The 56,775-nt window shown below is 45.5% G+C and carries 59 protein-coding genes and 1 riboswitch (1 of these 60 cut by a window edge); of the genes, 20 read left to right on the plus strand and 39 right to left on the minus strand.

What is annotated here, in order from left to right; all coding sequences use genetic code 11:
* Positions 1-51: 51 nt before the first annotated feature.
* Positions 52-152: riboswitch (cyclic di-GMP riboswitch) on the minus strand.
* Positions 153-424: 272 nt separating this feature from the next.
* Positions 425-925 (minus strand): fasciclin domain-containing protein, encoded by a 501-nt coding sequence (locus R7Q11_RS03800; protein ID WP_005384595.1) that lies wholly within the window; start codon positions 923-925, stop codon positions 425-427.
* Positions 926-1,005: 80 nt separating this feature from the next.
* A complete protein-coding gene (locus R7Q11_RS03805) occupies positions 1,006-2,487 on the minus strand; it encodes a cryptochrome/deoxyribodipyrimidine photo-lyase family protein (protein WP_225466199.1) in 1,482 nt (493 codons plus the stop codon).
* Between the two features lie 109 nt (positions 2,488-2,596).
* Between R7Q11_RS03805 and R7Q11_RS03810 the strand changes: the two genes are divergently transcribed.
* Positions 2,597-2,902 carry a DUF6482 family protein gene (locus R7Q11_RS03810; RefSeq protein ID WP_225466200.1) on the plus strand — a complete coding sequence of 102 codons (306 nt, stop codon included), beginning with the start codon at positions 2,597-2,599 and terminating at the stop codon, positions 2,900-2,902.
* Between the two features lie 68 nt (positions 2,903-2,970).
* Here the strand turns inward: R7Q11_RS03810 and R7Q11_RS03815 are convergent, their stop codons facing one another.
* Complete coding sequence (locus R7Q11_RS03815; protein WP_005374899.1) at positions 2,971-3,951, minus strand: rhodanese-related sulfurtransferase; 981 nt, start codon at positions 3,949-3,951, stop codon at positions 2,971-2,973.
* A gap of 464 nt (positions 3,952-4,415) precedes the next feature.
* Positions 4,416-5,711 carry an alpha/beta fold hydrolase gene (locus R7Q11_RS03820; protein WP_172563937.1) on the minus strand — a complete coding sequence of 432 codons (1,296 nt, stop codon included), beginning with the start codon at positions 5,709-5,711 and terminating at the stop codon, positions 4,416-4,418.
* 210 nt (positions 5,712-5,921) lie between these two features.
* On the opposite strand from R7Q11_RS03820, the gene R7Q11_RS03825 reads away from it, so the two are divergent.
* Positions 5,922-7,079, plus strand: a complete 1,158-nt coding sequence (locus R7Q11_RS03825) for a D-alanyl-D-alanine carboxypeptidase family protein (protein WP_225466201.1) — start codon at positions 5,922-5,924, stop codon at positions 7,077-7,079.
* An 84-nt stretch (positions 7,080-7,163) separates the two neighbouring features.
* On the opposite strand, the gene R7Q11_RS03830 is transcribed toward R7Q11_RS03825, so the two are convergent.
* Positions 7,164-9,821, minus strand: a complete 2,658-nt coding sequence (locus tag R7Q11_RS03830) for an alpha-amylase family glycosyl hydrolase (RefSeq protein ID WP_064354957.1) — start codon at positions 9,819-9,821, stop codon at positions 7,164-7,166.
* Positions 9,822-9,950: 129 nt separating this feature from the next.
* Positions 9,951-11,414, minus strand: a complete 1,464-nt coding sequence (locus R7Q11_RS03835) for a helix-turn-helix domain-containing protein (protein ID WP_198039124.1) — start codon at positions 11,412-11,414, stop codon at positions 9,951-9,953.
* Between the two features lie 167 nt (positions 11,415-11,581).
* On the opposite strand from R7Q11_RS03835, the gene nfsB reads away from it, so the two are divergent.
* Both nfsB and R7Q11_RS03845 read left to right on the plus strand, forming a co-directional pair.
* A complete protein-coding gene (gene nfsB, locus R7Q11_RS03840; protein ID WP_064354956.1) occupies positions 11,582-12,235 on the plus strand; it encodes an oxygen-insensitive NAD(P)H nitroreductase in 654 nt (217 codons plus the stop codon).
* Between the two features lie 69 nt (positions 12,236-12,304).
* Complete coding sequence (locus R7Q11_RS03845) at positions 12,305-12,595, plus strand: putative quinol monooxygenase (RefSeq protein ID WP_005374925.1); 291 nt, start codon at positions 12,305-12,307, stop codon at positions 12,593-12,595.
* Here the strand turns inward: R7Q11_RS03845 and R7Q11_RS03850 are convergent.
* A complete protein-coding gene (locus R7Q11_RS03850) occupies positions 12,592-13,515 on the minus strand; it encodes a LysR family transcriptional regulator (protein ID WP_225466202.1) in 924 nt (307 codons plus the stop codon). The two genes, R7Q11_RS03845 and R7Q11_RS03850, sit on opposite strands and share 4 nt — an antisense overlap.
* A gap of 132 nt (positions 13,516-13,647) precedes the next feature.
* Between R7Q11_RS03850 and R7Q11_RS03855 the strand changes: the two genes are divergently transcribed.
* Positions 13,648-13,866: a VF530 family DNA-binding protein gene (locus R7Q11_RS03855; protein WP_005374929.1), complete on the plus strand. Its 219-nt coding sequence runs from the start codon at positions 13,648-13,650 to the stop codon at positions 13,864-13,866.
* A 1,401-nt stretch (positions 13,867-15,267) separates the two neighbouring features.
* On the opposite strand, the gene R7Q11_RS03860 is transcribed toward R7Q11_RS03855, so the two are convergent.
* A complete protein-coding gene (locus R7Q11_RS03860; protein WP_225466203.1) occupies positions 15,268-15,717 on the minus strand; it encodes an acyl-CoA thioesterase in 450 nt (149 codons plus the stop codon).
* A gap of 210 nt (positions 15,718-15,927) precedes the next feature.
* Here R7Q11_RS03860 and R7Q11_RS03865 point away from each other — a divergent pair, with 210 nt between their 5' ends.
* Positions 15,928-16,692 (plus strand): ferredoxin--NADP reductase, encoded by a 765-nt coding sequence (locus R7Q11_RS03865; protein WP_225466204.1) that lies wholly within the window; start codon positions 15,928-15,930, stop codon positions 16,690-16,692.
* 180 nt (positions 16,693-16,872) lie between these two features.
* Positions 16,873-17,319, plus strand: coding sequence for an RDD family protein (locus R7Q11_RS03870; protein ID WP_047102393.1), 447 nt, complete (start codon positions 16,873-16,875; stop codon positions 17,317-17,319).
* 59 nt (positions 17,320-17,378) lie between these two features.
* Here R7Q11_RS03870 and R7Q11_RS03875 read toward each other — a convergent pair whose 3' ends face one another.
* The 10 genes from R7Q11_RS03875 to R7Q11_RS03920 form a co-directional block, all read right to left on the minus strand.
* Positions 17,379-18,050: a DUF2057 domain-containing protein gene (locus R7Q11_RS03875; protein ID WP_017634411.1), complete on the minus strand. Its 672-nt coding sequence runs from the start codon at positions 18,048-18,050 to the stop codon at positions 17,379-17,381.
* A gap of 216 nt (positions 18,051-18,266) precedes the next feature.
* Positions 18,267-19,415, minus strand: a complete 1,149-nt coding sequence (locus R7Q11_RS03880; RefSeq protein WP_005386936.1) for an AI-2E family transporter — start codon at positions 19,413-19,415, stop codon at positions 18,267-18,269.
* Entirely contained in the window at positions 19,408-20,094 is a 687-nt protein-coding gene (locus R7Q11_RS03885) for a potassium channel family protein (RefSeq protein WP_017634413.1), read from the minus strand. The genes R7Q11_RS03880 and R7Q11_RS03885 overlap by 8 nt, the downstream gene beginning before the upstream one ends.
* 16 nt (positions 20,095-20,110) lie before the next feature.
* Positions 20,111-21,001, minus strand: coding sequence for an HlyD family secretion protein (locus tag R7Q11_RS03890; protein WP_225466205.1), 891 nt, complete (start codon positions 20,999-21,001; stop codon positions 20,111-20,113).
* A gap of 12 nt (positions 21,002-21,013) precedes the next feature.
* Positions 21,014-21,217 (minus strand): DUF1656 domain-containing protein, encoded by a 204-nt coding sequence (locus R7Q11_RS03895; protein ID WP_005462724.1) that lies wholly within the window; start codon positions 21,215-21,217, stop codon positions 21,014-21,016.
* Entirely contained in the window at positions 21,217-22,860 is a 1,644-nt protein-coding gene (locus tag R7Q11_RS03900; protein WP_225466206.1) for a TolC family protein, read from the minus strand. Before R7Q11_RS03900 ends, R7Q11_RS03895 begins: the two co-directional genes overlap by 1 nt.
* Positions 22,861-22,870: 10 nt before the next feature.
* Positions 22,871-25,048, minus strand: a complete 2,178-nt coding sequence (locus R7Q11_RS03905) for an FUSC family protein (protein WP_225466207.1) — start codon at positions 25,046-25,048, stop codon at positions 22,871-22,873.
* Between the two features lie 381 nt (positions 25,049-25,429).
* Positions 25,430-26,305 (minus strand): DMT family transporter, encoded by an 876-nt coding sequence (locus tag R7Q11_RS03910; RefSeq protein ID WP_225466208.1) that lies wholly within the window; start codon positions 26,303-26,305, stop codon positions 25,430-25,432.
* Between the two features lie 141 nt (positions 26,306-26,446).
* Entirely contained in the window at positions 26,447-27,415 is a 969-nt protein-coding gene (gene yidZ, locus R7Q11_RS03915) for an HTH-type transcriptional regulator YidZ (protein WP_171345523.1), read from the minus strand.
* Complete coding sequence (locus R7Q11_RS03920) at positions 27,390-28,580, minus strand: MFS transporter (RefSeq protein WP_225466209.1); 1,191 nt, start codon at positions 28,578-28,580, stop codon at positions 27,390-27,392. The genes yidZ and R7Q11_RS03920 overlap by 26 nt, the downstream gene beginning before the upstream one ends.
* 154 nt (positions 28,581-28,734) lie before the next feature.
* Between R7Q11_RS03920 and R7Q11_RS03925 the strand changes: the two genes are divergently transcribed.
* Positions 28,735-29,205: a GNAT family N-acetyltransferase gene (locus R7Q11_RS03925; RefSeq protein WP_054579371.1), complete on the plus strand. Its 471-nt coding sequence runs from the start codon at positions 28,735-28,737 to the stop codon at positions 29,203-29,205.
* 24 nt (positions 29,206-29,229) lie between these two features.
* Entirely contained in the window at positions 29,230-29,688 is a 459-nt protein-coding gene (locus R7Q11_RS03930; RefSeq protein ID WP_005386911.1) for a GNAT family N-acetyltransferase, read from the plus strand.
* Between the two features lie 34 nt (positions 29,689-29,722).
* Here R7Q11_RS03930 and R7Q11_RS03935 read toward each other — a convergent pair whose 3' ends face one another.
* Positions 29,723-30,235, minus strand: a complete 513-nt coding sequence (locus R7Q11_RS03935) for a DUF2799 domain-containing protein (protein WP_005374970.1) — start codon at positions 30,233-30,235, stop codon at positions 29,723-29,725.
* A 259-nt stretch (positions 30,236-30,494) separates the two neighbouring features.
* Between R7Q11_RS03935 and R7Q11_RS03940 the strand changes: the two genes are divergently transcribed.
* The 4 genes from R7Q11_RS03940 to R7Q11_RS03955 all read left to right on the plus strand — a co-directional run bounded on the left by R7Q11_RS03940 (position 30,495) and on the right by R7Q11_RS03955 (position 34,478).
* Positions 30,495-31,205 carry a response regulator gene (locus tag R7Q11_RS03940; RefSeq protein WP_206953150.1) on the plus strand — a complete coding sequence of 237 codons (711 nt, stop codon included), beginning with the start codon at positions 30,495-30,497 and terminating at the stop codon, positions 31,203-31,205.
* Positions 31,205-32,647, plus strand: coding sequence for a two-component system sensor histidine kinase CreC (gene creC, locus R7Q11_RS03945; RefSeq protein ID WP_225466240.1), 1,443 nt, complete (start codon positions 31,205-31,207; stop codon positions 32,645-32,647). The genes R7Q11_RS03940 and creC overlap by 1 nt, the downstream gene beginning before the upstream one ends.
* A 75-nt stretch (positions 32,648-32,722) precedes the next feature.
* Positions 32,723-34,063 carry a cell envelope integrity protein CreD gene (gene creD, locus R7Q11_RS03950; RefSeq protein ID WP_213904640.1) on the plus strand — a complete coding sequence of 447 codons (1,341 nt, stop codon included), beginning with the start codon at positions 32,723-32,725 and terminating at the stop codon, positions 34,061-34,063.
* Positions 34,050-34,478, plus strand: a complete 429-nt coding sequence (locus tag R7Q11_RS03955) for a DUF2809 domain-containing protein (RefSeq protein ID WP_186585089.1) — start codon at positions 34,050-34,052, stop codon at positions 34,476-34,478. The genes creD and R7Q11_RS03955 overlap by 14 nt, the downstream gene beginning before the upstream one ends.
* A gap of 240 nt (positions 34,479-34,718) precedes the next feature.
* Here the strand turns inward: R7Q11_RS03955 and R7Q11_RS03960 are convergent, their stop codons facing one another.
* Positions 34,719-35,393, minus strand: a complete 675-nt coding sequence (locus R7Q11_RS03960; protein ID WP_225466210.1) for a fructose-6-phosphate aldolase — start codon at positions 35,391-35,393, stop codon at positions 34,719-34,721.
* A 256-nt stretch (positions 35,394-35,649) separates the two neighbouring features.
* Here R7Q11_RS03960 and R7Q11_RS03965 point away from each other — a divergent pair, with 256 nt between their 5' ends.
* Both R7Q11_RS03965 and R7Q11_RS03970 read left to right on the plus strand, forming a co-directional pair.
* Positions 35,650-36,591 carry a glycyl-radical enzyme activating protein gene (locus R7Q11_RS03965; protein WP_053307942.1) on the plus strand — a complete coding sequence of 314 codons (942 nt, stop codon included), beginning with the start codon at positions 35,650-35,652 and terminating at the stop codon, positions 36,589-36,591.
* Positions 36,592-36,593: 2 nt separating this feature from the next.
* Entirely contained in the window at positions 36,594-39,032 is a 2,439-nt protein-coding gene (locus tag R7Q11_RS03970) for a formate C-acetyltransferase/glycerol dehydratase family glycyl radical enzyme (RefSeq protein ID WP_213904639.1), read from the plus strand.
* Positions 39,033-39,116: 84 nt separating this feature from the next.
* Here R7Q11_RS03970 and R7Q11_RS03975 read toward each other — a convergent pair whose 3' ends face one another.
* Positions 39,117-39,662: a TetR/AcrR family transcriptional regulator gene (locus R7Q11_RS03975; RefSeq protein ID WP_225466211.1), complete on the minus strand. Its 546-nt coding sequence runs from the start codon at positions 39,660-39,662 to the stop codon at positions 39,117-39,119.
* Between the two features lie 97 nt (positions 39,663-39,759).
* On the opposite strand from R7Q11_RS03975, the gene R7Q11_RS03980 reads away from it, so the two are divergent.
* From R7Q11_RS03980 to R7Q11_RS03995, 4 genes are all read left to right on the plus strand, one after another.
* Complete coding sequence (locus tag R7Q11_RS03980) at positions 39,760-40,233, plus strand: HPP family protein (protein ID WP_005374998.1); 474 nt, start codon at positions 39,760-39,762, stop codon at positions 40,231-40,233.
* Between the two features lie 138 nt (positions 40,234-40,371).
* Positions 40,372-40,587 carry a TIGR02450 family Trp-rich protein gene (locus R7Q11_RS03985; RefSeq protein WP_005374999.1) on the plus strand — a complete coding sequence of 72 codons (216 nt, stop codon included), beginning with the start codon at positions 40,372-40,374 and terminating at the stop codon, positions 40,585-40,587.
* A gap of 112 nt (positions 40,588-40,699) precedes the next feature.
* The gene (locus tag R7Q11_RS03990; protein ID WP_054865779.1) at positions 40,700-41,077 is read left to right on the plus strand and encodes a PH domain-containing protein; all 378 of its coding nucleotides are present in this window, start codon (positions 40,700-40,702) and stop codon (positions 41,075-41,077) included.
* Between the two features lie 10 nt (positions 41,078-41,087).
* Complete coding sequence (locus R7Q11_RS03995; RefSeq protein ID WP_065275490.1) at positions 41,088-41,306, plus strand: DUF6500 family protein; 219 nt, start codon at positions 41,088-41,090, stop codon at positions 41,304-41,306.
* On the opposite strand, the gene R7Q11_RS04000 is transcribed toward R7Q11_RS03995, so the two are convergent.
* The 9 genes from R7Q11_RS04000 to fliD all read right to left on the minus strand — a co-directional run bounded on the left by R7Q11_RS04000 (position 41,303) and on the right by fliD (position 47,934).
* Entirely contained in the window at positions 41,303-41,590 is a 288-nt protein-coding gene (locus R7Q11_RS04000; RefSeq protein WP_005375002.1) for a hypothetical protein, read from the minus strand. The two genes, R7Q11_RS03995 and R7Q11_RS04000, sit on opposite strands and share 4 nt — an antisense overlap.
* Before the next feature lie 77 nt (positions 41,591-41,667).
* On the minus strand, positions 41,668-42,663 hold the full coding sequence (locus tag R7Q11_RS04005; RefSeq protein ID WP_115386813.1) for a flagellar motor protein MotB: 996 nt from the start codon (positions 42,661-42,663) through the stop codon (positions 41,668-41,670).
* Positions 42,663-43,520: a flagellar motor stator protein MotA gene (gene motA, locus R7Q11_RS04010; protein ID WP_005375006.1), complete on the minus strand. Its 858-nt coding sequence runs from the start codon at positions 43,518-43,520 to the stop codon at positions 42,663-42,665. The genes R7Q11_RS04005 and motA overlap by 1 nt, the downstream gene beginning before the upstream one ends.
* A 10-nt stretch (positions 43,521-43,530) precedes the next feature.
* Positions 43,531-44,259: a FliA/WhiG family RNA polymerase sigma factor gene (locus R7Q11_RS04015; protein ID WP_005375008.1), complete on the minus strand. Its 729-nt coding sequence runs from the start codon at positions 44,257-44,259 to the stop codon at positions 43,531-43,533.
* A gap of 12 nt (positions 44,260-44,271) precedes the next feature.
* A complete protein-coding gene (gene fliL, locus R7Q11_RS04020) occupies positions 44,272-44,772 on the minus strand; it encodes a flagellar basal body-associated protein FliL (RefSeq protein WP_005375011.1) in 501 nt (166 codons plus the stop codon).
* A 22-nt stretch (positions 44,773-44,794) separates the two neighbouring features.
* Positions 44,795-45,868 carry a flagellar hook-length control protein FliK gene (locus R7Q11_RS04025; protein WP_054579362.1) on the minus strand — a complete coding sequence of 358 codons (1,074 nt, stop codon included), beginning with the start codon at positions 45,866-45,868 and terminating at the stop codon, positions 44,795-44,797.
* The gene (locus R7Q11_RS04030; RefSeq protein ID WP_005375013.1) at positions 45,865-46,185 is read right to left on the minus strand and encodes a hypothetical protein; all 321 of its coding nucleotides are present in this window, start codon (positions 46,183-46,185) and stop codon (positions 45,865-45,867) included. The genes R7Q11_RS04025 and R7Q11_RS04030 overlap by 4 nt, the downstream gene beginning before the upstream one ends.
* Positions 46,169-46,555 carry a flagellar export chaperone FliS gene (gene fliS / locus R7Q11_RS04035; protein WP_005375014.1) on the minus strand — a complete coding sequence of 129 codons (387 nt, stop codon included), beginning with the start codon at positions 46,553-46,555 and terminating at the stop codon, positions 46,169-46,171. Before fliS ends, R7Q11_RS04030 begins: the two co-directional genes overlap by 17 nt.
* A 32-nt stretch (positions 46,556-46,587) precedes the next feature.
* Entirely contained in the window at positions 46,588-47,934 is a 1,347-nt protein-coding gene (gene fliD / locus R7Q11_RS04040) for a flagellar filament capping protein FliD (protein ID WP_225466212.1), read from the minus strand.
* A 415-nt stretch (positions 47,935-48,349) separates the two neighbouring features.
* Between fliD and R7Q11_RS04045 the strand changes: the two genes are divergently transcribed.
* Positions 48,350-48,637 carry a hypothetical protein gene (locus R7Q11_RS04045; protein WP_005375016.1) on the plus strand — a complete coding sequence of 96 codons (288 nt, stop codon included), beginning with the start codon at positions 48,350-48,352 and terminating at the stop codon, positions 48,635-48,637.
* Positions 48,638-48,707: 70 nt separating this feature from the next.
* On the opposite strand, the gene lafA is transcribed toward R7Q11_RS04045, so the two are convergent.
* The 9 genes from lafA to R7Q11_RS04090 all read right to left on the minus strand — a co-directional run.
* Positions 48,708-49,559: a lateral flagellin LafA gene (lafA, locus tag R7Q11_RS04050; protein WP_005375019.1), complete on the minus strand. Its 852-nt coding sequence runs from the start codon at positions 49,557-49,559 to the stop codon at positions 48,708-48,710.
* Between the two features lie 301 nt (positions 49,560-49,860).
* Positions 49,861-50,631, minus strand: coding sequence for an EAL domain-containing protein (locus R7Q11_RS04055; protein WP_017633491.1), 771 nt, complete (start codon positions 50,629-50,631; stop codon positions 49,861-49,863).
* Between the two features lie 19 nt (positions 50,632-50,650).
* On the minus strand, positions 50,651-52,741 hold the full coding sequence (gene flhA, locus R7Q11_RS04060; protein WP_005375024.1) for a flagellar biosynthesis protein FlhA: 2,091 nt from the start codon (positions 52,739-52,741) through the stop codon (positions 50,651-50,653).
* 31 nt (positions 52,742-52,772) lie between these two features.
* Positions 52,773-53,900: a flagellar biosynthesis protein FlhB gene (gene flhB / locus R7Q11_RS04065; RefSeq protein WP_005375025.1), complete on the minus strand. Its 1,128-nt coding sequence runs from the start codon at positions 53,898-53,900 to the stop codon at positions 52,773-52,775.
* Complete coding sequence (gene fliR, locus R7Q11_RS04070) at positions 53,897-54,673, minus strand: flagellar biosynthetic protein FliR (RefSeq protein ID WP_005375027.1); 777 nt, start codon at positions 54,671-54,673, stop codon at positions 53,897-53,899. Before fliR ends, flhB begins: the two co-directional genes overlap by 4 nt.
* Complete coding sequence (gene fliQ, locus R7Q11_RS04075) at positions 54,673-54,942, minus strand: flagellar biosynthesis protein FliQ (RefSeq protein WP_005375036.1); 270 nt, start codon at positions 54,940-54,942, stop codon at positions 54,673-54,675. The genes fliR and fliQ overlap by 1 nt, the downstream gene beginning before the upstream one ends.
* A gap of 12 nt (positions 54,943-54,954) precedes the next feature.
* A complete protein-coding gene (gene fliP / locus R7Q11_RS04080) occupies positions 54,955-55,713 on the minus strand; it encodes a flagellar type III secretion system pore protein FliP (RefSeq protein WP_005375037.1) in 759 nt (252 codons plus the stop codon).
* 18 nt (positions 55,714-55,731) lie between these two features.
* Positions 55,732-56,103, minus strand: coding sequence for a flagellar motor switch protein FliN (gene fliN / locus R7Q11_RS04085; RefSeq protein WP_005375038.1), 372 nt, complete (start codon positions 56,101-56,103; stop codon positions 55,732-55,734).
* Positions 56,100-56,775 carry the 3' portion of a FliM/FliN family flagellar motor switch protein gene (locus tag R7Q11_RS04090; RefSeq protein WP_005375039.1) on the minus strand. 143 nt of this gene lie beyond the right edge of the window, so only the last 676 of its 819 coding nucleotides appear in the window; the start codon falls outside the window, past its right edge — the gene reads right to left on this strand; the stop codon is at positions 56,100-56,102. The genes fliN and R7Q11_RS04090 overlap by 4 nt, the downstream gene beginning before the upstream one ends.

Raw genomic sequence — 56,775 nt, forward strand, 5'->3', positions numbered from 1 at the left:
ATGCTGAGCATAAAGCAACGCTACAGAAATTGGACTTCTGTAACACTGCGTCATGGTAACCCCGCTATCATGAGCATTCTTTTAGATTTTTAAATGCTGACAGACCGGAAGCTTTGCGTCCCACCCTTTCGAATGGTTTGCCGAAATGTGATTGAGCAGCCAAAATTTAGCTTAAGAATTTACATGTGGAAAAGTAAACGTCACTGACATGGAATCCTGTTCTCAAATTGAAAGGTAACGATATCTTAACCTCGTCAATATTGTGCAGTGTCGTCTTACAAGGTATTGATTTTAATTTTGTTTTCATCCTTTTTATAGTCATGGTGAATGAGTGGGGGTTTGTTGGGGATAAGTGGAGAGGAATCGTGCTAAGGGTGGAAGAAGTTCTGTCTAAAGGGCGGATTGTACCGCCCTCTGAATGGTGTTATTTCGGCATGATGACAGTATCAATCACGTGAATGACACCGTTTTTAGCTTTCACATCGGTTGCAATGACATTTGCATCGTTAACCATGACTTTATCGCCCATGGTTTTAATCATCACATCTTGCCCCTGAACCGTAGTCGCTTTGTCTAGCTTAACAACATCGGCAGCCATCACTTTCCCTGGGACGACGTGATAAGTCAAAACAGATACTAACTTGTCTTTGTTTTCCGGCATTAAGAGCATGTCGACTGTGCCGTCTGGCAGTTTTGCAAAAGCGTCATCCGTTGGTGCAAAAACAGTAAATGGGCCTTCTCCTTTGAGAGTGTCAACCAAGCCCGCTGCTTTCACCGCAGCAACAAGCGTATTGAAAGAGCCGTTTTCAGCGGCAACGTCGACAATATCGGCTTTCATCATGCCATGCTCATGAGCCTTGACGGGAAGCATAAAAGATAATGTCGCCATCAGTGTCGCCGCGATAACTAAGATACGTTTGAACATAATGTGTTCCTTACTAGTTGAGGGTACAACGGGTTCCCTGGAGTGTGTTTGCATTTGTACGCATTGTGATTGAGAGATGATCATCGCGTCCTACTTTCTTTTGAGGGTCTAACATGTCGCGCAAGAATTCGTCTGCCTTCTTGTTTCACATCGGCTCGTTTCCGCCACGTCCATAAGCGCTCTCTTGCTGCCTTAGCTGCGTTGTCTGGTGTGATAATAGGTGCAAGGTAACGGCTATCTGGCTGCAACTGATACATGACAGCTTCCATCTGGGTCATTGTCCAAGGCTCGAATAAAAGAGGGGGAGGAACCATTTGCAATTCAGGTACCCACTTGTAGATGAACGTGCCGTCAGGATCATGTTCTTGGGCTTGCTTGATCGGATTATAAATACGGATTGTGTTAGTCCCGGTTACTCCTGCTTGCATTTGGAATTGTGGGTAATGAATTCCGGGCTCAAAGTCGAGAAACAGTTGCGCTAAATGCGTTACACCTACTCGCCAATTCATGTTCATGTGGTGAGTAAGAAAGCTAACCAGCATGGCACGCATGCGAAAGTTAATGTAACCAGTGTGGTGCAAACAGCGCATGCAGGCATCAATCAAAGGTACGCCGGTATGCCCAGATTTCCATGCTGCTAACTTTTCTTCATCGAAAGTACTACTTTGTTTAATCAATGGTTCGTAAGCCCGATTAACGCAGTAAAACTCCATGTCGTATTCCGATTCGAATTTTTGGATGAAGTGACAGTGCCAATGAAGCCGTGAAGACAATGCAATTAAGCTGCGACGAAACCCAGCGACTTGCCAGTGTTTCAAAAGGTATTGATAAACTTCACGCAAGGATATGTTACCCCAAGCGAGATATGGAGAAAGTCGAGTACAGGCTGTGCGTGAGGCTGTGGGACTAGAAATGCTTCGATAGTAATCACGACCTCGACGATGGAAAAAGTCCTCTAGTGTTTTCCAAGCGAGCCGGCTTCCTCCCGTTTGCATTCCTTTGCATTTTGATCGCCAGGATGATGGTGGCGAAAACGAACAGCCGAGAGCTTCTGCATCCAATGAATGCAATAAGTCGGTTTGGAGCTCAATAGGGCTTATTGAGGCTCTCATGACAGAGTCCCAATGTTTGTCCCAACCTTGCCGGTTTTTTGCACCTCTGATAACAGCACCGTGTTCGAACTCAAACCAGTCGATGTTCTGCTCATACAGCCAAGCGGCAACTTGTTTGTCGCGTTCAAAGGTGCAGTTGAGTCCTATTTCTTGGTGAGAAAAAACAGCGTTGATTTGATATTGCGCTTGAATTGATTGAAAACATGCTAAGGCATCGTCAAACAGCACCGTGATTCGATGCCCATATGCTTTGAGCGTCTCATCCATGTCTTGCAGTGATTGCCAAACAAATCGCCAGTGGCGCTCAGAATAGTGTGGGTTGTTCAATAGCAATGGTTCAACAATATATAAAAGCACAGTTGGGTGCTTTGTTGATAATGCTTGAGTTAGTGGTTGATGGTCAGTCAGCCTTAAATCTCGTTTTAACCACACGACATTGATTGTTTGCATCGGAATCCTCTTTAGTTTCCGATGTTGTACGCAAGTAAACCGAAGAAATCTCATCCAATGATCGGTTTTATTCTACAAAACGTAGAGGTAACTTTTAGGGAGGTGACACATGGCAATACCATTGAGTAAGTTACAAAAATACTTCTATGTAGACAAATTGGTCATTCATTCGCTTGATCTCGCATTGTACCAGGCATCTGTCGTGATTGATGGAGAAGCGCAATTTATCACTGATGACAACGGTATCTTTTTGAGGGCTCACTCCCTGATCGAGATGCAAAAGAAGTGCAGGAATATCAAAGCAAATAAGCAGGTTTTAGTACATCAAAGTGCTTATGATGAAATGGTGGGGCTACCCGAAGGCAAAAGAGACTATCAACTAGAGGTATTGGTGAGGGATACAAAATTGTATTGAAAGAGTATTGGTGCGTAGTAAAAGCGAGCCACCTTACGGCAGCTCGCTAAATATAAGGAGAGTTGGGCTTAGTCTTGTTTACGCTGCGCTTCTTTTTGCGCGTACTTAGCGGCACGTCGGGCTTCTCTTTGCTTGGCACTTTCACCACCAACATGCTGCTCGCCTCGCTGCTCTGCAAGAACAACTTGTTTTTCACGCTCGCGGAATCGAGCAATTTGTTCTTCTGAGTGTGTGCCGTGACATTTTGGACAGCTCACGCCTTGCTCGAACAATTCTGACTGTTTGTCTTCTTCAGTGATCGGTAGACGACAAGCGTTACATAAATCGTAATCTGCTTTTTCTAGCTGGTGGTTCACTGCAACACGACCGTCAAATACGTAACAATCGCCTTCCCACATGCTCTCTTCTTGAGGAACTTCTTCAAGATATTTAAGAATGCCGCCCTCTAGATGGTAGACCTCATCAAAGCCCTGTTCTTTCATGTAAGCCGTTGATTTTTCGCAGCGGATACCACCGGTACAGAACATCGCAACTTTCTTGTGTTTTGCCGGGTCCATGTTTTCTTTTACATAGTCTGGGAATTCACGAAAGGTTTCAGTATTTGGGTTTACAGCGCCTTTGAATGTCCCGATCTCGATTTCGTAATCATTACGTGTATCGACAACAAACACTTCAGGATCAGCAATAAGATCGTTCCACTCTTGAGGTTTCACGTAAGTACCCACTACGTGGCGAGGGTCTATACCTTCAACACCTAATGTTACGATCTCTTTTTTCAATTTCACTTTGGTGCGATTGAATGGCTGGGTCTCAGAATACGACTCTTTGTATACGGTGCCAGTCAAACGAGGTTCGTTGTTTAGCCACTCCAGTAGCGTATCAATACCTGCACGATCAGATGCAACTGTGCCGTTGATACCTTCACTTGCCAGTAGTAATGTTCCGCGAATATGGTGTTTTTCCATCAACGCAAGTAATGGCTCGCGTAGCTCTTGATAGTTATTCAGCTCAACAAACTTGTACAGCGCACAAACTACATACTGACTCATGAGGTTTCCTTTAAAAATACAGGTGGTCAACGACCTTAAAATTTTAGCGGCACGAAGTATACCTGACTAAACTAGTCGGAAATACGGACAAATTATACGGATATTATGAGTAGGCGGGGCCTGGCGGTCTTTGATAGGGAGAGCATGTCCGCAGGTGAAGCCGCTATGTGTTCAAATTATAAGCATTAATTATAGTGAGTTAGGTAGGTTGGGGCCGATACTTTTGGTTTAAATTTATGCTGTTATTCTGTTTTAGGCCCTTCAAAAAAGTTAGGCGCAAGAAGCACCAAATAATCATCGGAGTCATTGACAAGGAAAGGACATGTCGCAGTTTTATACATGAGGTGGTGAGGGATAAAGGTTTAGGGACAAAGAGTGAATGACTGATCGCCATTGTTCATAAACCGCTATAAAACGCCTTTTCACCACATACTGAAAAGGCGTTTTTCTAACGTCTGCCGTGCTTATTTCAACGTAGCTGCGGTCTGTTTGCCCATGGCGATGAGCCTGTCGAGAATACGTTCACCGTCGGCACGTAAGCCGTTGTGCTCGTACTCATTGGTGATCCACGCTTTTGAGTTTGGTATTAACGCGAGCGTCTCTCGGCTGATATCCATTTCAACAAACATATCATCGGCGTAAACGGCGCAACTGACAGGCACTTTGTTCTGAGCCAGTTGTGTTTGATCGTACAGCGCAGTCCAATCTTTTTTCGCTGCCAATATTTCTGCGGCGTCTTTTAGTGGTTTGAGGTTAACGTATTGGTCGAACATCCATGGGAAGACCATTTCCCCCGTAAAGTAAAATGGCTTGCCAGATTCATAATTAAACTCTGATCGGGTTTGGCGAACGCGGTGCGCACTCCAATTCGACGCGAAGCTTTGGCAGTAAATCGATTCATGCAAAATGGCGTAGATCGGGTTGGTTTGGAAGTTTTGCTGCGCCAACATATCGTTTAAGAACTCATAACGAAGTTGTGGTTTGCCGTTCACTTCAATCAACGCGCTTTCTAGCCAATAGTAAGTTGGTAAGAAAGTATCACTCACACCAAAGTTGATGCCGATTTGTTGAAATTGCTCCACTGTGAAGCGTTGACCATTTGGTAGGTACTCTTCATTTTCCAGCAAGTGATTCGCAATGTTTTGGCAAAGTTGTTGCGCATTGGGAAATTGTTGGAAGAACGCTTGGTTTTTCTCCATGGTGCGTTTGAAAGTGGCTTCATACACATCGTCGGCATGACGTGAGACTGATGGCACGCCACCTGTGATGTAGCTTTGTAGCAAGCTGTCTGGGAACAAAGACAAATAGGTGAGGGAGCAAAACCCACCAAAGCTTTGACCTAAGATCGCCCATTTTTCGACGCCAAATTGCTCACGAATGTATTCCGCGTCGCGCACGATGTTATCCGCTCGGAAGTGGCTCAAGTAGTCTGCTTGTTGCTCTGGCGTGAGGTGAGCAAGCGTCTGGTGATTAATTACGCTGCTGTTGCCCGTACCGCGCTGGTCGAGAAGCAAAACTCGGTACTCTTGCAGCGCGCGTTTTACCCAGCCGTTATTGCCGTTTTGACGCGGAGAGGGAAAGCCAGGTCCGCCCTGAAAGTAAACCAACCAAGGTTTGGTCGATTCTTCCTCGCCAACTAGGCAAACCGCACGGGCGAAGACTTCAATGGTGCCTTTGCTCGCGTTTTGGTAATCCAGAGGAACGGTAAAACTGTGGGGAGTGTAATGCAATCCTGCGTCGATAAATGATTGAGCGTTCATTGTTATCTTTATTTCCTTATTGAGGGGTAGCGCTACTTTACTGCGAATGGCGCGAAGAACCAACGCTATTTCCCAATTGCCTCTTCAGTTCTATACCTTGGTCAAATCAATGTAAGTTCAAGAAAATGAAACGATTAGCGACTGGTGCAACTGGTTGAGTGAGCTATGCTCAATAGAGTTGCGACAAAGTAAGAGCATGGAGGAAGTCGGATGAAAGTGTCACTGGCTCGATGGATTATTGTGACTTGTTTAATAAGCGTACCTACTTTTGCCGTTGTTACGCCCAACCCACCTCAATTAAAGGCGAAAGGTTACGTATTAATGGACTTTCAATCCGGTGCCATTATTGCCGAGCATAACGGGCGAGCAGGCCTTGCTCCGGCGAGTTTAACCAAGTTGATGACCGCTTATGTAGTTGGGCAAGAAATCAAAGCGGGGCGTTTGAATTGGGATGATGTTGTCACCGTGAGCGAAAACGCGTGGTCGGCCAAGTTTCCCGGATCTTCTAAAATGTTCATCAAACCGAAAGATGAAATTAGTGTTGCGAACTTAATGCGCGGCGTGATCATCCAATCAGGAAATGACGCGTGCGTTGCACTGGCTGAGCACGTTGCAGGCAGTGAACGCGGCTTTGTCGCCTTGATGAATGGTTGGGCGGAGAAATTAGGACTGCAAGACACCTATTTTGTGAACTCCCATGGTCTTGATAGTGATGGCATCCAAACCTCACCAACCGATATGGCAAGACTCATGCAGTCGATCATCAGCGATGTTCCTGATGTGTATGCGCTATACAGCGAGAAAGTCTTCAAGTGGAACGACATTACGCAGTACAACCGCAATAAGTTGTTATGGGACAATTCCATTGATGTCGACGGGGGCAAAACCGGCTACACCAGCAATGCCGGATACAGCTTGGTGAGCTCGGCCAAAGAAGGAAGAATGCGCCTTATCTCGGTGGTGATGGGTACGCCAAGTAAACAGGCTCGGATCAGCCAATCGAAGAATCTACTCAGCTATGGTTTTCGTTTTTATGACACCAAGCAAGTTGCTAAGCAAGGCCAAGTTGAGTCTAAAGTTCGCGTTTGGAAGGGAAATACCAATAAAGTTGAGGCGATCTTTGCTAAAGATGCCTATCTCACTCTGCCTCGTTCAATGACGGCTGGGCTTGATAAGAGTGTGGTGCTAAATGAACCGTTGATTGCGCCGATCGCGCAAGGAGACGAGATTGGTAAGATCGTTTGGAAAAGCGATGACAGTACCGTGGCGAGTTATCCCTTGGTCAGCAGCCAAGCGGTAGAAGAGGGCTCGTGGTTCGGTCAGCTTTGGGACAGTCTGGTGCTGTGGGTGAAATCGTTCTTTAACTAGAATAAAAACGAGCAGAAGTGTCTTTCTGCATTTTTTTGTTGATGGCCGCCCAGCTAAACGCTGGGCGGTGTTTTATTTAACGGTTTATTCCGACAAGGTGATGATTGGTAAATCGTCCCAAATCTTACTTTCATCCGATGCGCCACCGGAGAAGTTCCAAGGGCCTTTGTCTTGTTCTAGCGGACGGTAAGTTGCCGAAAGGCCGTCTAAGTCCCAAGTCGTGACATAGAATCGGATTCCATCGAGCGACTCTGGGCGGCCTAATGCATCGCTAGCAAAGTCCATAGAAATGGTGTTGTTGGCTTTGTCTACTGTCACTGTTGGTGCTGGAGTTACGGCTTCTCCCCATGTCGTCGCATTTGCTCCTTTGGTGCTGTAAATCGAGCTTTGCCAGCCAAAAACAACCGCATTGCGACTCCAGGTTCCGTTTGGCATAGAAGCGTTGATCTTCGGTAGCTCAGACAAGTTGGTTGCGGCTTCTTCCGGTAAATCAATAAAGATGGTGAAACCCACGTGGTCGAAGCCGTTTGGTGGCAACCAAGTGTCGGTGATTTTGTCCATAGTGAAGGTCAAACGTACGTTACTGCCAACGGTAAACACTTCTGCTTTGTTGATCGCGAGTTGGCTGTTGTCTTTGTCGAACGTTGGATCGGTTGGTAATGAGTAGTTGCCATTAGGGCCGCCCACGCCGTCTTGTGCATCGCCCGCATCATCAATGGTGTTGTCCGGCGTGTTTGACCAGCTTAGGTTGGAGACAAAATTCACGTCCTCGATGCCTGCTTTTTTCTCGGTGGAATAAATCGCGAAGCGGTGCTGTTGCTCGCCAATCGCAAAATGACGAGTCGACAGCGTGACACTAAACTGACCATCAGCACCTACAGTAATGGTTTGCGCTGTTTCCAAGTTACCATCGACGACGAGGTTCAACTTCTCGTTGGCGTTCGCACTACCCGCGATAACAATATCACCAGTGATGGTTTGCCCTTCCCAATCCTGTGCCAGTTGGATTTTGAGGTCTGGGGTATCTACAGATTGATTGCTGCTTGTTTTTGAGTAAATCACTGCTGACTTGGATGGCAACTCAAGGGTTACGTTACCATTTTCATCTGCGACTAATTGCTCTGGAGCGTCTGCCCAGTTCGACATGATTTGTTGCTGGAAAACGGTGCCGTCCGCTTGCTCTACATCGAGTTGGTTCATCAACATTGGGGAATTCGATGTGTTCATTACCACTAAGACTTCGTCGTTATCCAAAGTGCGGGTAAAGGCGAACACACCGGCGCCAGCTTTATCGCTGCCAATGACTTTCATTTCGCCGCGTGTCATGACTTTGTTTTCGGTACGTAACTTAGCAAGCTCTTGGATGAACAAGTACATCTCGCTGTTTTGGTCGAATGAATCTACGTAGTCGCCGTCTTCACGGTAACCGCCAGCAAACATCGCATCGCGCGCTGCTGGCATCGCTTGCTCTGTACCTTGGTAAATCACAGGAATACCGGGTACGCTCATCATGGTGATCAGAGCTTGCTTCATATCGTTGACACTGCCTTGCGATAGAAAACGTGGCATATCGTGGTTATCAATGAAGTTCGGCATGATGTATGGATTTGGGAACATCTCCATCATTTTCTCAAGACGGAAGCGTAAGTAATCGGTCGGTTGCCCTGATGCAAATACGCGCGTCATGGTCGCTTGCAATGGGAAGTTCAGTACCGAGGTTAGCTGTTTCGGCGAGCCACTTTCACCGATGTAAGTCAGCATCTTCTCTTCGCCTTCGGTGTGGTAAGGCGTCGATGTTTCGAATACTTCACCAAAAGTGAGGAAGTTGTCACGACCGGTATCAACCGCTTGCGTCATCACACCATCGTCGGCGTGTAGGAAGTCATTCCAGAAATCGTGTTCAACAAACTTCACCGTATCGATACGGAATCCGTCGACGCCGACTTCGCGAATCCATTTTCGGTAGCTCTCTTTTAAGTAAGCGCGCACTTCGGGATCGGACGTATTAAGGTCATCCAAATCAGAGAGTTGCCAGGTTTTTTCTTGTACCGGATCGTTGTGGTCGGTGATGGTTGGCGTCCAGTGGTAGCTGCCTGTGCCGTCTGTTTTACACTCGTTCATGTTGAGCGGGTATGGCAGTTCTTGCCCGGCGTGTAGCGCATTTTCAATCAAACGGAAGCCTTGGCAAGGTAGGCTTGGATCATAACTGTAAGGATCATCGTAGGTGAAGAAGTTGCCTACATGGTTGGTCACGATGTCCTGAATTAAGAACATGTTACGCGCATGCACTTCGCGTGCTAACGCTTGGTAGCTTTCCATGTCGCCAAAGTGTTCATCCACTTTTTGGAAATCGCGCGCCCAGTACCCGTGGTAGCCGCCGTAGTTTTGCTCTGCATCCCACCATTGGTTAGCAACTGGCGGAGTAATCCAGATCGATGTGGCACCGAGATCTTCGATGTAGCTTAACTTATCACTCACGCCAACGAGGTCGCCGCCGCTGAATTTTTTATCCGACGTCGGATCGAATTCGTTTTGCCCTTGATCATTGAGAGCGCTGTCGCCGTCGTTAAAACGGTCGATCATCAGGAAGTAAATGATTTGATCTTGCCAATCAGGAGATGCCACGTGGCTGCCTGTATCGATTGGTGTGGTTTCGTCGCTTCCACAGCCAGAGAGAGCAAGAGCGATCGCTAAAGGAAGTATTTTTATTTTATTCATTGGGTTAGGTAGAGTTTCAAACACAGTTTCTGCCTCCGTTATGCAGTAATGCAGAAACGATAAAGCAAAGGTTTGAAATTGAGAGTGTCATTTCACGCCAAAAAAGACGTGAAATGATGTCACGAAGAGACGATTTTGATCTGACCGACAGTTTTAATTGAGCGGTTGCACAATAGGATATTGTATCGGGTAATGCTCTTTCGCGAGCTCGTTGCCGGATTCATCATAAAGGCGGAAACGGCACTGCTTTGTAGTTTGAGTGAGCGATAATTGCAGCACCCAACAAGCATAATGTAGCGAGTGTTTGGTTAAGCGCATTGCGTGAGGTGTGGGGTCATCATCGGCGTAACAGTCAATCCTCGCAACGTTTTCAAGTCGGCATGCCAGTTCGATAAAGAGCGTATATTGCGCCCCAATGTTAATAAGTTGCCGAGTCGGGACAATATATTCCGTTGCGCCAATTAAAAGCCCCTTAGAAACTACATAATCACGCTGGTGGTTATTCTCAATGTAACGCTCCCCATCGACTTCGTAACACAGGCGAAAGGTAAGGGGATGCGCCACCGGAAGTTCGGTCGTTGCCCAGAGTTCGGTGCCATGACTTAAAAAACGCTCGAAGAAGGCGGGGTAGCGCCGCCATGCGCCATCACGGTCACGGCATTCTACCGAGACCACTTTTTCAAACGCAATATTGTCCACTTCCATCCAGATTTTGCCGACAGGTTGGTCGATGTGGTTATCGTCGAAGGTATTGGCTTTGGCGTAGTACAAGCGGATCGGTTGCTGATTTAGCTGAGTTCGGTTATCCAAACATTGTTGGCGATACTGCATGGGTGAAAACGGATACCAACGACGAAAAGTGCGGTGAAAGTTCGATGGTTCTTCGTAACCAAGTTGATAGGCGATTTGCTGCGTTGTGAGTTGGGTGTCGGCAAGCAAAGTGAGTGCTTGCTTTCTTTTCGCGAAATCAACGCATTGAGAGTAGCTCATTTGCTTCTCTTGCAGTCGACGTTGCAAGGTGCGTTTGGAGACGCCCAGTTGCCTTGCCGCTTGCTCTAACTTGAGCGCGTAATTGCTGTTTTTGATGAACAAGGCGTTCAAAACACTCAGTAATTCTGGTTGCTCAATTGGCTGGTGAGAAAGCAGCAAATAAACATGTTTCACCAGGTCAAACACGCTTGAACTCGTTTTAGAATCTCGCGTTTCCCCTAGAAAAATATCGGCCGCGAGTGGATTGCTGGCTTGAATTTGTACCTGTATTGATTCGCTTAGCTCAAGCATTTCCAATTGCATTTTGAGCAAGCCAAACACCGACTCCGCCCAATTTGGCATATCGCCCGTTCTACATTCGACTTGCAGATGGATTTGGGCATCACCATGCTGCAATGTGACGTACAAACGGCGGTCGAATAATGAGACACTTTTACTCCACCAAAGCAGCCCTTCTTGGAGGTTAGGCGCTTCTTTCAACATCATGCATTGCAAGGCCACCAACTTCTCAATGTGCCAATATTCGCCGGCAATTCGAAGGTGATTGTGACCGAGCTTTTTGCACAGAAAGGATGTAATAACGTTATCTTGAGGCAGCATGAGTTGAGTTTGGTTGCGAGCAAACATGCATTATTGCCGAAAAGATGAAGAAGTTCAGTGAGAACGCTCAAAGCCTTTCTTATCGTTTTATTTTCAAATTTATTTTGAAAATGTTTTTAATCGAAATCGGTTTTTCCCTTTATCTCATGAGGTTATGCTGTTACTCAGCTTAAACTCATTAATTGGAGAGCCTCATGGATATCGTACAAGCTGCAAAATCTCGTTACTCAACGAAAGTGTTTGACCCAACGCGCAAGCTATCTCAAGAAAAAATCGATGCAGTTAAAGAGCTGATTCGTTTTAGTCCATCGAGTGTGAACTCCCAGCCTTGGCATTTCATTCTGGCAAGCACAGAAGAAGGCAAACAGCGCATCGCTAAAGCGGCGCAAGAGAATTACGCGTTTAACGCGGCGAAGATTCTCAACGCATCTCACGTATTGGTGTTTTGTGCAAAAACAGGCATCGATAACGACTACATTGAAGCGCTAATGGTGCAAGAAGAAAAAGATGGTCGATTCCCAACTGAAGAAGCGAAAGCGGCTGTGCGCGGTGGTCGTAGCTACTTTGTGAACATGCACCGTTTTGATCTGAAAGATGCAAACCATTGGATGGAGAAACAAGTTTACCTCAACGTGGGTACGTTGCTGTTGGGTGCTTCGACGCTAGAAATTGATGCAGTACCAATTGAAGGGTTTGATCCAAAAGTGCTGGATGAAGAATTTGGCTTGCGTAAAAAAGGTTATACCAGTGTTGTGATCGTGCCGCTTGGCTACCACGCGGAAGATGACTTCAACGCGAAAACGCCAAAGTCTCGCTGGGACGCAGAAACCGTATTCACCGAGATCTAATTCGAGCTTACTTACAGGTGACGTAGAACCCCGTAATCAATATATAAATCGCAAAAGAGTGATAAAACGATGATCCACTTAGTCGCAGAAGTGAAAGCCTATCCAGATAGTAAGGATCAGGTGGTGAATTTGCTTGCTGGTTTACTAGAGCCAACTCGTAAAGAAGAAGGCTGTTGCCAATACGAGTTGTATCTCGACGAAAAAGTTGATGGCCTATTTATGTTCCAAGAAATCTGGGCGTCGCAAGAGGCCTTGGATAAGCATTTGCAAAGCCCGCATATGGCGACGTTTCTTGAAACATTGGAAGAGAATGATTGGGTTGAATATACCCAGATTCGTCCTCTTCGATTTATCGCCTAATGACAGAAGGTTGCCAGCACGTTGGCGCGTTGCTGGCAGCATTTTTGTTGGATAAAGTCGCGGAAAGTCCGAATCGTTGGCGTCAATAATCGACGATCGGCACATACCATGTAGAGCGGCACTGGGCCGCAATCCCATTCTGGTAACACTCGCACCAATCTTCCCTCGATTAAGTCTCGGCTAATGTCCATCAATGATTTATTCGCAATGCCTTTGCCTTTTATCGCTAACCGGTGTGGCAAGTCACTATCGTTGCTCATCAAGTTACCGCTGACCACGATTTGTTCTTTCTCGCCGTCACGCGTGAGCGTCCATTTGTTGTAGACCGAATCCGCGACCATGTAGCACAAGCAGTTGTGTTGCGTTAAATCGGCAGGAGAGGCGAGTTCTGGATGTGTAGCTACGTACTCTGGCGATGCACATAATATCCGTTCGTTTGACCCACACAATGCCAATACGACCAGATTGGAGTCGGCCGGTTCGCCGTAGCGAATCGCAATATCGACAGGCTTGGTATACATATCCGTCAAGCTATCGGACAGCTCTAGTTTGATGGAAACATTTGGGTAGAGATCGATGAACTCATCCACCCAATCGAGCAACATATTGCGACCAAAATCGGAGGGCGCAGTAATGTGCAGTTGACCAGATAACTCGCCACGCGCACTTGAGATCTGATCCAACCCTTCTTGCAATGTTGCCAACGCTTGCGTGGTTTTGTCTAAAAACAGTTCGCCCTCTGAGGTTAAACGCAGGCTTCGGGTAGAACGCACAAACAGCGGGAAACCGATTTGCCCTTCAAGACGCTTAATCGATGCGCTAATGGCGGCAGGTGTCATGTCCATGCTGTTAGCGGCTTTTGAAAAGCTGCCTTGGCGCGCGGTTTCGACAAAAATATTGAGGTCGTTGAGGGCTTTCATTGTGAAAAGGGCTTTTAAGAAGTTTGGGCTACTATAGGGGAGAGTCGTAGGCCAATTCAAGGTTAAAACATTAGGTTGCACGGCGAGTTTGAGTTAGATTAGCGCGCAACTTCACTTTACCGGATCAATAGCATGAGCCAACAGCAGCCGAATAACCCACTTCACGGGTTGAGTTTAGAGAAAATCGTCACCCGACTAGTTGAACACTTTGGTTGGAATGGCATGTATGAGCGCGTTCGTGTGAACTGTTTCAAGAAAGATCCTTCAATCAAATCGTCGCTGAAGTTCCTGCGTAAAACGCAATGGGCCAGAGATAAGGTGGAAGCGCTGTACATCGAGACATTCTGCTAACCGCTCTATGGTCTGCAGCAAGCGGCAAGCAGATTCTTAGTCTCGCTTTGGCTCGCTAGAATGACGCAGCTTTTCTTATCGCGTAGGCTGGAAGAGTCGCGCTGCTGATGCGTCTAAAGCGAGATTCCGGATGGTCAAATAGGCTCGTCTGGAATCGCTTTTTTAGATGGTTTTGTAGAGGTCAGAGCCAAACTCGAACCGTCATTCTGAACCGCGAGGAACGAGCGTGATTCAGAATCTACTCTCAGATTGTATTGAGTTTATTCATGGCTTTATGGTCTGCAGCAAGCGGCAAGTAGATTCTTAGTCTCGCTTTGGCCCGCTAGAATGACGCAGCTTTTCTTATCGTGTGGGCTTGAAGAGTGGCTCTGCTGTTACGTCTAAAGCGAGATTCCGGATGGTCAAATAGGCTCGTCTGGAATCGCTTTTTTTGATGGTTTGCAGAGGTCAGAGCCAAACTCGAACTGTTATTCTGAACCGAGAGGAACGAGCGTGATTCAAAATCTACCCTCAGATTGTATTGAGTTTATTCATAGCTCTATGGTCTGCAGCAAGCGGCAAGTAGATTCTTAGTCTCGCTTTGGCTCGTTAGAATGACGTAGCTTTTCTTATCGCGTAGGCTGAAAGAGTCGCTCTACTGTTACGTCTAAAGCGAAATTCCGGATGGTCACATAGGTTCTTCTGGAATCGCTTTTTTAGATGGTTTTGTAGAGATCAGAGCCAAACTCGAACCGTCATTCTGAACCGCGAGGCACGAGCGTGATTCAGAATCTACTTTCAGATTGTATTGAGTTTATTCATGGCTTTATGGTCTGCAGCAAGCGGCAAGTAGATTCTTAGTCTCGCTTTGGCTCGTTAGAATGACGTAGCTTTTCTTATCGCGTAGGCTGAAAGAGTCGCTCTACTGTTACGTCTAAAGCGAAATTCCGGATGGTCACATAGGTTCTTCTGGAATCGCTTTTTTAGATGGTTTTGTAGAGATCAGAGCCAAACTCGAACCGTCATTCTGAACCGCGAGGAACGAGTGTGATTCAGAATCTACCCTCAGATTGTATTGAGTTTATTCATGGCTTTATGGTCTGCTGCAAGCGGTAAGTAGATTCTTAGTCTCGCTATGGCTCGCTAGAATGACGTAGCTTTTCTTATCGCGTAGGCTGAAAGAGTCGCTCTACTGATACGTCTAAAGCGTGATTCAGAATCTACCCTCAGGATTTTATTGAGTTTATTCATATCTCTATAGGCCTGCAGCAAGCGGTAAGTAGATTCTTAGTCTCGCCTTGGCTCGCTAGAATGACGCTAGTTCTCTTATCGCGTAGGTTGGAAGATTAGCCATACGTTATTCCCGACAGCGATGAAGAATCGCTGTCGGGAACCTCGCCTTTAATCTCTCATTTCTTGCTACTATAAATGATGCGTGCTACCCACAGTTCCTTCCAAATCTAAAATCGACTGGCGAACGTGGTCTGGAATCGCCGCTTTTACGTTGTTCTTAAAATCAAACATCACACCAGTGGCGGTCGCGATGGTCGCAATTTTACCCCACTTCTTACTCAGCACTTGGTACTCCATCGTGATGCGATCTTCTTGCATGTCGATTACGCGAGAACCGACTAATAGCGTGTCTGGGTAAGTAACAGGCAATTTGTAGCGGCATTGAGTCTCGCTCAGTACTGGTCCAATTTGCGAGGTCTGCAGGTCGACCAGCAGGTTAATTTTGTTGAAGTAATCTAAACGTGCGGTCTCGAAGTAGCGAAAATAGACCACGTTATTAACGTGTTGCAGAGCATCCATTTCACCCCATGCGACTTTTATCTCTGTGATAACGGGAAAGTCCTTTAACAGTGTGTCCATTTTTATAGCTCCTTTTTCATCTGCTTTGCCACAAATTGCGACGCGACTTATCACTTTGAGCATTTATTCTAGATGTAATCATTTAATATGTAATAAAATTGTTTTTAAAATGTGAAATGAAATAGTGGTTTGATTATGTAAACTAGAAACTTTACATAATCGAGTTGAAGGCGTAAGTTTAACTAAGAGTAACCAGATAGGAGGTGTCTCATGATTGAACTCAAAGGTTTCAACCTCGCAAGAGTTGAGAAACGCATTGATTGGACAGGTGAGCTGTTCAGTTTGAGAATATCTGGCGCGCCTCTTTCCTTTAAAGCTGGCCAATTCACCAAGCTTGCTTTGCTTGATGATGAAGGTAAGCCGATCAGCCGTGCTTACTCTGTGGTTAATGCACCAAGCGAGCAATTCGATTGGTTGGAATTTCTAATAGTAGCCGACCCTCAAGGACAACTTTCTCCACGGCTCCAAAAGCTTAAATCTGGTGATAGCATTTATGTCGGTGCCACCGCACATGGCGATTTAATCCATGACTCTATTCCTAAACAGGCTCATGACCTGTGGCTGCTATCTACAGGTACGGGGATTGGACCGTTTTTGTCGCTGCTGGATGATATAAACCTACCGCCTCACAATGAGCGCATTGTGCTGGTTCATGCCGTTCGTTTCGAAAAAGATCTGGTTTATAAATACCTTATTGAACAGCTTCAGCAACGATATGAAGGCAGATTAAAGTATATACCGATAGTCAGCAGGGAAGTGGTTGACGGTAAATTACAAGGCCGAGTTCCTGAACTCATCGAATCGGGTTTACTGTCCAACGCCGCTGATGCGCCATTCTCAGCTCAGCGTAGCTTTGTCATGATGTGTGGGAATCCACAAATGATCAAAGATACCGTGCCCGTTTTACAAGAGCTAGGCTTGGAAAAGTATCGCCATCAAACTGGGGGAAATATCATTTACGAACGTTACTGGTAGCGTTTTGTTAAATTGATACGGTTATGCTCAAGATGTAATGATTACTTTTGAGATACGACCGCGATTTAGTATGTTCTTAGTTGAATATTATGTTGGCAATACCTAAACTGCGCTCACCATTGCGCGTCTGTACACTCAGTCATTCTCGCTTAACCAATTACATTGAGGTGACTGAAGTCCATGTATGCATTTATCGCGAGCAAGCAACAGAGAATCATTGCTGGTTTTATCGACCTGCTCTTTACGATGGTGGTCGTGTTAATAATTGCATTGAGTATTAACTCTTTTCTTAACGACTTTCAGCTCTCTTTAGCAGATAACCTCACGCTTGTTCGTGAAACTCAGGCGTTTTACTTGCTTTCTTTACCAACGGTTTTAATGATCAACTGGAATGCATTGAGTCATGGGCAAACCATTGGTATGCGCATGATTGGTATTAAAGTTGTAATGAAAAATGATAGTAAGGCAACGAAAGTTACAGCAGGGTTAAGGCTTGTTATTAGCTACTTACTGGAGATGCTCATTCCGGGGATCCCGTTGGTAAATTTGGCATTGTTGTTCTTTCATCCGGAGCGACGTTTGTTGCATGACTTGATCGCCAATACTAAAGTTGTCCAAGCTTCCTAATTTTTGATCAAAAAAGCCACGTGAAGTGGCTTTTTTAATATCGATAAAGTTAACCAGATTTACTGTTGATTAACATATTTCTTAAAGCGAGCTTTGGTTTCTGCGTCTGCTTTTTGGTACCAGAAGTGCAGCATCTCTTCAGCTGTCGAATCCGCTTTAACCGCAGTTGCTCTCACTTGCTTCATATCCGCAGGAACCTTTGCAGGAAGCGTGACTGGCTGCATGGTTGCTGCGCCAGCAAAAGCCACGGCTGCTGCACCGCCAGCTTGGTTATAATCTTCGATTTCACGCACGTAATCACGACCGATTTGCATACCCGGTTTGAGCAACTTGTCCTGGTCAACCGCGATTGCGTTGCCAGAATCATCAACCAGTTTCCAATCTAAGTCTTTGATCTTCTCTTCCGCATCACGTAGGTTGCGGTATTCTGGCATTTGTAGAGTGAGTTCGGCATTGGTCGCGTCAAATCGTGTAACGATAACATCGCTTTCAACACTTAAACGGTCATTACCTTGGTTGAAGTAAGGGGCGAAACGAAATACGACTTGGTTAAGGCCATCAGGTAACGTCAGTGTTCTTTCAGAGGCGAAAAAACCACCCGAAAGATCTGCTTTTTCACCGTTAGCCGCTAATACTGAAACGTTGTCAGGAACACTCACGGTTACATCTGCGAATGCCATGCCACTCATTGCGAGAGCAAGCGCACAAGTTAAAGGCTTGATCAATTTCATTGTTTTTATCCTAAGCAAATTAGTGGTCATCGAGAGTGCATCGTTCATTGCCCGATTGCAACTCCCAAGTGTAATAAGTATGAAAATTTAACAAGAACGTCATTTTTATCGCATTTATTACGACGAAACTGTGATCCAAATAGAATCAAACCGCTGAAATTCAGCGGTTTGATATCATAACTTATAGATTAAATTTCTTTCTAACTTATTGATTTATTAAATGCCAGCACCATGTCCAGGTTCTGATTGGTCATCAGAAGCGTCTTGTTGTTCTGCCATTTCTTCTTGCTGTTGTGCTTTCTCAATGCTCAACCACCAAACAAATAACTCATACCAAATTGCTAGGATAACGGCACCTAAGAACAGACCAACGATGCCGTAGAAAAGCATACCACCGATGGCACCGAGCAGAATCACAGGCATTGGCACGTCGACGCCACGTCCCATTAACATTGGTTTGAACAGGTTTTCAGAAAGAGCCGCAACTACGACCCAAACAGTAAACATGGTTGCTGTTGAGGTGTCTTGGGTCATGTACATGAAGCCAATCACAGGTAGCACAGCGAGCAACGCCGGGAGCTGAGCGATACACAAGATCATTAGAAGCAGTGTGAGTAAACCTGCTGCGGGAACGCCAAATACGAAGAAACCAGCACCGATCAACAGTGCTTGAATCGCCGCTACACCGACTACGCCAAGCAGTACGCTTTTAATTGTCGCAGCGATAAGCGTGGTCCAGCTTTTTGCGTTTTCACCAGCGGTACGAATCGCGATGGTTCTTAGGCCTGATGCCGCAGATTCAGAGTACGTCATGAAACCTGCTGCAATCGCAAGTGACAAGATTGAAAGCAGTAAACTTCCCAATACGCCCCCCAGTGTACCCAGTAAAGATGTGAGTCCTGCCTTTATTTGTGGCATAAAGGTTTGAATCGCTTGCTCAAGATTAGTAGCGAATAGGGTCCACACTTCGTAGAGCTTATCACCCACGATAGGCCAATCCGCTACGGAAGGTTTTGGCCCTGGTATTTTCACTTGACCATTTTGTAGTACTTCAAGCGCGTGCGTTGCACCATCCACAATGGAGCCTGATACCATAACAAGTGGCGTGACAAGGAGGGCAATACCAAGTAAAGCAATGGTTGTGGCTGCCAGACCTCTGCGACCACCATATACACGCTGCAATTTTTGGGTAAGCGGCATTAAAGCGACGGCTATAATAGCGCCCCAAATAACCGGAAGTATGAAGGGTTTGATGATGTCGTACGTAAACATCAGCAAGACAAAGATCAAGCCAATGCGTATTGCTGATTCCACCATATTACTGATGAAAAGCTTACTGTCGATTTTTACCGATTGTTTATCCATTTTTGTTTACCTGATGATCAATGTTAGAACTGACGAGACTTGAAACAACAATCGCCATATAAAAAACACCTGTGATGGCCTCTAAATACACCACGACTTGAGCCAGTGGTGTTAGAGGACTAATGTCGCCATAACCGAGCGTGGTTAAGGTAACGAAACTGAAATACGCTGCATTGGAGAAGTTCTGCCCCCAAGAAATCGCTTCCATACCAGTAAAGGCTTCAGGCGAAAACTCAAGCAGAATGAGGTAGGCAATCGCCCACATCAGACCAAGCAGCAAGAAAAGCGCTACCGAGCCAATGACTTTGTTGCTGTTGACATGGCCGGTGAAAAGAATCTGTCTTGCGATGGATTTAAAAGTGCCGAAAAAGAACGCAAAGGTAAGGGCAAGCATCACCACATTCATCTCTCTGATGTCGAAAACGGTCTTGATCACAATCACAAGAACCCAAACACCAAACAGGCTGTAGAGGAAACGAGACCAGGTTTTGTCAAAGCGAAGGCTCGCAAAACAGACGATAAACGTCAGAACCGTGAAAGCCTGAAGTATGTGTTCAATCGTCCCTTCACCTACGACTTGTGCCATCGCACTTCCTAACAACAAAATCACTAGCGCTAAGGTTAGATAGAAGAAGTTGTTTTCTTCATTAATGTTTTTGAGGTTTTTACCAATGACCATGGCTCTTCTCACTTAATTATTGTTCACTTTCTGCGGATGACTCTTTCATCACCATGATGGACGCAGAAAGCCCGAATCGAAGATCAACATCTCCAGGAAGTTCTTGTAGGGAGATTCGCACCGGAATACGTTGTGCTAGGCGAATCCACTGAAAAACAGGGTTTACGTTTGGAAGAAGGTTGTAGCCGACCGTGCCGTCTTTGGGCGCAATACCCCAACCAATCGAGTCAACCGTCGCGTCAATTGGCGTGTCTGGGTGAGACATCAAAGTGACACGCGCTTGGCTGCCAGGTTCGATTTGCGCAAGTTGGTTTTCACGGAAGAAACCAAATACCCAAAAGCTGTTTTTGTCGATCAGTGCGAGCAGTGGTTGGTTTGCGACCGCTTGCGTACCGTTTCTAATATCGAGGTTAGATACAAAACCATCGACGGTCGCATAAACTTTGGTAAAGCTGAGATTAAGGCGTGCTGATTTTAGTTGCTCTTCTGCAGATTTGATTTGCAGTAGCGATTCTTCGTAAGCGATTTCACGACGAATCAGATCCTTGTGCGAAACTGCGCCACGGTCTTTGGCACGAATGTCTTTTAAGCGGTCATATTCGATTTTTTTACCGCGAGAGCTAACAATGGAGCGCTCCAGTGCTACTTCGGCTTGAGATAACGCAACCTGGTAAGTCGCAGGGTCGATTTCAAACAGTAAATCCCCCGTTTTTACTTCTTGGTTGTCTTGCACTGCGACATTTACAATTGGGCCTGATACGCGAGGAGCCACTTTGATGACGTTAGCACGCACTTGCCCATCTCGTGTCCATGGGTTATTAAAGTATTCCTCAAACTTTTGATAGCCGAGCCAAGCTGCGCCACCAAGAATGACAAGATTGAGTGCGATTACGAATAGTTTTTTCATCTTGTTTGGCACCTAAAATTGAATATAAAAGCTGTCGATGGCCACCACATAACCGACCATGATGGCAATAAACGTCAGAGACGGAAAAGCGATGAAGCGAGACAAACGTGTCTTGTTCAATATCATCACCGTTATCCACGTGGCCGTGACGGCGAGAAAGAGCACGAGTAGCGTAGGAGAAAAGTAAATGTCTCCCCAAGAAAGTTCATGAGGCATTACCGATCCTCCGTTTTGTTTTCATCACTGGTCTCAGCCGGAGTTTCGAGGCGCAAAGGCGGCAATACGCGGTTTTCTTTATTTAAATAATCATCCCAGTCAGTTCGTTCTGTCATTTGCTTGGCAATAGATTCACTGAGGAAGGGTTTGCCTGTTTGGGTTTGCCAGCCTCCACCGAGGGCTTTATAGAGTGCAACAACTTGGTTCGCCACGTTCCCTTTGATCGTTGCGTAGCTGTCTTCCGCACGGGTCATTTTTTCTACCGAGTTAAGCAGACGTTCGAATGAAATTTGTCCGTTTTCGTACTGTGTCATGGATATGTTGAACGCACGAATGGAAGAGTTGACCGATTGCAAGCGTAAATCTTTTTGTTGCAAATACAGGTCATACGCTTCGATTGCATTGGTGACTTCATTAACGGCTTGCAGTACCTTTTTGTTGTAGTTCGTCAGCGTTTCTTGGAAGCGAGCATCTTCGAAACGAATGTTATTTTTCACGCGTCCGTATTGGAAAATGTTCCAACTGAACGTTGGGCCAACCACCATGGTGAGCGAATCGCTAAAACTGAAACTGCTGCCATCGGGAACCGTACTGTCGATACCGATGGAACCGAACAACGAAAAGCTTGGGTACAGAGCGGTTTCTGCCACGCCAATCTGCGCACTTTGCGCGCGAGCTTGCATCTCAGAGACTTGCAAATCCGGACGTCGCATCACTAAGTTAGCATCCACTTGCGTATCCAAAAGCGGTGGACGTGGCACAATGGAACGCTCGTCGGTGCCCGATAGTGCCGATTTTCTGCCCGTCGATTTGAACTGGGCTTCGTACTCAGCGATTTGCTTGTGCATCCCATCCGACTGTAGCAGTCGATCTACTTCTTCTGGTAACAGACCCAGTAGCAAAGCCAACACAGTACGTGATTGCTTCATTGCCACTTCGAGGCTCGGTAACGCTGCTTTGGTGGTGTAGAGTTGGTTTTTAGCTTGTTGAACGTCCAATTCTGTAACGTTGCCAGAGTCGAACTGCACCTGAGTAATACGTACGACACGCTCTTGAATCTCTATGTTGCGGCGAGACAGCAAAATACGTTCTTGGAATGTGCGATAGTTGATGTAATTGCGCGCCACTTCGGCGGTTATGGTGACCATGATGTCGTGATACGATGCGATGGATGCGTAGTAACCCGCTTCTGCCGACTCAATACCGCGAGCATACTTGCCCCAAACATCCATTTCCCAAGCAGCATCAAACGACAAAGTGGCGTTATTCACGCCCTGATCATTTACGTAGGCACGCGCTAGGTTTCCTGACACGGTTTGAACTTGTGGGTATTGCAAGCCAGTCGAAATACCAAGCAATGAACGTGCTTGGACAATTCGTAGCCCTGCGGCTTCTAAATCGAGGTTTTGTTTGCTCGCCAACTCAACCAGCTGATTAAGAGTCGAGTCATTAAATTGCTGCCACCATTGTTGTAGCTGTTGCTCTGATTGCTGCGTATCTTTGGCTGCTTTTTGCACCGACCAGTCACTTGGCAGTGGCGCCTGCTTTGGATGAACATAATCTGGTCCTACCGTGGTACACGCACTGAGTCCGAGCAAAGAAAGTATGGCGAGGCTTGGTTTGGTTAGTTTTGGAAGCATCATATCCCCACCTTTAAAAACGCTTCTGTTGTAAGTTCACCCAATCGATATCCTCGTAGGTTTGCTTGCAATGCTTGATTGCTTCGAACACGTTCCGTTTTAAATTCAGCAAGATATAAAAACCGGCTATCTCTGAATAAGCGTAGTCAGATAAATCCAACTCACTAAAAAAATCTTCCAGTTTATCTTCGAATGTTTGGTAATCCTGACTGTATTGGTCGAATACGGAGTCGAGTTCTTGTGTTGCTTGATGGCTGGCTAAAGCGCCCGCCATCAAAGGAATGATGGAATCGCGGTGCTGTTGGCGAAGCTGAGTAATCAGCGGATTGGTCATCAACTTTTTCTCGGCGGCCATTAAGATGTTGATGTGATTACTGAGTACATCACACGCTTTGCTAAACGCGCCAATCGCTTCTGGCGTGGTTTTGTCAAAGTGTTTGTGGTTGATTTTCGAACCCCACACCTTGAGCTTTTTCGATGAAACGTTGAGCGTCACCAAGTGCAAGGCCCGTTTGAGCGGCGTGATAATCGAGCTGGACTGCTTCTGATAGGAGTCAAACAGATCCCGAGTGTGCCTAAAATAGCGCTCTTTTATGGTCAAAAAGAGGTGTTCTGGTCGTGAGCTAAACGGGAAGTAGTGCGCGAAAATGATCATGAACACCACCATGTAGAACAGCAGCATGATCGTCATGAGGATCCCGAAGTGATAGAACATGTTGTTGTCTAAACCGAGAACAAACAAGCCCACCATGTAGAAAATCGTCACTGGCCCGTTAAACAGATAAAAGCCGATAAAGGTGTAGATAAAGATGAACAGGCCAAGTTCTAACCCGAGATCCAATTGCGGAAGAATGAAGACGTAAGAAGGCACCGCGAACAAGAAGCCGAAAGTGAACAGCGCAAGCAACAAAATCGGGTGCACAGGCACGAATGACAGCAAAGACATAAACATGGTCGAGAAGACCACGAACGAGTAGCCGCCTGGTGGATTGAAATAAATCCAAATCAGTCCTGCAACCCAATAAGTGACAAAGGTTTTGACCGCGGTTTTAAAGTTTTCTGCGTCCCACCATAGAAACTTGCCTTTCGGTTTCGGTAGCGGCACGTCAAAGGAGACATTGTTCGTCACAGAGTCAATGCAGCTAATGCTCTCCGCCAAACGCGACAATTTTTGATGCATGAGCCCCAAAAGGTGCCCCAGCATAAGCGCAGAGCCTTTCTCTAGGTGCGCTGCGTCTTCAAGCAACGCTTGGTTGTATTCGACTTTGAACTCTTGAGCACGAAAAGCGGGCTCTTTTTCGTCCCAGACTTGTTGGCAGGTATCAAATAGCGCGTCAATTTCCGCAACGGCTTGATCAAAGTTGCTGATGCTTTCACGGTCTTGCTGGTGGCTAAAGTGGCTGTGCGCCGCGACGGTCAATTGTTGCGTTACTTGCTTGTTCAAATGAACCGCCAAGCGCCACTCTTTCATGTAGGCCGACACGTCGCTGCATTCCACACTGACTGTGGCAAAACGCTGTTCGAGCGCATTTTGAGCGGCAAACATCTGTTCGATGAGAGTGTCCACGCTAGGAGGTTGTGGCTCTTCCGATTCTGGATTTTCTTCTCCGCCTTCTTGAGGAGAGATTTGCCCTGCCGATTTTTGCTCGAAATTTTGCAAGATAGAGGTGAACAACGCGCGTTGTGCTTGGTTGAGTTGTTCGATGAGCTGTCTTAGGTTTTGTTCTGTTTTGGTCGGGAATAAGAAAGTCCCCACGAGTGTGTAAACCACCACCCCAAACACCGTCATGTAGGCGCGGTCAACGCCATAAAGAAACGCACCTTCTGCGTCACCGCCATTGGACATCATCAGTGTCATCACGCCGGTCAGCATGAGTAGCGTTGGATCTTTTTGATAGGCATTACGGAAGTAAAAAATGAATGAGACCACAACCGACACGCTCAGCATGTACAGCAAGCGGTCTTGAGCAAACAACCCCACCAGTAACAAGCCAACCACGGCACCAACCAATGTACCTAACACGCGTAAGGTACCTTTGGCGAGTGATTCACGACGACTGCCTGTCGATGCAATCAGCATTACAGTAGTTGCGGCCGTCGATGCTTGCGGCCAACCCATGGCAAACGGGATCAGATAAGCCAGAGTCAGGCTAAGCGATACTTTAATAGCGAATTTTATTTTGTCGTTCATAGTGTCAAAGTTTGCTCAGGCTTATCGTTATAAGTTGATGAATTTCTTATATGAATAATCAGAATCTTGTTCTGAATAAATTCGGGGGGCGGAATATAGCGGGTGAAAAAGTGTGCTTTGTAAACCCTTTGTCAAAACAAAAAGTGCGTATTTGGCTTGATCTCGTGCTAGCCCTTGGCGTTATTGGTGAAACGCCTAAAACGAGCAAATTCGCGATCTGTGATGATTCTCACTTTTGAAACAAAATCGTTGCATTGTGTGAGCCAATGCTCACCTTATATTCTTCGCCTGGTACCAAAGCAGACCACTTATACCATCTGCAATGAGCTTTACTGCTTTAAAAAGCATAGATGATGAATGGGTATTTGAGAGGGAAAGTTATTACTTTTTATCGGCTTGCTGATTGTTCGTTTGTTTTTTGGATCGAGATAAAAAAACCAAAGCGATCCCACCAAGAATGATGCCGCTGGTTGAAAGAGTATGCAGTGAAAGAGGCTCGTGGAGTACGATGCTGCCGAGTAGCAAAGCAATGGCTGGCACAGAAAGTTGGCTGACGGCGGCTTGAAGCAAAGAGAGCTTACGTACGACTTGGTACCAAAGTGTATAACCAAGGCCAGAGGCAATGGCACCAGATGCGATAGCGAGCAACACTCCGCTCAAAGAAAGGTGGATTGAGGACAAGATTAATGGCGAAAGGAGCACGCCAATTATTGATGCTGCGATGAATCCCCACGTGATTCCACTACTTGGAGAAGGCGCTTGTTTACCGAGCGCAGTAAACGCAGCCCAACAAACGCCAGAAATCAACATGAGAAGTGCAGAGCTAATATCGGGGCGAGTGGCAGATGGCAACATCAACCAAACAAATCCAACAATTGAAAGGCCGATACCGATGATTTCGAGAAACTGAAAGCGCTCACCTTGCAACCAATAGATCGCCAGTAATGTAAGTTGCACGGCACCAAACAAAAGCAAAGCACCAGTTCCTGTCGCCAGTTGTAAGTACGCGAAAGAGAAAAGGGCTGCGTAACCAAATAACGCCACGCCAGCAAAAAAGCGAAAGCGAGAAGTTGGCCGATCGGTTTTCCACTGACCTCTCACGACAAGCATTGCGATTAAGGTAATCGCGCCAGATATCAATCGAACGAGCGTGAAGCTTCCTGCATCAATTAACCCTTCTGCCAAGGCAAGTCGGCACAATAATGAATTGGCAGCGAACGCCAGCATTGCAATAGCAGTGAGTAAGAAGGTCGACATCCTTGATCCTTAGCGTGTAAATGAACAGCTAGTGTAGATCCAAAAGAACATTTTTATTAGTTGATAAAGTGATTAGTTATAGCTATCAGAGCAAGAAAGTCATTAAAAATAACCAGAGAAAACCTGACCTTAGCCTGAGTCTTACTGTGGTTGGGAAGGTTGTTTGTACAATGACTTAATGGTGTTTTTCAACCATAGCAATTTGGGGTTGTACGCATTGCGTTTATGCCAAATCATGGTAAATGGAATCAGTAACTTGTCTTGTTGAGTTTTGTCTAACGGAATTGGCAAGCACACCAAATCGAGATGCAGCTTTTCTGTGTAACTTTTGCAATAGTGCGGCGCGGTGGTGATCATGTCATGCGTCGGCTGCGCTGCCATAAAAAGAGATTGCTCAAAGTTGGACATCGTCAGCCCGATAGAGCGCTGTAGCCCTAGTTCCGTTAATACTTCATCCAACGCCCAAGTTTCACTTTTTTCCCAAACAATATTGATGTGTTGGTAGCTCAGAAAGGTCTCGAGATTCCACTCTTGCTGTAATGCCGGATGATCTTTATGTAAATACACCATCGGCAGGTCATAAAATAGAATCTCAAAATCCAAGAAATAAGGCAGAAGATCCAACGACTCTTTCGATCTCGGGTGACTCTCTCGGCCGGTAAAACCGATATCCGCCTCTCCTCGAATGATGGCGTCGAGTGAATCGTAATCCCAGTTACTGGTTTTTACTTTCGCTTCAGGGTATCGCTGGTGGATAGCGACGATGAGTCTGTCCAGCACCGTGAGCACTAATGGCGACTCAATCGTGATATCAAAACGCACTCCTTTAGGCGTAATATCGCTGCGTTTTTCTGCAATTTGGCTGCCAATTTGCAGCCATTCTGCGAGATCTTGCTCCATGCTTTGTGCCAAAGGCGTTGGCGCAAGACCTTTAGGTGTTTTGACAAACAAAGGATCATCGAACCAATGACGAAGTTTGTTGAGCGACTTACTTACGGTAGAGGGCGTAACGTTCAGCTTTTTCGAGGCTTTCGAGACGCTTTGCTCTTGCAGCAATAATTGCAGAGTGAACAGTAAGTTTAAATCAAGTCGCGCTAGGGATTTCTTCATAATGGGTATCGTGAACAGGCTTTGGAATCAATAGTATTAGAGCAAGGCTGATTACGCTACCTAACACTAAGATAAACACCAACATATTCAGTGCACTAACGCCGATGAAACCTATAAACCAAATATAGAACGCGGAACTACAAACTTGAGCAATGCCCAGTAGTGAGCTCGCCACGCCAGCTTGTTGAGAGAATGGGCTGAGCGCTTGGCTCATGGCCACGCCAAAGCCACAAGCGAAGCCAGCGCAAATCAGCCCAAGTCCGAACACATAGTAAAAAGGTTGTCCATCATGGAAATGGGCAGCACTGAGCACGATGCCTGCACACGCGAGCAATACTTGAGAGGTCATCAATAAGGTTCGCTGCTTAAAAATCCCCAATGCCAATGGCGCCGAGAACGAAATCAACATACTGATCGTCGCAGTCCCAGCCATGATGGAAGAATAGCCACCGCGATCAAAACCAAGCATGCTCATCACGACAATTGGTGAAGCGTTAACAAAGGTCAGAATGGTGGTCACTCCAAGTGCAGTAATGATCAGCCTACTGATAAAAAATCGCTCGAAGAAAGTCTCTTGATGGCTCTCTGGCGCTGTCTGCTCTTCACCTTGTTGGCTGGGTAGTGATTCCTTGAGAACAAAAATGGCCAATACACTGACGAGAATGCCCATTCCTGCCATTGTGGTAAACAAACTCGGCCAAGGAAATTTCAGCATAATCAAGTGACCAATCACGGGTGCGATCACTGGAATGATACAGGTGATGCCATTGAGCATCGACAATACTCTCGCGCGGCGTTCATCGTCTAACGTGTCGCGTAAAATCGCGAACGCAACGACATAGCAAGATCCAGCACCGATGCCTTGGCAAAAGCGAGCAATCAAGAAAGTGTTTGGTTGCTCGGCCATCCTGCCGAGAAAAGATGCGAGCACGAAGATCATCGCGCCGACGACGGCAACGGGCTTTCGTCCCACAGAGTCTGCAATTTTTCCCGCGAATAACATCGTGGTAGCCATGCCAGCTAAATAGATCGAAAACGCAATATGCAACTGAGATTCACTGGCGTTGAGATCTGACGCAATTTGAGGCAAACCAACAAGATACAAATCAATGGCAGTAGGGTAGAGTAAGACGAGTGCAAAACTGCAAAGTAAAAAACGGGACATGGAAACCTCTCTATCGAATGGCGAGGATAATAGAGTGCTAAACGTTTGCCTGCGAGTGGGAAATACGACACCAGGTATTTCTATTTACGACACCAGGTATTTCTATTTACGACATACCCTGTATGAATTGAGCATAAAAACAACAAGGAAGATTATGATTACCATTGAAAAGTATTCGCCTGAGCGACATGAACAAACTTGCGAACTTAGCGTGCTAGAAGAGCAATCGCAGTTTACGGTCGCGGATGTGGGTGAAATGCTTACGCGTCTTGAACCTACAGAGCTTCCGCATCTGATTCTGGCGGACGATGACGTGGTTGGCTTTTTTCTATTTGATGCAGCTTACAGCGAGAAATACGATTTTTGCCCGAAAAACAGTTTAGGCGTGCGTGCTTTGCTGGTGGATCACCGTCATCAAGGCAAAGGCATCGCCAAGCGAGCCATTCAACAGTTTGCCAATTTCGCCAAACGCCATTATCCCGAGTTTGATGCGCTTTATCTCACTGTGAATTGCCGCAACATACCTGCTTATCAGTGCTATTTAAAATCAGGGTTTGAAGATACCAATGAGCTTTACCACGGCGGCCCCGTTGGACCGCAACACATTATGAGACAGCCGCTTTAGCTAGGAAAAACCAAGGATGGAAAGATGAGGATTGAAATCGACAATTTAGAACGGCCGCAAGTGATAGCGCTGTTGGAAGGACATTTACAGGACATGTACGCCACGTCACCACCAGAAAGCGTGCATGCGTTAGATTTAGATAAGCTCAAAGCGCCAGAAGTGACGTTTTGGACCGGATGGAAAGGTGAGCAACTGCTTGGGTGTGCGGCGATTAAAGAGTTGGATGACCAACACGCGGAGCTGAAATCCATGCGCACCACGCCTACGGCAAGAAACCAAGGTGTGGCATCTCAATTATTGATTCATGTGATTGAGCAAGCGAAGCAAAAAGGTTTGCAGCGCTTGAGTTTAGAAACGGGCTCGATGGAGTTTTTTAAACCAGCGCGCCTGTTGTATGAAAAGCATGGCTTTGTGTACTGCGAGCCGTTCGGGGATTACGAACTCGATCCGAACAGTCAATTCATGACCCTAGAACTGAGTTAGGGCCATGAATTTTTAGAAGCTAAATCCAATCGATTTAGAAATTCAGATTCAAGTTGATGGTTGGCGACAAGAGGCTTGAACGCTCGTCAGCCAATCGCTTTCTCTTCTCTTTCAGTCTCTTGGCATTATCTTTGTCTGGATTGCCATCAAGCTGATTATCGATGACCGAGATTTCAGTATCGATTTGTTGGATGCGTTGCTGGCGTTGATATTCTTGATGACCTAACTGGTAGTTCTCAATAAACTCTTTGCTGCTGCATACACCGTAATATTCTTTGCCTTCGATACCGACAGTGTACCCATTGTCTGGTGAGCAATATTGGATAGTGCCTTTATCAAAGCCTTCTTTCCATTTCGCTCGGTCGGGTGTCACACCCGCTTCACCACAGTCTTCGGTATAGCTATTGATAATGTTTGGATCGTTGCCATCTCGGCCATCTTGATAACCTACGTTGTACCAGTTTGCCGTTTTGCACTCATCCGGAGACATGCTGGCGCAACCTGAGAGCAAAGTCAGTAAAGCCAGGGGGATTAGCGCTCTTTTCATCAGTGACTGTCCTTTAAATAAAATCGAATTGATAACTTGAGTTTAAAATGAACACTGTTCATATCAATGGTTGAAATCATTGTATTCACAATTGTGGTGACTCATTAATCTAAGTGATAAATTTATTATGCTGAATAGAAGTGTGTTTGATTAGTATTATCCACGAACTGCGCCTTTGCTGCATCAATCCACTAGCCTTGGCCCCAAATTAAGTGATAATACCAATATAAAGATAAACACCGCCAATGAGGCTAAGACATTGAGCGAACAACCCACCGTCCTTATTATCGAGGATGAATCTGCTATCGCAGAGAACCTGATTCATGTATTAGAGATGGATGGCTACCACGCAGAGTGGTTTGCAACAGCAGGAGAGGGCTTAGCTTTTTTACAGCACAACTCCGCAGCGTTACTTGTCTTAGACGTAGGCTTACCGGATGGCAATGGTTTTGAATTGTGCAAAACCATCCGTGAGTTTTCTGATATCCCCATTATCTTTCTCACCGCAAGAAGCGATGAAATTGACCGCGTCGTGGGCTTGGAGATTGGCGCGGATGATTACGTGACTAAGCCATTTAGCCCGCGCGAAATGTTGGCTCGCATTAAACTTCGAATCAAAGCTAAAGCGCCAATGATGGAGCACAAACCAGAGCCTGTGGCTGTTCCAGATCAACCTCAATTTAGTCAAGATTTGGTTGCGCAGAACTTTGACTACGGTGTTGGCGGGCAAATGCTTGGGTTAACTGCGGTGGAATTTAAGATCCTCGATAAGCTGATTTCCGTCTCTTCCAATGTATTGAGTCGAGAGCAACTTATGATCGCGGCAGACATGGCGCCAGAGGCTGCATATGAGCGTAATATCGATACCCATATCAAAGCCATTCGCCATAAGTTGAAGCCGTTTGAGATGTCTGAACGCATCTGTACCAAGCGTGGCTTTGGTTACTTTTACTGCATTAAAGGTGAATGATGAACCGCTGGCCGAAGATCCCTCTTGGACTCAGACTGTTTTTTCTCTACTTTATCTTAGTCGGAATGACGGCTTACATGGTGAGCAAAACCGTTGTCCAAGAACTTAAGCCAACCGTGCGCCAAACCACCGAAGAGACGCTAGTGGATATGGCGAACTTGCTCGCGGTATTGGCAGAAGAGGACGTTGCAAACGGAAAGTTGTCTGAGAGTCGCTTCTCCAAACTGCTAGCGGCTTATGGGCAGCGAGAACCTCAAGCGCGCATTTGGGAAATTGGCAAAAAAGCGATTAATCATCGAATTTACATCACCGATAAACAAGGCATTGTGATTGCGGATTCTTGGCAGCAAGACGTAGGCAAAGACTACTCGCAATGGAACGATGTGTATCTCACGTTGCGTGGTCAATACGGCGCGCGCAGTACCATCGAAGACCCGAAAGATCCGCTCTCAACCGTCATGCACGTTGCTGCGCCCATCTACCACAAAGGCGAAATCATTGGCAGCGTGACGGTGGCAAAATCCAATCGCTCAGTACAACCCTTCATCGATCTTTCTAAACGCAATGTGCTGTTTTGGATGGTATGGATGAGTGGTTTAGTGCTATTGGCAGGGGCATTGTTTGCTTGGCGAATTCACTCGGCATTGAACAAGCTAGAAGACTACGCGACCAAAATGGGTGAGGGCAAAAAGGTCTCTAAGCCGACATTTCGTATCTTTTATGAGTACGGCACGCTAAGTGATGCATTAGAGAAAATGCGCAATCAGCTCGATGGTAAGCAGTATGTGGAAGAGTACGTACAGACGCTGACTCATGAGCTGAAAAGCCCGTTATCAGCGATTAAAGGCGCGAGTGAAATATTGCAAATGCCGTTGCCTGAAGAAAAGGTCACGCGCTTTGCTGGCAACATTGAGCGAGAAAGCGACCGCATGCAGTCATTGATTGATAAGTTGCTCGAACTGGCTCGTCTTGAAAAGCGCCCCGAGTTAGAACAAGTCGAAGCTATCTCGCTAGAACAAATGGTCAATGAAGTGGTTGAGTCGGCGGATGCGCGTTTGAGTGCTAAGTCGGTCACTGCCAAAATCCAAATTGATGACCATCTCTCCGTACTTGGTGATGCCTTCTTACTGAAACAAGCCGTTTTTAACCTGATGGACAATGCGCTGGATTTTGTTCATTCAGAGGGATGCATTGAATGGAAAACTGAGGTCACGAAAGAAAAGGTGTGCCTGTCGATTTTCAATTCAGGTCCTCACATTCCCGACTATGCATTGCCTCGTTTAACCGAGCGCTTCTACTCCCTCGCTCGGGAAAATGGTGTTAAGAGCACTGGGCTCGGGCTGAATTTTGTTGAGCAAGTGATCAAGCTGCACAAAGGTCAGTTGCAAGTCGAAAACGTCGATGCTGGCGTGAAAGTGACCCTGATTTTACCAACTCCATAGAAACTCCACATTAGCTCCATTCGTTCTCCAAATTGCTGATTTAGATTACTTCCATCAGCAAATGGAGAATGAAACATGAAAAAGATCCTCAATAACCAACTCGGCACGAAGTTCGCCTTCGTGCTGTTTTTGTTTGTCTTACTGCAAATCCCGCTTTCAATGGTCACAGGACTGATCTCAGAACGCTCATATCGCCAAGATGAAGTCAGAAACGACATCGCACGCAGCAGCAGCGGCGAACAGCGCATCATTGGTCCATTCATCATGGTTAACTACACCGAAACCAGTTACCGAGATGACAAAGTACAGATTAAAGAGCGTCGTAAATTTCTTTTACCTAGCACTTTTGATATGAGCGCGAATCTGGACAGTTTTGAAAAGTACCGAGGCATTTACCGCGCGCGTTTATACAAAGCACAAGTGGCACTGAAAGGCGCTTTTGATGCAGACGATCTCGCGGCGTTGCAGGGGCTTGATATTGAAAACATGAGCCTAGTGGTTGGCATTGAAGACAGCCGTGGATTGATTCGTTTGGATGACATGACCATGGCGAGTGCTGACATCGAAGTCGCACCGGGAACGGGGTTAAATCAGTTGCCACAAGGCTTCCACAGCGATCTGACACTTGCAGACGTAAACGCAGAACAACCTTTGGCATTCGATCTTAACTTCTTGCTGCAAGGGATGGGTCAGCTTCAAGTCACACCAATCGGCAGTCAAACAACGGTTGAACTCTCTTCAACTTGGGCACATCCAAGCTTTATTGGTGATTACTTACCGGTGTCGTCAGAGGTATCTGAAGATGGATTTAACGCGCAATGGGCGAGCAACAACTTCTCAACCAATATCGCGCAGCTGTTCCAAAGCTGTTTGTCATCGAATCACGCTTGTCACGAGCTTGAACAGCGACAAATGGGCGTAGATTTGATTGACCCTGTTGATCACTATTTGAAGTCTCACCGAGCTGTGAACTATTCACTGTTGGTTATCACATTAGTGTTTGCGAGTTTTTTCTTACTGGAGCTGTTCCAAGCGCGTCCGGTTCACCCAGTGCAATACGGCTTTATTGGTCTGGCTTTAGCACTTTTCTATCTGTTGCTGATTTCGATGAGTGAACACCTCGGCTTTAACTGGGCATATGTGGTGTCGGCAGTTGCATCGACCTGGCTTTTAAGTGTGTACGTGAGCGGTATGTTGAGCAACACCAAACACGGCGCGATATTTGGAGCGTGTTTGCTCACTCTCTACGGATTACTGTTTGGCTTGCTACAAGCAGAGAGTTACGCATTGGTCATGGGGACATTACTGTGTTTTGCGATTTTGAGCTTCACTATGGTCATTACACGCAACATCGACTGGTACGCACGAAATAAGAAAGCAGAAGAAAGTGCAAAGGCGAATCGTGAAGATGTTTAAACGAGTCACTCTTGCTGGTCAGCCAAGCGATATGGTGGAAGAGACGTCCGCTATCTACCTGCGATTTTCTGCAAAAAATGGACTGAAAAGCTTGGTGTGTTTTATCGCATTGGTCGTTATTGCACTCTATGTTCGAGACAACTTTATTCGCCCGACATTTGGTGATGTTCTCGTTGTGGTTTGGCTCTACTACTTTCTTGCAAGTATGTTCTCTATGCCTGTTAACTGGCTGGTTTCATTGGTGGTGTTGATTGCGTTTGCTGTTGAGTTAGGGCAATTGTTACAGGTCGCAGCTTGGCTTGGTATCGAATCTTCATCGCCTCTGGCAGTGATTTTGGGCGCTACATTTGATTGGAAAGATCTGCTGGCTTACTGCATCGGAGGTCTACTGTGTTGGTGGATAGAAAAGAAATGAAAACCGAGATGAAAGCTATTGCGCTACCAGACCGACTCCGCTATTCCAAACGAGGTATTCGTAAGAGGTTCAAAATTAGTTTACTCAAGCGCCTGTACCTTTGGTCACTGACCAATAGAGAACTGCTGTAAACCTCACCTCTTTATATGAAATACAAAAGGGAACCTTAAACTCACCGGCGCACAGGGTGAGTTAAGATTCCCTTTATTATTCATTGAAAGGTCTAGCTGCTACTTTTAATTAGCTTTCAAATGAAAGTTTCTCGCCGAACGTCTCTTTCCAGTCTTTATCGAACTGTTCAACCGCCGGTTTTACTGCTGGATGTGCGAACATTTGTGCCGCCACATCAGTTGGCAATGTAATGGCTTCGATGCCCAGTTTCATCACCTCCATCGCTTGTTGAGTATTCTTGAAACTGGCTGCCAAAATCTTCGCTGGTCGTTGGTTTTGATCGAGCAACAATTGAAGATCCGCGACCACTTCAACACCGTTGCCGTTCATCGTATCAATGCGGTTTACGTAAGGTGCTAGGTAGTCTGCACCGCACAGTGCTGCAAGGAAACCTTGTTGAGCTGAATAGATAGCGGTAGCAAGAACCTGAATTCCCTCTTTTTTCATTAGCTTAATTGCAGCTAAGCCTGTTTCTGTTGCTGGCACTTTTACCACCATGTCGTAAGGCAATTCATTCAATTGGCGTGCTTCTGCCACCATGCCTTCGACGGTTGAACTCACTACTTGAGCGTGAAAGCGAGGTGTCCCGCCAAGTGCTTCTTGCATGCCTGCTAGGGTTTCATTCAGTCCCTGTTTTGACTTCGCCAAAATGCTTGGGTTTGTCGTCACGCCTTTTAGCGGTAGGCATTGGTTAAAGCGTTTTACTTCTGCCACATCAGCAGTATCTAAATAAAGTTCGATCATGGTTTCTACCTTAAACAAAATCTTCGTTTTGATGATGGGATCACTATAGATCTGACAATCGAACGAGATCTTGATTTTGATCAATTGAAATTTCATTTGAAGCTATAATAATTTCATTAAATGAAAGTTAAGTGAAACTTGTAAACGCTCAAATGAAGCTTTCAGTTAGAAAACAGAAAAGCTGTTCATAAGACTCAACGAGCAAAAGAAACGAATTAAGTAAATAGCGGTAGCACAGACCAAGAGGCAAGCAGAGATGTATTTCAATATTCAACGATTCTCTACCCATGATGGTGATGGCATTCGTTCCATTCTTTTTCTTAAAGGATGCAGCTTGTCTTGTCCTTGGTGTCAAAACCCAGAAAGCCGCAGCGAAAAGTATTCACTGTTGTTTGATCAGCGAAGCTGCATGGAAGATTGCCAGCTGTGCGTTTCTGCTTATCAAGCCACAACTCTAAACACTGCGGGTAGTGAAACGATGGGTGATGGTATTCAACGCATCGACAACCAGATCATCATCAATCGCAAAACCATCAAAGAAGACCAACTGATCGCGCTGCGAAACGTCTGTCCTACGCAAGCACTGACCGTCTGCGGTGAAGAGGCGAAATCAGACATGCTGTTCGACACCTTAATGAAAGACAAACCTTTCTATGACCAAAGCCAAGGTGGCGTGACCTTCTCCGGTGGTGAGCCACTCATGCAAGCGGATTTAGTGGCAGAACTCGCGCAGCGTCTGCATGACAACCAAGTCTCTACCGCCATTGAATCGTGTATGCATGTGCCGTGGAAGAACGTCGAAAAAGCCGCGCCGCATATTGATTGTTGGTTGGCGGATTTAAAACACACCGATGAAGAAAAGTTTCTTAGCTGGGCGAAAGGTTCACTAAAACGCATCAAAGACAATTTCCGAAAACTGGCACCTATCGCGAAACGCATTGTGATTCGCGTTCCCGTTGTGCCGGGGTTCAATGACACCATCGAAGAGTTGAAAGACATCATCGATTTTGCGGCTTCACTAGAAAGCTGCCAAGAACTTCACTTGCTGCCGTACCACACGCTCGGCATCAATAAATACCGTTTGCTCGATATGCCTTACGAGTGTTCTGACAAGCCATTAAACAAACCAGAACTGCTAGAAAGCGCCATGCAATACGCAAGCGAAAACACCCAACTTAACGTGATTGTAAGAGGTTAACTATGGACCTGAATTACCTTCCTGAGCGTATCAAAGCGCACAAATCGGCACTGGTAAACATCGTAACGCCACCTGTCTGTACCGAGCGTGCAGAGGCATACACTCGTGCTTATCAAGCAAACGAAGACAAACCTGTGATTGTCCAACGTGCGCTAGCACTGCAAGAACACTTAAGCACTCGTACGATTTGGATTAAACACGATGAGTTAATCGTCGGTAACCAAGCGAGCAAAGTGCGCGCTGCGCCTATTTTCCCAGAATACACAGTGCGTTGGATTGAAGCGGAAATTGATGAGCTAGCCGACCGCCCTGGTGCAGGCTTTGCGGTCACTGAAGAAGATAAGCAAAGCATTCACAGCATCACACCGTACTGGCGCGGTAAAACCGTTCAAGACCGTTGTTATGGCTTGTTCACTGATGAGCAGCAAGAAATCTTAGCCAGCACCATTATTAAAGCTGAAGGCAACATGACTTCGGGTGACGCGCACCTTGCGGTGGATAACGAGAAAATATTGAAGCTAGGCATGAACGGCTTGTTAGAGGATGTTCGTCAGCACCGTGCTAACAATGATGTTTCGACCTTTGAAGGCTTGAAGAAAGAGCAGTTCTACAAATCGGTCGAAATTGTACTGCTTGCCATTCAAGACCACATGGTGAGCTACGCTGAATTAGCAGCAAAAATGGCGCTAGAAGAGACGCGCCCGCTGCGCAAAGCTGAATTAGAAAGCATTGCGGCAAACTGTCGTCATGTCGCGAGCCACGCACCAGAAAACTTCTGGCAAGCACTGCAGTTGAGCTATTTCGTTCAGTTGATGCTACAAATCGAATCGAATGGTCACTCGGTTTCTTTCGGTCGTATGGACCAATTCCTCAACGAATTTTATGTTCGTGATATCGAAAATGGCACGATTGAGAAAGACTTTGCATTAGAGCTTTTACAAAGCTGTTGGTTGAAGCTGCTTGAAGTAAACAAGATTCGCTCTGGTGCTCACTCGAAAGCATCGGCAGGTTCTCCGCTGTATCAAAACGTGTGTATCGGCGGTCAGAAGTTGAATGAAAAGGGTGAGCCTGAAGACGCAGTGAATCCTCTTTCTTGGGCGATTCTGGAATCTTGTGGTCAGTTGCGTTCGACGCAACCTAACTTGAGTGTGCGTTACCACGAAGGTTTGAACCAAGAGTTCTTAATGGGTTGTATCGAAGTGATTAAATGCGGCTTCGGTATGCCAGCGTTCAACAACGATGAGATTGTTATTCCTGAATTCATCAAGCTTGGCGTAGAGAAAGAAGACGCTTACAACTACGCATCTATCGGCTGTATCGAGACGGCGGTTCCGGGCAAATGGGGTTACCGTTGTACGGGTATGAGCTTCATTAACTTCGCTCGTATCTTGCTTGCTTCATTGAACGAAGGTGTGGATGCAACAACGGGTAAAGCTTTCTTGCCGCACGATAAGTCATTAGCAAAAGGCAACTTTGAGAACTTTGAGCAAGTGACAGCTTCTTGGGCAGAGCAAATCCGCTACTACACCCGTAAATCGATTGAGATTGATACGGTAGTGGACAGCGTGCTTGAACAGCAGGCACAAGACATCTTCTGTTCAACGCTGGTGGATGACTGTTTGGCTCGCGGTAAAACCGTGAAAGAGGGTGGTGCGAAATACGATTGGGTATCTGGCTTACAAGTCGGTATCGCAAACTTAGGTAATAGCCTAGCAGCTATCAAGCACCTTGTTTTCGATGATGCGCAAATCACTCAGCCCCTTATCTCACAACAACAGCTAGCAAAAGCATTGGCAGAAGATTTCGACGGCATGGAGAACGAACAGCTTCGCCAACGTCTTATCAACTTTGCACCAAAATACGGTAACGATGATGATGCGGTAGATCAACTACTGGCAGACGCGTACCAAGTGTACATTGATGAGCTAGAGCAGTTCGTTAATACGCGTCATGGGCGTGGTCCAATTGGCGGAGGTTACTACGCAGGTACATCAAGTATCTCGGCAAACGTCCCATTTGGCGCTTCAACTATGGCAACGCCAGACGGTCGTAAAGCGAAAACACCACTGGCAGAAGGTGCAAGCCCATCCTCTGGCTCTGACCGTTTAGGTCCAACAGCTGTGTACAACTCGGTCGGTAAGATCCAAGCGAATAAGATCCTTGGTGGCGTGCTGCTTAACCAGAAGTTAAGCCCAGCAGCGGTTGAGTCTGAAGGGGATAAGCTCAAGCTCTCTATGTTGATTCGCACCTTCTTCAACCACCACAAAGGTTGGCACGTGCAGTACAACATCGTCTCTCGTGAGACCTTGCTAGCTGCGAAGAAGAACCCTGAACAATATCGTGATCTTGTTGTGCGAGTTGCAGGCTACTCAGCCTTCTTCACCGCGCTATCACCAGATGCTCAAGACGATATCATTGCTCGTACCGAGCACGAGCTGTAAGTACAATCACTAACTAAAACGAAAGGCACCGATTGGTGCCTTTCGTTTGAATACTTAATCCGCAAATGACTATACCTGAACGCATTAAAGCTTGTGCAAAATGGTCACGCATTTCTTCGTGATGTTGTCGTACTCTTTCGTCATGTAAGCGGTAGTGATCGCGCCCTCTTTCATGATGCAAATGGCATCGAGTAATGCAGCGTTGTCTGATTTGAGATAGTGTTGAATTAGCTCTCTGACTTGCTGCTTATGGTAGCGGCAATACGTTGCGATCTCGCCACTGTCGTCACTGAATTCCGCGGACGTATTGATGAAAAAGCAGCCGCGAAACTCGCCCAATTTTTCTTCAGAGCCATGAAACCAGCCGTTGAGTGCAGTAAATAACTGATCGATCACCTCCGCGCACGTTTGTGCTGAAGAAAGCTTTTCCTCCAACCATTCCATAAATATTTCGTGGCGTTGTTCTAATGCGGAGATGATAAGTGCTTCTTTGCTCTCAAAATGGTTATATAGCGTGCGTTTAGCCACGCCGGAAACATTGAGGACTTCATTGATGCCAATAGAGTTGATGCCTTGTTTATAAAACAGTGACAAAGCTGTGTCGATCAATAACTGTTTCTTTTTGTTCATAACTATGTCCTCAAAAAGTTCCATAAACACATATTGACAAAGGTAGACAGATTTGTCTATTTTATTTGTAGACAATTCGGTCTACTTTGAGGTGTTTATGAATAATTTAATTTTATCGTTGGTTGCCGGGCTTGGCGCTACGTTGGCTATTGGTGTGTTGTCTTACGCCGAGGTATCTCTTACTGAGGTAGTACTTCTCATGGCGCCATTTGGTGCTACGGCGGTGTTGGTGTTTGGGGTGCCTAGCAGCCCTCTCGCTCAACCAAAAAACGTGATCATTGGTCACTTCATCACGGCATCTATCGGTATTGCGTTTAGCCAGTATGTTGACGTCACGCCGGTCACGCTCGCGATTGCGACGGGGCTAGGTGTGTCTGCGATGCTGATTACGAAGACCACTCATCCACCTGCGGGGGCAAATCCAATTTTGATCATGGCGTCTGGGCAGGGATGGAGTTTTCTCTTCACGCCTGTCCTGATTGGCGCGGTAGTGATTGTTCTGGTCGGTAAAGGGCTACAGTTGCTCCAAAGTCAGTACTTAAACCCTCGATTGAATGGTCAGAAGACCTAGTCGGGTTGTAGTTAGGGCCGCGAAAGGGAGTGATCTCTTTTGCGGTTTTATCTTTTGTCGGTTTGCAAAAACAAAATCTGATTCTCTCTTGGTATTCAGTCGTATACATCAACATGGTAGTTAAATTGGTACAATGCGATGAACAGAATCCATCCTAAGAAACTATTGCACAGTAAATGGACGGCAATTTCACCTAAAAACAAAGAGAAGCATTTTGTCGTGACGGAAATGGAACTAGATGAAGATGGTAACGTTGTGAGATGTGTCATCGAGGCAGTCATGAGTAAACGCGACCGAGAGATGAACTGGCAAGACCTAAAAGACTCTGAGCAATGGATGCAAGGGTGGAAGTGAGTGACGCTTCGTTGTTGGGCGAATCAAGCAGAAACGTGCGTTGCGAGTAGGCAAAAGTGGTGCTATCTGATACGTTGATAATTCGTTCTAACGCCCACTCAAAGGATTAATTATGATTGATTTCGACAATTCCTCTGTATTTAAGCTTAAGCCGATTGACGTTTCTAATGCCAGAGAAGACTTCCTTAAGTTCTTGATTGATGGTGAGACTATTTTCGCTGTTTTTAAAACAGTTCGTGACCAAGTGGTGTTTACGAACAAGCGAGTGATAGCGGCAAATGTGCAAGGGATTACCGGCTCAAAAGTGGATTACACTTCTTTGCCTTACAGTAAGATCAATGCATTTTCTATCGAGACCTCTGGTACTTTTGATTTGGATTGTGAAATCGAGTTCTTCATGAGTGAGGTGGGAAGAGTGCGTTTTGAAATTAAAGGCTCGTTTGATTTGATTTCTTTCAACCGTATGGTTAGTGAGTATGTACTAAGTTAAGGGATTAGAAATGAGAGCTTCGCTGAGAGACAAAATTATAGAGATCTGTGACAAAAAGATCGCGAGTAAAGGTGAATTGGTTGGTCTCTCTTTTTATGCGTTTTTCGCTAATAAAAATGATGACCCAGAGCTGTTGATGGAAGCGGCTACGTGGTGGATTCAGACTCATCAGCTCGACCACTTCGAAAAAGCAGTAAAAATAAAATCAATGGTCGAGTCGGGTAGCTAAATTAAAAAAAAGAAGTAAAGAAAGCAGACAAATGCTAATAACGTTGCGGACAAAACAGGGTAGATAATGTAAGAGTCCTGCTTGTTGGTTCGTTGAAAACATAGCGAAACAAGTAAGACGTTATAAACAACAAGTAACAAGCTGATCATGGTTCCGCTGTTTAGTGTCATACTTGATAGCTGAGTTAAGAAAAACGCCAATAAAAGGTAATCGAAGACAATGAGCCATAAAAAGGCTTTCTTTAGTAAGTCGCTTTTTCTTTTTTCGGATGATGTTATGTGCATATAGAACTCAACTAAAAAGTCACAGTAACAGAGGCTTTGGTTAGAGAGGTCACCATCAGAGTGGTGACCTTTTAAGATTATAATTCTTGAATTTTTACTTCGCTGGTGGCGGTATCGCCGGAGTAATTGATGACTTCTTGACGAATGACTGGTTGGTTGAATTCAGCCTTCTCTTTCGCTTTTTGCAGTTCGCTTTCTTGGTGGTTGCCAAAAAGGGTCTCAAGCACTTTAGCGGCAGGAGTCGTTAAAACAAACAGCTCAATACGACGGTTTTCGCTAGAATCTGGCTCATCAGGATTAAGCAGCGCTCTATCTGACATACCCGTTACCTGCATTACTCTATCATCCGGCATACCGCCTTCTACTAACGTATTTCTTGCAACGTCTGCTCGAGAGGCTGATAACGCCCAGTTAGATTGACGACCAAAACGCTTTTTAAATGGAATTGCATCTGTGTGTCCGCTGATGATCAGAGGGTTGTTAACACGATGAAATACAGGTGCTAGTGCGAGCAGTAAATCTTCAAAAAAAGGAGTAAGTTCTGCACCACCACGGCTGAACATATGCTGTTTGTAATCATCTTGAAGGACGATACGCAAACCTTGTGGTGTCACCGTGACGTTTACATTTCCCTGCGCATTAATTTGGGCAGTCATTTGCTCAATTACTTTCGCTAGTGCGGCAAGTTGCTCTTGAGTATCGAAGTTACCAGGAATCAAAGAATCAATTTCTGGTCCATCCCCATCACCTTTGAAGTAAGAGCTTACCACATGGTTGGAGTTGTGTTTACTTGGCACAGAAGAGTCCTGTGCCAAGTCGATAGGAGAAATACTTTGTGACGTATCAAATGGGTTGCCGTAACTCTTGTCGAATACGCTTGAACTATGCAAGTGGGCAACAATCGCTTTACGCTCTTCTTTGTCTACCACCTGCATAACCCAAAGTACAAGAAACAGCGCCATTAGGGCGATCATGAAGTCAGCAAACGCGACTTTCCACGCGCCGCCATGAGACGACTCATCATGGCTGTATACTTTGGCACGTTTGAACACTACATGCTCTTGTTTTTGCATTATCCCTCCTGTTCAGCTAACCACTTCTCCATTTGGTTGAATGTTGGTTTGATGTCTAGCTGAATATGTTTACGACCAGCGTCAATGGCGAGCAATGTCGGCTTTTTCGCTACGTAGGCAACCAAGGTTGCACGAACGCATTCAAAAGCAGTCATATTACGTTTTACTCGCTGAGCCATGGCGTTACTTAGTGGATCTAAGCCACAGTAACAACCGAAAATACCAATGAATGTACCAACGAGAGCTGCCGCAACGTGATACCCAATCATAGCGATTGAGCCATCAATAGCTTGCATGGTGATAATGATGCCACCAACTGCTGCAAGAATACCGAAGCCAGGTAGTGCTTCTGCTGTACGCTGTAGTGAGCGTGAAGGTAAAAGCATTTCGTTCTGTATTGCTTCGATTTCTTGCTCTAGCAGTCCCTCTAATTCATGAGGCGACATCTGTCCCATTGCCATTAAACGTAAATTGTCAGTAATGAAAGAAATTAGGCGATGATCTTCTGCGATCGTCGGGTAAGCGAGGAACATAGAGCTTTGCTCCGGAGCCTCAATATGAGAATCCAGAAACTTGTATCCGCGGTTTCTCGCTGTCTCTAGCAAGTTGTTGAGTAGTGCCATTAATTCCATGTAGTACTCATGCTCTTCTGTTGGACCTTTAATGGTCGCTGGCACTTGGCGACGCATTTCTTTCAGTACATGAGGCGGATTACCGATGATCAGAGAACCAGCAGCGGCGCCAATAATGATAAGGAATTCGGCTGGCTGCCAGATAGCACCTAAGCTACCACCGGCCCACATATATCCACCGAAGACGCACACCAGGATAGTGAGCACTCCAAAAAACTTTTGCATCTTGTGACTCCTAAGAGGACATTAATTGGTTGAGTTGTTTCAGCGCTTGTTTGTGAAGCTGACATATACGAGGTGGTGTCAGATCCAATACCAGAGCTATTTCGTGTAAGTTGAGTTCATGTTGATAGAACAGAGTCAGGAGCAGTTGATCGCGCTTAGGTAACTTACCCAAAGCACTGTCTAAACTACGACGAATATGTTCATGTTCCATGCCATCGTATTGCCCGCCAATGTAGCTATCACCGCTGCTCTCCATCAGTTGGTCAAGGCTTTGCATCTCGCCTGCGAGAGCGGCATTTTGGCGGTTGTAATAATCTTGCTCATTCGTCCCTAAAGCCTGGATGATTTCGGCATCCGTTGGCATTCGACCTAACGTTCGAGTGAGATCTCGAGTCACGTCGTTGAGCTCGTGGGCTTGTTGACGAGTCTTACGTGAACGCCAATCTAGTCGGCGTAATTCGTCTAAAATAGCTCCCCGAACTCGACAAACGGCGAAAGCAGGAAAGTGAGGATCGTCAACATCGCCATATCGGCGTCCAGCCTCGACTAGAGCGATAAGGCCTATCTGCTGCATATCTTCAATACTACAGTGAGAAGTGGCATGAACGCGCAGCTGGTTAACTACGCGTTTTACCATGACCTGATGACGTTGTAGCAATGCGTTTTCATCAATTGGTCGTGACGGTGTTGTCACTTCCTCTTCTGTGGTGTAAGTGTCTTGTACATTCATGTCTAACATGGTTGTGCTCCGTTATTGCACAACATATTTAGTCAACAAAACATCGTCGATTTCTCGGACGATGTCTGTTTTAGCAAAAGCGAGTAGAAGCGTTTGCTTCACTTCGTCTTGCAGAATATCGATGGCACCCGCTTGCTGTAACTGATCAAACGTTTTGTCGCTAAACAGTTTTAATAGAGAGTTTTGTACCATAGGCATGTATTCATCGATCTCTTTGATACGCTCTGGACGGCGTGTCTCAATTGCCAGTTCTAGCATCACAAAGTGAGTCTGTTTCTTGCCTTTAACGGTCAAAACGACTTTGTCCAAAGGATGGAAGCTAGGACCTTTACTTGTCGGTTGTTCTGTGACCAAAAAAGACAGTGGAGAGTCTTCGATCAGTGAACCAGAGTCAGGTGACTCTTGAGCGTGTTTGTTTAAGTACCAGATTCCGCCCATAATTGTGACGGCCGAAACGAGGGCACTGGTGATGATCATGGCGATAAACAGGGCGATCATTTGTTGTTTGGTCATAACCTTTTTCCTCGAAGATTCACTAAGCTTGAGTGCTTAGCCAGTGTTCTGAATAGTTAGTTGTTGTCGTGGTTTGGAATGCACCAGATTCTCGTGCGGCGAAAATATTGGCGTCTTCTTCGTTTGCATGTGGGTCATTTCGACCTTGGTTTTGATCAGAGCCAACATTGACATCGACATGAACGAAGTTTTGCTCTTGTAACTCAGTACGCAATCGTTCCGAAACTTGCATTAAAGCTTCTCGTGTTGCTGCGGCATTGGCGTTGATGTGGACACTCAATCGGTCACCTTCAACACGTACAAGTAAATCCAATTTCCCTAAGTCTGGTGGGTCTAGGCGGATTTTTGCTTCTTGTACATTTTGTTGAGCTTGGAGCGTCACGCGATCATGTAATACTTGCATCATTTGCTCCCCCCACTTTCCGGCAGTGGTATCAACACGCACCGCTGCCCACTCAGAGCCTTGAGCTTGAACATGACTCGTCGCAACCGGTGAATGTGCAGGTTGTGTTGTAGGAGCTTGTGCTTGAAGTAGAGAGGCGGTTGGTTGCCCTTGAACAGGTTGATTCAAAAGAGTTTGAAACTCAGCACCGGAGATAGGCAAACGCGAACTCGATGAAGTCGGCAGACTTTGCTTCACATCTTGTTTTGATGATGTGTTTAACATGGCGTTAGACGAATCTTGAGTAACAGACTTAACTTCGCTCGCAGCCATTAAAGATGACGCTTTTCCTAGTTTCTCAGCCTGCTTCTCTGCCATGGTAATCATACCCTGGGTTAAAGCTTGAGCTTGCGCTGCAAGATCAGTCGATTCTGTTAACCCTGGTGTACTGGTCAAGTTGGCATCCGGATCTGAAGCTGAGCGGTCATCAGTATCAAAACCATGACTTTGTACTTTGTTTGCGCTGTTCAAAGTAGAGGCCGTAAGGTGAAAACTCGGTACCTCTGACGCAGAGTTAAAGTCTTGCTCACCATTCTGCTTGTTCCCTGATTTAAAACCATGAGAAAAGCCGTGTACCGAGCTCGCTTGCTTGATGTGACCCTCATTGTTAGCTGGCGAATTAACTGAGTGCTGAGTTGAAGAAGGTATGATCATTGAGTTAGCTCCATGGTCATTGCTAATTGATAGGCCATAGCGCGTTCTTGATGGTCATTGACCATGTTCATCTCTTTTTTCAACTCGTTGGTCGACTTCTCTAATACTGCGAAGGCATTAGCGTGCACTGTTTTCGCTCGCTGGATTTCAGGTGCAAGCTTAGGATCTTTCAAAAAAGGCTTGTGACTGATCAAAAGCTCTCGCAACTGCAAGTCGTACCGCTTGAGCGCATGCCAATCGGCCGTTTTTGCGGCGAACTGGATGAGCTGAGATAAATGACGGAATCGCTCTGGCGATACTTTATGCTTGTTGTCCAAAATTCATCCAACCTTCACGAATGTTACCCATTACACGCTCAACGTTAACCAAGCGATTTGCATCGTTTTGCACGCTAGCGTAATAAAGTTCGACTTGGCAGAAGTCATATAGCTGGCGTAGGTTTTCCGCAATTTCACCGCCGTTTTCATCATCTAAAGCACTTGTTAGTCCAATCAAGATGTTCATGCATTTGTTGATTCCATTCCCTTTCTCGGCCAAACGATTTGCGGCTAGGTGGCCGCGAATACGTTCAACTTCATCGAGTAGGCCATCGATTAACATGATGACCAATTGGTGTGGATTTGCTGCTGCCGCTTGAGCGTCGAGATCGACTTGTTGGTACGAATCGTAACCAGAATCCATAAGCATGAATATTTCTCCTAAATTTGGAACCAAATGTCTTATTTTTGAGCTTTAAACATGGACATGGTTTGGTTCATTTGGGTCATAATTGAATTCATTTGAGTGAATTGTTTGAGGTAGCGGTTGTACGACATTTCGTACTTACGCTCTAAATTGGTTTGTTTATCTTTGATTCGGTCTAAGCTTGACTGTATTGCGTCTTTACGCGTGCTGAAGGTACCTGATGAGAACTTCAAGAAAGGCTCTACCATTGCGTCAAGAGAATCTAGCAAAGCGTCATCCCCATTAAACAACGCCTCTAAGCCTGCGCTGTTTGTTTGTTGAGCTTCTTTGAACTTTTCTTGATCAACTTTCATTTTACCGTTGCGGTCTAGGCTCACGCCGATTTCGCTTAGGCGCATACCATTGTGTTCACCTCGGATTAACCCCGTTAACTGACTCTCAATAGAACGCAATGTCGAGTCGCTAGCGAGCACGCCGCGTTTCTGATCTTCACCGCCAATTTGGGTGTACTGATCGATAGTCGAAACAAGGGCATTGTAGGTTTCCACAAACTTATCTAGTTGTTCTTTAGTGCCTTCGCTATCAGCTCCAATTTTTAAACCGATTGGCGAATCTCCCGCGGCTTGCGGTTTAGATACGGTAATGTCAACACCGTCGATGACACCTTCAAAAGTATTACTTGCGTTGGTTAGTTTCAGGCCTGAGTCTTTTGCACCTAGCCACATAACCGCATCTTGTGGAGCGTTAATTTGCTTGAGGTTGGTGAAGGCGTCTTCAAACCACGTTTGGCCAGTACCCGTTGCAGATACGTTGATCTTATTCTCGACACCAGTCTCAGTGCTCGATAGCATAAAGTGTGTTTGACCATTCGAGCGAACTAGAGTGGCGTTAACGCCAGGGTTATCCGTGTGATTGTTAATCGCGCTTGCTAAATCACTGATCGTTGCAGTGCCGTCACCATTAACATCAACGGAGGACAAGTCTAGAGTCATTGTTTCACCGTTGATGGTGAATTCTAAAGATCCAGTTGTTGGTACTTCTGTCGTTGCCTCAAGGTCTGCCGGCATTCCTGTAGATACTTGATGCGCCGTTGCCACTTTTTCTACAAAAATCTGATAGTTACCCGTTAGCGCTTTAGCATCCGCGTTTGCAGTAAAGTTACCTTCTTGAGAGAGTGTCGCACTGTTTTTGATGATGCTGTTTGTGCTGTTATTCATCTCTTTCATTGCAGTACGAAAATCACGTAGTGCGCTTTCAACTTTATTAAAAGCTGACAGTTGTGACTGGTACACATTAGCTTGCGCTTGGTAACGGTTTTTGAATGGGTTTGTGTCCAATTGTGCGAATTGGGTTGCCATTTTTACTGGGTCTAAAGAACTCATGAGGTGTGCTCCTCTCATCTCTTATTGGCTTGAATACTTTGAATGCTACGCCTTAGTTTAATTATCAGTGGCAAGATACGTGCCGTATATTAAATTCAACTAAAACAAAGGTTTAAAGCTATTTTGTTTTCTTGGGAGGAAGTGGTGTTTCCACCTTGTTTGTTCCGCCTTCCTCCATGGAAAAAGTAATTTCCTTATAAGAAAAGGCGACCTAAACAAAGAAAATATTTAATTGTATTGACGGTTCTAATTAGGAGAGATGTTTTAATTAGACGTTATATTCAGCCTTTACTTCAGCTTGATTCAGATAATTCTTACAGAGTACATTAATTACGTTCTGATATTATTTTTGATAGTGTGACGTGCAAGTGTTCTCACTAAAAATTAAATTTTTACGTTTCAAAGAATGTCAGTTATGAATGAATTTGCGTTACGATTGATGAAATGTGCTCGTGCATATGAAGAGTTCATTAACAAAAAACTATTAAGTAAACAGAGCATCAATTCTGATGAGATAGCTAGTATCTTAAAGGAAGCTAAGTTCAATTTTCCTGAACTTAGAGATAGTAAAATAGGAAGCAAATTAGAGACGATAGAATTAGAACTGTTTAATAAGGTTTTATTTAATATTATGTTGAAATTCGGATTCAGAGTACCTGAATCTCACAAAGATAATACGAGCTCTATTTATATTCGTAGATAAAAATAAAGCCTTCCATAGGAAGGCTTTATAATTAAGACGATTTAAATTAAGCGCACTATTAACTAAGTAATTAGCGTAGTAGTGACATTGCCATGCTTGGAAGCTGGTTAGTTTGAGACAGAACAGTTGTACCTGCTTGCATCAACATTTGGTTCTTAGTCATGTTTGAAGACTCTACTGCAAAGTCTGTATCCATGATACGACCTTTAGATGCTGTAACGTTTTCTACCATGTTACCAAGGTTAGCCATAGTGTGCTCAAGACGGTTGATGTTCGCACCGAAGTCTGCACGAGAGCTACCAATTTTTTCTACTAGACCGTCAGCGCCGCTGATTTTGTCTAGTGCTGCTTTTGCTTTAGTCGCGTCATCGATACCATCTGTAATTGCTGCATCAGCAAGAATAGTAGTGATTTCACCGATACCTGCGCTTGCACTTACAGTCAATGTTTCAGCAGAAGATGCACCGATTTGGAATGTTACGTCACCTGCACCGAAGCCGCCGCCTTTAAGAAGGTTTTGACCACCGAACTTAGTGTTGTCTACGATGTTGTTTAGTTCTGCAGTAAGCTGTGTGAACTCTTTGTTAAGAGACGCACGGTCTGTTGCACTGTTTGAACCGTTCAACGATTGTGTAGCAAGGTCGTTCATACGGTAAACGATGTTTGTCATTTCATCCATCGCACCTTCAGCAGTTTGCATCATAGAGATGCCGTCTTGTGCGTTACGCATTGCTACTGACATGCCGCGTGTTTGCGCTTCTAGACGGTTAGCAATTTGAAGACCAGCAGCGTCATCAGCAGCTGAGTTCACACGGTAGCCTGTGCTTAGACGTTCCATTGCTGTGTTTAGAAGTCCGCTTGTTGTGTTCATTGTGTTTTGAGTTACAAGCGAAGCGTAGTTAGTGTGCATTGATAAAGCCATCTTAGTCTCCTTAGTTAGTCACTATATCTTTCAGGCCTCGGGATATTCCCTTGTCACTAACTAGAGGCGGTCGGTCGGCTTTAATGATTAATTTGAAAATTAAAAAATTTCTAAAAAAGATAAAAATTGATGATTTTTAGTGATTTGTATTCCATGAAAACCGGGAAAATCATCATATAAGCCTAAATTTTTTAGTTAAGTTAAAGAAACTATTGCCCAATGATCTTGTGGTTATCCGTTATAAATAAAAAAACAGCACGAATAAATCGTGCTGTTTTAAATATAAATGGTTGAGTTTCAACTATTCCTCATCAAAAGACTGAAAGGAGAGAGAGGTTGGGATATCGCTGAAATAACCAAAATAATAACTGGCACCCAATAAACGATAGCGGTTAAGTTCCGTTTGACTCGCTACACGTCCGGCAACCCAAGTATATTTATGCTTTCTTAAGAACTTAGCAATAGGTAGGAAAGCGTGTCTTTCTTCTTTATCCTCTAGTGTGACTGACAATTTGATCATATCGGGACTAAAGTCTGCGACGCGCTCGAAGTTCACTTGCGATGTCGCGACTTCAAACCAAAGTGAATATGCATTCTCTTTTAACTTTTTGGTGAGTGTGGCGACTTTATCACTATCACATAACGTTTCATCAGCTTGAAGAGAAGGAATCACATGTTGAAAAGCAGAAGAGTGGAATTGAATCGTCTGTTCGAGAAAATAAACCCCAGGCTCCCAAAGTAATGCATCCACGCGAATCGGCACGACAACATTACTAATCAAGTCGTGATGAAAGGCTTCTAACTGAAATTGTGTTTGTCTTAGTGCAAGGTAAAGACTGAACAAATCCAGGCAGTACTGCATTTGTTCAGAGAGTTTGAATTGATAGACACTTTGTTCTCCACGCATACCAAATCTCAACGTCAGGTGTTGGAATTCTACTTCCCCTGATTGAGCTTCCCTAATTGCTTGGCATGCGTGTTGGACATCATTGTGTTTTAAAGCATCAAAGACTAATTGATCGTCATCCGTGACGATGTGTTGTACTGCGAGACCAACCAAATGTTCGTACATCGCATGTGTTGAAATAAGATTAACCAAGGTTTCCTACCACATTGATTTGTTTGTTTTCTGGGATTTCGTTGTAAGACAATACTGCCAGCCCTTGTGTAAATGTGCGAGCGTAACGCGCTAGAAGAGGGCGCAGCTGTGGCATAACGAGAAGGATCGGAGGTAGCCCCTGTTGTTTAAGCTGTTGTCTAATCAATGGCAAGTTTTGTTGGAACTGACCAAGAATGTTTGGCTCAATTGGGAAGCTATCTAGTGTTACCGTACCAGAAGATTGTGCTTGTTGCAGTGAAGTTAGTAGCATTTGTTCTAGCTCATCAGACAGTGCGTAGACATTTAACTCGTTCTTTTGTCCTGCAATTAAGTTAACAAGCGTACGCTTTAGTGCACAGCGCACATCAGATGCAAGTAGGATCGGGTCCTTTGTATTTTCCGCGGATTCCAACATTGTGTTGGCAATCGTGCGAATATCTTTTAGTGGCACTTGGTCCAATAAAAGCTGACGATATACTTTCAGCTGCTGCGCTGGATTAAGTGCTGCTGCTAATGCTTCTGCTAGTTTCGGGGCTTGTTGTGTCAAACGCTGGGTTATTGCTTCCACATCGTCGTGCGTAAACAATTCTGCAAGGTTTGTCTTCATGATTTTACTAATATGAGTGGCAATAACAGTGCCATCATCGACAACTTGGTAACCCATATTAAGTGCTTTTGCTTTATCTTGATGCTCAATCCATACAGCTGGCAACTGATAAGCAGGATCGCTACCCAAAATGCCATCTACCTCACCGTAAGTTTCGCCAACCGCTATCGCCATTAAACGCTCTGGTTCAATAAAGCCTTGCTCAATGACTTCGCCATTTAGAGAAATTGTGTATTGGTTTGGCTTGAGGCTCAGGTTGTCACGAATACGAACTTCAGGTAATAAAAAGCCAACTTGTTCAGAAAGGTTTCGACGCACACCGCGGATACGTTGTGATAAAGGAGCCCCTTGTTCTTTGTTGACTAGATGGACGAGTCGGTAACCAAGCGCAAGTGATAATGTTTGGACGTGAGGAATATCATCCCATGTCAGCGGTGTATCATCGTCTTGCATTGCTTGTGAAAGTGCTTCGACCTCTTCAATCTGGGAGTCTTGCACTGGCTTCTTGGTTTGACGCCACCCTGCGAACGCTAATGCGCCAGCAAACGCAAAAAAGGCTAGGTGTGGCATACCCGGTACCATACCGATTACCGCCATAATACCTGCGACAGTAAATAGCGTTGCAGGAGTTGCCAGTAATTGCTTTTGCATGGTTTCCGACATGCCATTATCGCTATCATTAATTCGCGTAACGATAATCGCGGCAGCCGTTGCCAATAGTAGTGAAGGAATTTGAGCAACTAGACCATCACCGATTGTGAGTAGGGCATAAGTTTTAAAGGCGTCAGACGCAGCGAGTCCATGCTCGAAGACACCAATACTAATACCACCAATGATATTGATAAACAGAATCAACAAACCTGCGATGGCATCGCCACGCACAAACTTTGATGCACCATCCATCGAACCATGAAAATCGGCTTCGTTGGCGACTTCTTTACGGCGTAAGCGAGCCGTTTCCTGATCGATAAGGCCAGCGTTTAAGTCGGCATCAATTGCCATTTGTTTGCCTGGTAAAGCATCCAACGTAAAGCGGGCTGAAACCTCAGAAATACGTTCACCACCTTTGGTGATTACGACGAAGTTGATGATCATCAAGATGACAAACACCACCATACCAACGACGTAGTTACCGCCAATGACGACTTCACCGAATGCTTGAATGACCTTACCCGCTGCGTCACCACCATTATGTCCTTCTAGGAGTACAATTCGCGTAGAAGCCACGTTCAATGTGAGACGTAATAATGTTGCGACCAGCAAAATAGTTGGAAAAACAGAGAAATCTAATGGTCGCTTTGCGGTTGTGCTGACCAGCAATACTAGGATTGCTAAGACGATATTAAAGGTAAACAGCGCATCCAGTAGCAGAGGAGGCAAAGGAAGAATCACCATTGCTAATATCATTAGCAAGACGATTGGAATGCCAACGTAGCCTTTGGTTGATGTTTGAAGTTGTTTTAACCGGTTAAGCATACTTTCGTGTCCTTGGATAAACGCGGGTTAATCAGTGCTGCAAATGTTTTGGAATCGAAAAATGAGGTAAAGGAATTGGCTCTTTTCCCTCACCTTTACGAAAGGCTTTCAATTGCAAAACGTAAGTAAGAATATGTGCCACTGCGATGTACAGTTGGCTTGGGATTGCTTGTTCAATCGCCGTCGTGTGATAAATCGAACGGGTAAGTGGCGGGGAGTTAATGATTTCCACTTTGTTTTCTCGGGCGATACGTTGAATGTGCATAGCAGTTTCGTCTACGCCTTTTGCGACGACAAAGGGCGCGTCAGAAAGCGAAGGCTCGTATTTCAGTGCGACTGCGTAGTGCGTTGGGTTTGTGATGATCACGTCAGCCGTCGGCACCATTTTATCGATCTTACGGCGCGCAAACTGTTGCTGTATTTGACGAATACGTTGCTTTACTTCCGGACGACCTTCATTATTTTTAAATTCCTCTTTCAACTCTTGTTTCGTCATGCGGAGTTCTTTTAGGTGTTCCCAACGCTGATAAGGAATGTCGATAACCCCAAATAACAACAATGCAAAGCCCATTAAGAGTAAGCCTTCAAACAGAATTGACATTACTAGAGAAAAACCTTGGCTGAGCGGGAGATTTTGCATGCCAAGTAATGGCTGTAAGTGGTTGTCTAAGTAGCCATATAAGATGCCGAAGATGACGGCTACTTTGAACGTCGACTTTAAGAGCTCAACCACCGAACGTGTCGAAAAAATGCGCTTTATCCCGCTCAAAGGATTAATTTTGCTCAGCTTTGGCATCACGTTCGCTGGACGGAACATCCAGCCGCCTAGCACAAGGCTACTACCACAGGTCACGATAATAATGACGGTAAACAATGGTAATAGCATGTCGATGATGACCGCTAAACTTTGTCCCAATTGCTCGACAAGTTGTTTAGGATTTTCTAGGTCGGCTCGCGTCAGCATCATGTTGTAGCGAAAGATCCCCGACATGCTTTCCCAAATACTATTAAGCTGAGAGTAAAAGTAGAGCGCCACCGCTAGAAATATAACCGCAGTAGTAAACTCTTTCGCGCGAGGAATTTGTCCTTCCTGACGGGCTTTCTTTACCTTCTGCGGTGAGGCTTTTTCAGTTTTGTCTTGAGAAGATTGATCGCTCATGCTCCCCCCAACATAAAGTTACTCAAGTGTCTAATGGTGTCGTGAACGAGCGCCGTGTAGCGACCAGGAACACCAGAAACTGAGATTAATACGCTGAATAGACCCAGCAGCATCGTCATAGGAAAACCTAACGCATAGACATTAAGTGATGGTGCGGCTCGGTTCATTACACCAAAACTGATGTTGGCTAGAAGCATGGAAACAATAGCGGGTAAAGCCAAAGCTAGTGAAGAGGCAAACATCCAACCGAAAATATTGACAACACCTTGCAGAGAAAGCGATGTGATACCAGATCCGACTGGCCAAACAACAAAGCTTTGAATCACGATATCTATGACGAGTAAGTGTCCTTCTAGCGCAAGAAACAACAAGGTTGAGAAAATCAGAAATATGCGTCCCAAAATGGCGACAGAAAGCCCGTTAATAGGATCATTCATCATCGCCATACCTAAGCCCATTTGCAGAGAAATCACCTGACCAAGCATGGTGAAAACGTTAAAGAGCATGTGCAAAATTAACCCAAACATTACCCCCCAAATAGCTTGCTCAAAAGCAAGGAACAGGGAAGTCATAGAGAATAATTCGACTTGTGGCATTGGTGGCATTAACGGTCCAGTAATGACAACGATCGAGAGGGCCAGTAAAGTACGAACCCAAACAGGAATAATTGCATCACCAAAGAAAGGCATTGAAATAAATACGGCTCCCACACGAAAAAACGGCCACCAGAGTTGACCGAGTATCGCCGAGAGCTCTGCAAATGTGATGGCCATTAGCCAATCATCCCTGGTATGTTGTGGAACAAGAAATCAAACAGTTCCATGATCTTACGGAGCATCCAGTGACCTGCAAAAATCACCATTAATAAGGTAACGAGCAAACGTGGCAAAAAGCTGAGTGTTTGCTCGTTGATTTGTGTGGCAGCCTGAAATACGGCGATACACAAACCGACAATTAAGCCTGGAACAACCAATACGGCAACCATCAAAATGATCAGCCATACTGCATCGGAAAATAACGTTACGGTTAGTTCTGGGGTCATAACTGCTCCTAGTTAACCGAAGCTGGCAGATAAGGTGCCAACTGTCATTGCCCAACCATCCACGAGTACAAATACCACCAACTTAAAGGGAAGTGAGACAATTAAAGGTGATAGCATCATCATACCCATTGCCATCAGGACACTGGCGACAACCAAGTCGATGACCAAAAACGGGATGAAAAGCATAAAACCAATTTGGAAGGCGGTTTTTAGTTCACTAATGACAAATGCAGGCAAGACGACGGCAAATGAAATATCCTCAACGTTTTGGTCGAGAGGCTCATTGGCAATACGTAACATTTGTTCAAGAGAGCTTTGGTGCGTCTGTGCCAGCATGAACTCTCTCACTGGTTTCTCTGCAACAGAAAAAGCCTGTATTAGCGTGATTTCGCCGTTGTCGTATGGCTGAAACGCATTTTCATAAATATCGCTCCAGACAGGGCGCATAATCAGTAACGTCAATGCGAGAGCGATCCCGACCAACACTCTGTTAGGTGGGCTTTGTTGAAGACCAAGAGCTTGGCGCAAAATCGCAAGGACAACGACAATTCGAGTAAAGCTCGTCGCCATCAAAATAAATGCTGGAAGAAAACTGAGCGCCGTCATCAACAACAGAATTTGCAGTTTAACGCTGTATTCTTGTTGTGTGTCGCCATCAGAAACGGACAAGATAGTTAAGCCGTTGTCAGCCGCCATTGTTGGGAAAGCAAACAAAAGTGACACCAATACCAAAAGAGGTAACCAACGGTGCCAAGCGCTCAGATTTTTCATTGTGATGCCTACCTAAGATTATTGACCAACGCCACTCAATGCAGAGTCATGTACATCGATCAGACGAAGTCCATACTTATCATTGACAACGACAACTTCAGCGTGGCCCATAAGAGAACCGTTTACTTTCACGTCTAAAGGCTCGCCATTGAGCTTTTCCAACTCGATAACCGTGCCTTCACCCGCTTTCATTAAGTCCCCAAGTGGGATCTCCTTACTCGCAACTTCCAGCGTGACTGTGACAGGAATGCTTTTGAAAAAGCTAAGGTCACGTTCCGCAGTGGCTGGTTCTTGTTGGAGCGTATCTTCGGCTTCAAAGTCTTCTAATTGAAAATCATCAAAGTTCAGTTCTTCTGCGTCGAATGCATTAGTTTCTAGCGCTTCGCTCATCGCTGCGGTTCCTTATCAGGGTTAAAGATCAAAACAAGTTGGCCGTCTTGCTCGGCAATACGACCTGTAAATAGAGATTGGTTGCCAATGCTTACTGGAACCGTGTTAAGAAGCTCAATAGGTAAAATATCGTTGGGTTGTAAGCCAACCACATCACTTAAAGGCATCTTCTTTTTACTTAGAACAACGTTCAGTCGAACGGGGGTCGTCTCTAAAGAACGACAGAAAGGTTGAAACAAATCGGTATCAGGCTGCAGTTCAAGCTGCTCGATTAGCGTTTGAATAAGATGACCATCTAGCTTGAGATGAATTGAGCCTTGATGATCGTCAAACGCAATGTTTAATTGAACGTTAATGCCAATACCTCTAGGGGTCTCATACTCACCCGTGTCCCACATTTCACCAGGAGCAAGCCAACCGATGATGATTCGACTGATGCGCTCTTGTAAACGTAAGTCACTGGCCGTCAGAGTAGCGGCTGAACGCTCTGCACTTGCACCATAAAATCTATCAGCCAACTTTATTAGCGTGTGAGGGTTACCATGGATGAATACCATGCCGCCTTCCTGATGTTGATAGGTCGACGTTTGCTCTTTGTCCATCTCAACCGATGTAAAGCGGTGCAAGTCTACTGAGGTTAAGCTAGCTTCCACTTTTCCTGTGCTGAGCCAA

It is taken from the genome of Vibrio sp. 970 (genome assembly GCF_033339075.1).

Coding starts and splice junctions, on each gene's coding strand:
- R7Q11_RS03800 (WP_005384595.1), bottom strand. CDS start 925: ATGTTCAAACGTATCTTAGTTATCGCGGCGACACTGATGGCGACATTA.
- R7Q11_RS03805 (WP_225466199.1), bottom strand. CDS start 2,487: ATGCAAACAATCAATGTCGTGTGGTTAAAACGAGATTTAAGGCTGACT.
- R7Q11_RS03810 (WP_225466200.1), top strand. CDS start 2,597: ATGGCAATACCATTGAGTAAGTTACAAAAATACTTCTATGTAGACAAA.
- R7Q11_RS03815 (WP_005374899.1), bottom strand. CDS start 3,951: ATGAGTCAGTATGTAGTTTGTGCGCTGTACAAGTTTGTTGAGCTGAAT.
- R7Q11_RS03820 (WP_172563937.1), bottom strand. CDS start 5,711: ATGAACGCTCAATCATTTATCGACGCAGGATTGCATTACACTCCCCAC.
- R7Q11_RS03825 (WP_225466201.1), top strand. CDS start 5,922: ATGAAAGTGTCACTGGCTCGATGGATTATTGTGACTTGTTTAATAAGC.
- R7Q11_RS03835 (WP_198039124.1), bottom strand. CDS start 11,414: ATGTTTGCTCGCAACCAAACTCAACTCATGCTGCCTCAAGATAACGTT.
- nfsB (WP_064354956.1), top strand. CDS start 11,582: ATGGATATCGTACAAGCTGCAAAATCTCGTTACTCAACGAAAGTGTTT.
- R7Q11_RS03845 (WP_005374925.1), top strand. CDS start 12,305: ATGATCCACTTAGTCGCAGAAGTGAAAGCCTATCCAGATAGTAAGGAT.
- R7Q11_RS03850 (WP_225466202.1), bottom strand. CDS start 13,515: ATGAAAGCCCTCAACGACCTCAATATTTTTGTCGAAACCGCGCGCCAA.
- R7Q11_RS03855 (WP_005374929.1), top strand. CDS start 13,648: ATGAGCCAACAGCAGCCGAATAACCCACTTCACGGGTTGAGTTTAGAG.
- R7Q11_RS03860 (WP_225466203.1), bottom strand. CDS start 15,717: ATGGACACACTGTTAAAGGACTTTCCCGTTATCACAGAGATAAAAGTC.
- R7Q11_RS03865 (WP_225466204.1), top strand. CDS start 15,928: ATGATTGAACTCAAAGGTTTCAACCTCGCAAGAGTTGAGAAACGCATT.
- R7Q11_RS03870 (WP_047102393.1), top strand. CDS start 16,873: ATGTATGCATTTATCGCGAGCAAGCAACAGAGAATCATTGCTGGTTTT.
- R7Q11_RS03875 (WP_017634411.1), bottom strand. CDS start 18,050: ATGAAATTGATCAAGCCTTTAACTTGTGCGCTTGCTCTCGCAATGAGT.
- R7Q11_RS03880 (WP_005386936.1), bottom strand. CDS start 19,415: ATGGATAAACAATCGGTAAAAATCGACAGTAAGCTTTTCATCAGTAAT.
- R7Q11_RS03885 (WP_017634413.1), bottom strand. CDS start 20,094: ATGGTCATTGGTAAAAACCTCAAAAACATTAATGAAGAAAACAACTTC.
- R7Q11_RS03890 (WP_225466205.1), bottom strand. CDS start 21,001: ATGAAAAAACTATTCGTAATCGCACTCAATCTTGTCATTCTTGGTGGC.
- R7Q11_RS03895 (WP_005462724.1), bottom strand. CDS start 21,217: ATGCCTCATGAACTTTCTTGGGGAGACATTTACTTTTCTCCTACGCTA.
- R7Q11_RS03900 (WP_225466206.1), bottom strand. CDS start 22,860: ATGATGCTTCCAAAACTAACCAAACCAAGCCTCGCCATACTTTCTTTG.
- R7Q11_RS03905 (WP_225466207.1), bottom strand. CDS start 25,048: ATGAACGACAAAATAAAATTCGCTATTAAAGTATCGCTTAGCCTGACT.
- R7Q11_RS03910 (WP_225466208.1), bottom strand. CDS start 26,305: ATGTCGACCTTCTTACTCACTGCTATTGCAATGCTGGCGTTCGCTGCC.
- yidZ (WP_171345523.1), bottom strand. CDS start 27,415: ATGAAGAAATCCCTAGCGCGACTTGATTTAAACTTACTGTTCACTCTG.
- R7Q11_RS03920 (WP_225466209.1), bottom strand. CDS start 28,580: ATGTCCCGTTTTTTACTTTGCAGTTTTGCACTCGTCTTACTCTACCCT.
- R7Q11_RS03925 (WP_054579371.1), top strand. CDS start 28,735: ATGATTACCATTGAAAAGTATTCGCCTGAGCGACATGAACAAACTTGC.
- R7Q11_RS03930 (WP_005386911.1), top strand. CDS start 29,230: ATGAGGATTGAAATCGACAATTTAGAACGGCCGCAAGTGATAGCGCTG.
- R7Q11_RS03935 (WP_005374970.1), bottom strand. CDS start 30,235: ATGAAAAGAGCGCTAATCCCCCTGGCTTTACTGACTTTGCTCTCAGGT.
- creC (WP_225466240.1), top strand. CDS start 31,205: ATGAACCGCTGGCCGAAGATCCCTCTTGGACTCAGACTGTTTTTTCTC.
- creD (WP_213904640.1), top strand. CDS start 32,723: ATGAAAAAGATCCTCAATAACCAACTCGGCACGAAGTTCGCCTTCGTG.
- R7Q11_RS03960 (WP_225466210.1), bottom strand. CDS start 35,393: ATGATCGAACTTTATTTAGATACTGCTGATGTGGCAGAAGTAAAACGC.
- R7Q11_RS03965 (WP_053307942.1), top strand. CDS start 35,650: ATGTATTTCAATATTCAACGATTCTCTACCCATGATGGTGATGGCATT.
- R7Q11_RS03970 (WP_213904639.1), top strand. CDS start 36,594: ATGGACCTGAATTACCTTCCTGAGCGTATCAAAGCGCACAAATCGGCA.
- R7Q11_RS03975 (WP_225466211.1), bottom strand. CDS start 39,662: ATGAACAAAAAGAAACAGTTATTGATCGACACAGCTTTGTCACTGTTT.
- R7Q11_RS03980 (WP_005374998.1), top strand. CDS start 39,760: ATGAATAATTTAATTTTATCGTTGGTTGCCGGGCTTGGCGCTACGTTG.
- R7Q11_RS03985 (WP_005374999.1), top strand. CDS start 40,372: ATGAACAGAATCCATCCTAAGAAACTATTGCACAGTAAATGGACGGCA.
- R7Q11_RS03990 (WP_054865779.1), top strand. CDS start 40,700: ATGATTGATTTCGACAATTCCTCTGTATTTAAGCTTAAGCCGATTGAC.
- R7Q11_RS03995 (WP_065275490.1), top strand. CDS start 41,088: ATGAGAGCTTCGCTGAGAGACAAAATTATAGAGATCTGTGACAAAAAG.
- R7Q11_RS04000 (WP_005375002.1), bottom strand. CDS start 41,590: ATGCACATAACATCATCCGAAAAAAGAAAAAGCGACTTACTAAAGAAA.
- R7Q11_RS04005 (WP_115386813.1), bottom strand. CDS start 42,663: ATGCAAAAACAAGAGCATGTAGTGTTCAAACGTGCCAAAGTATACAGC.
- motA (WP_005375006.1), bottom strand. CDS start 43,520: ATGCAAAAGTTTTTTGGAGTGCTCACTATCCTGGTGTGCGTCTTCGGT.
- R7Q11_RS04015 (WP_005375008.1), bottom strand. CDS start 44,259: ATGTTAGACATGAATGTACAAGACACTTACACCACAGAAGAGGAAGTG.
- fliL (WP_005375011.1), bottom strand. CDS start 44,772: ATGACCAAACAACAAATGATCGCCCTGTTTATCGCCATGATCATCACC.
- R7Q11_RS04025 (WP_054579362.1), bottom strand. CDS start 45,868: ATGATCATACCTTCTTCAACTCAGCACTCAGTTAATTCGCCAGCTAAC.
- fliS (WP_005375014.1), bottom strand. CDS start 46,555: ATGCTTATGGATTCTGGTTACGATTCGTACCAACAAGTCGATCTCGAC.
- fliD (WP_225466212.1), bottom strand. CDS start 47,934: ATGAGTTCTTTAGACCCAGTAAAAATGGCAACCCAATTCGCACAATTG.
- R7Q11_RS04045 (WP_005375016.1), top strand. CDS start 48,350: ATGAATGAATTTGCGTTACGATTGATGAAATGTGCTCGTGCATATGAA.
- lafA (WP_005375019.1), bottom strand. CDS start 49,559: ATGGCTTTATCAATGCACACTAACTACGCTTCGCTTGTAACTCAAAAC.
- R7Q11_RS04055 (WP_017633491.1), bottom strand. CDS start 50,631: ATGTACGAACATTTGGTTGGTCTCGCAGTACAACACATCGTCACGGAT.
- flhA (WP_005375024.1), bottom strand. CDS start 52,741: ATGCTTAACCGGTTAAAACAACTTCAAACATCAACCAAAGGCTACGTT.
- flhB (WP_005375025.1), bottom strand. CDS start 53,900: ATGAGCGATCAATCTTCTCAAGACAAAACTGAAAAAGCCTCACCGCAG.
- fliR (WP_005375027.1), bottom strand. CDS start 54,673: ATGGCCATCACATTTGCAGAGCTCTCGGCGATACTCGGTCAACTCTGG.
- fliQ (WP_005375036.1), bottom strand. CDS start 54,942: ATGACCCCAGAACTAACCGTAACGTTATTTTCCGATGCAGTATGGCTG.
- fliP (WP_005375037.1), bottom strand. CDS start 55,713: ATGAAAAATCTGAGCGCTTGGCACCGTTGGTTACCTCTTTTGGTATTG.
- fliN (WP_005375038.1), bottom strand. CDS start 56,103: ATGAGCGAAGCGCTAGAAACTAATGCATTCGACGCAGAAGAACTGAAC.